This window comes from Mesorhizobium sp. M0590 (genome assembly GCF_040320905.1).
Lineage (GTDB): Bacteria > Pseudomonadota > Alphaproteobacteria > Rhizobiales > Rhizobiaceae > Mesorhizobium.
The window spans coordinates 225,990-271,665 of record NZ_JAMYQN010000009.1; the positions used below are offsets into that span (position 1 = coordinate 225,990).

General features: G+C 61.3%; 50 protein-coding genes and 1 pseudogene (1 of these 51 running past the window's edge). 18 read left to right on the top strand and 33 right to left on the bottom strand.

Annotated elements, in window-relative coordinates:
* The 6 genes from NKI52_RS17355 to NKI52_RS17380 all read left to right on the top strand — a co-directional run.
* Positions 1-589: the 3' portion of an ROK family transcriptional regulator gene (locus NKI52_RS17355; RefSeq protein ID WP_352679636.1), read on the top strand. 641 nt of this gene lie to the left of the window's left edge; only the last 589 of its 1,230 coding nucleotides appear in the window; its start codon lies beyond the left edge, outside the window; it ends in the stop codon at positions 587-589.
* A gap of 2 nt (positions 590-591) precedes the next feature.
* Positions 592-1,038, top strand: coding sequence for an RbsD/FucU family protein (locus tag NKI52_RS17360; RefSeq protein WP_352698743.1), 447 nt, complete (start codon positions 592-594; stop codon positions 1,036-1,038).
* Complete coding sequence (locus NKI52_RS17365; RefSeq protein ID WP_352698745.1) at positions 1,035-1,958, top strand: carbohydrate kinase family protein; 924 nt, start codon at positions 1,035-1,037, stop codon at positions 1,956-1,958. The genes NKI52_RS17360 and NKI52_RS17365 overlap by 4 nt, the downstream gene beginning before the upstream one ends.
* Before the next feature lie 253 nt (positions 1,959-2,211).
* Positions 2,212-3,354 carry a DegT/DnrJ/EryC1/StrS family aminotransferase gene (locus NKI52_RS17370; protein ID WP_352698747.1) on the top strand — a complete coding sequence of 381 codons (1,143 nt, stop codon included), beginning with the start codon at positions 2,212-2,214 and terminating at the stop codon, positions 3,352-3,354.
* A gap of 18 nt (positions 3,355-3,372) precedes the next feature.
* Positions 3,373-3,579, top strand: coding sequence for a hypothetical protein (locus tag NKI52_RS17375; protein ID WP_352576853.1), 207 nt, complete (start codon positions 3,373-3,375; stop codon positions 3,577-3,579).
* A gap of 161 nt (positions 3,580-3,740) precedes the next feature.
* The gene (locus tag NKI52_RS17380; RefSeq protein WP_352645761.1) at positions 3,741-4,760 is read left to right on the top strand and encodes an LLM class flavin-dependent oxidoreductase; all 1,020 of its coding nucleotides are present in this window, start codon (positions 3,741-3,743) and stop codon (positions 4,758-4,760) included.
* Positions 4,761-4,811: 51 nt separating this feature from the next.
* Here the strand turns inward: NKI52_RS17380 and NKI52_RS17385 are convergent, their stop codons facing one another.
* The 3 genes from NKI52_RS17385 to NKI52_RS17395 form a co-directional block, all read right to left on the bottom strand.
* The gene (locus NKI52_RS17385; protein ID WP_352645759.1) at positions 4,812-5,294 is read right to left on the bottom strand and encodes an RES family NAD+ phosphorylase; all 483 of its coding nucleotides are present in this window, start codon (positions 5,292-5,294) and stop codon (positions 4,812-4,814) included.
* Positions 5,291-5,725, bottom strand: coding sequence for an antitoxin Xre-like helix-turn-helix domain-containing protein (locus NKI52_RS17390; protein WP_352576915.1), 435 nt, complete (start codon positions 5,723-5,725; stop codon positions 5,291-5,293). Before NKI52_RS17390 ends, NKI52_RS17385 begins: the two co-directional genes overlap by 4 nt.
* Positions 5,726-5,794: 69 nt before the next feature.
* Positions 5,795-6,421, bottom strand: a complete 627-nt coding sequence (locus NKI52_RS17395) for a CDP-alcohol phosphatidyltransferase family protein (RefSeq protein WP_352569917.1) — start codon at positions 6,419-6,421, stop codon at positions 5,795-5,797.
* A gap of 273 nt (positions 6,422-6,694) precedes the next feature.
* Between NKI52_RS17395 and NKI52_RS17400 the strand changes: the two genes are divergently transcribed.
* On the top strand, positions 6,695-7,168 hold the full coding sequence (locus tag NKI52_RS17400) for a phosphatidylglycerophosphatase A family protein (RefSeq protein ID WP_352698749.1): 474 nt from the start codon (positions 6,695-6,697) through the stop codon (positions 7,166-7,168).
* Between the two features lie 43 nt (positions 7,169-7,211).
* On the opposite strand, the gene NKI52_RS17405 is transcribed toward NKI52_RS17400, so the two are convergent.
* The 4 genes and pseudogenes from NKI52_RS17405 to NKI52_RS17420 form a co-directional block, all read right to left on the bottom strand.
* A complete protein-coding gene (locus NKI52_RS17405) occupies positions 7,212-7,391 on the bottom strand; it encodes a hypothetical protein (RefSeq protein WP_352698751.1) in 180 nt (59 codons plus the stop codon).
* Positions 7,392-7,401: 10 nt separating this feature from the next.
* Positions 7,402-7,578 (bottom strand): aromatic-ring hydroxylase C-terminal domain-containing protein, encoded by a 177-nt coding sequence (locus tag NKI52_RS17410; protein ID WP_352645753.1) that lies wholly within the window; start codon positions 7,576-7,578, stop codon positions 7,402-7,404.
* A gap of 5 nt (positions 7,579-7,583) precedes the next feature.
* On the bottom strand, positions 7,584-8,915 hold the full coding sequence (locus tag NKI52_RS17415) for an FAD-dependent monooxygenase (protein WP_352645751.1): 1,332 nt from the start codon (positions 8,913-8,915) through the stop codon (positions 7,584-7,586).
* Between the two features lie 16 nt (positions 8,916-8,931).
* A pseudogene (locus tag NKI52_RS17420) lies at positions 8,932-9,000 on the bottom strand (hypothetical protein); the annotation flags it as partial.
* Between the two features lie 97 nt (positions 9,001-9,097).
* Between NKI52_RS17420 and NKI52_RS17425 the strand changes: the two are divergent.
* The gene (locus NKI52_RS17425; protein ID WP_352645749.1) at positions 9,098-9,541 is read left to right on the top strand and encodes a MarR family winged helix-turn-helix transcriptional regulator; all 444 of its coding nucleotides are present in this window, start codon (positions 9,098-9,100) and stop codon (positions 9,539-9,541) included.
* 371 nt (positions 9,542-9,912) lie between these two features.
* Here the strand turns inward: NKI52_RS17425 and NKI52_RS17430 are convergent, their stop codons facing one another.
* From NKI52_RS17430 to NKI52_RS17480, 11 genes are all read right to left on the bottom strand, one after another.
* Positions 9,913-11,202 (bottom strand): ABC transporter substrate-binding protein, encoded by a 1,290-nt coding sequence (locus NKI52_RS17430; RefSeq protein WP_352645748.1) that lies wholly within the window; start codon positions 11,200-11,202, stop codon positions 9,913-9,915.
* A gap of 28 nt (positions 11,203-11,230) precedes the next feature.
* Positions 11,231-12,067: a carbohydrate ABC transporter permease gene (locus NKI52_RS17435; protein ID WP_352569920.1), complete on the bottom strand. Its 837-nt coding sequence runs from the start codon at positions 12,065-12,067 to the stop codon at positions 11,231-11,233.
* Positions 12,057-13,004 carry a carbohydrate ABC transporter permease gene (locus NKI52_RS17440; protein ID WP_352698753.1) on the bottom strand — a complete coding sequence of 316 codons (948 nt, stop codon included), beginning with the start codon at positions 13,002-13,004 and terminating at the stop codon, positions 12,057-12,059. The genes NKI52_RS17435 and NKI52_RS17440 overlap by 11 nt, the downstream gene beginning before the upstream one ends.
* Before the next feature lie 24 nt (positions 13,005-13,028).
* Entirely contained in the window at positions 13,029-13,892 is an 864-nt protein-coding gene (locus NKI52_RS17445) for a TauD/TfdA dioxygenase family protein (RefSeq protein WP_352569922.1), read from the bottom strand.
* 111 nt (positions 13,893-14,003) lie between these two features.
* Positions 14,004-14,666, bottom strand: a complete 663-nt coding sequence (locus NKI52_RS17450) for a TetR/AcrR family transcriptional regulator (protein ID WP_352698755.1) — start codon at positions 14,664-14,666, stop codon at positions 14,004-14,006.
* A gap of 38 nt (positions 14,667-14,704) precedes the next feature.
* Positions 14,705-15,097 (bottom strand): DUF982 domain-containing protein, encoded by a 393-nt coding sequence (locus NKI52_RS17455; RefSeq protein ID WP_352698757.1) that lies wholly within the window; start codon positions 15,095-15,097, stop codon positions 14,705-14,707.
* 8 nt (positions 15,098-15,105) lie between these two features.
* On the bottom strand, positions 15,106-15,351 hold the full coding sequence (locus tag NKI52_RS17460; RefSeq protein ID WP_352496211.1) for a DUF982 domain-containing protein: 246 nt from the start codon (positions 15,349-15,351) through the stop codon (positions 15,106-15,108).
* An 8-nt stretch (positions 15,352-15,359) separates the two neighbouring features.
* The gene (locus NKI52_RS17465) at positions 15,360-15,605 is read right to left on the bottom strand and encodes a DUF982 domain-containing protein (RefSeq protein ID WP_352503356.1); all 246 of its coding nucleotides are present in this window, start codon (positions 15,603-15,605) and stop codon (positions 15,360-15,362) included.
* Positions 15,606-15,839: 234 nt separating this feature from the next.
* The gene (locus NKI52_RS17470; RefSeq protein ID WP_352503357.1) at positions 15,840-16,082 is read right to left on the bottom strand and encodes a DUF982 domain-containing protein; all 243 of its coding nucleotides are present in this window, start codon (positions 16,080-16,082) and stop codon (positions 15,840-15,842) included.
* An 878-nt stretch (positions 16,083-16,960) separates the two neighbouring features.
* Positions 16,961-17,689, bottom strand: coding sequence for a hypothetical protein (locus NKI52_RS17475; protein ID WP_352698760.1), 729 nt, complete (start codon positions 17,687-17,689; stop codon positions 16,961-16,963).
* Positions 17,690-17,729: 40 nt separating this feature from the next.
* Positions 17,730-18,899 carry a coiled-coil domain-containing protein gene (locus tag NKI52_RS17480; protein ID WP_352698798.1) on the bottom strand — a complete coding sequence of 390 codons (1,170 nt, stop codon included), beginning with the start codon at positions 18,897-18,899 and terminating at the stop codon, positions 17,730-17,732.
* On the opposite strand from NKI52_RS17480, the gene NKI52_RS17485 reads away from it, so the two are divergent.
* Positions 18,818-19,696: a glutathione S-transferase family protein gene (locus NKI52_RS17485; protein ID WP_352698762.1), complete on the top strand. Its 879-nt coding sequence runs from the start codon at positions 18,818-18,820 to the stop codon at positions 19,694-19,696. The two genes, NKI52_RS17480 and NKI52_RS17485, sit on opposite strands and share 82 nt — an antisense overlap.
* A 9-nt stretch (positions 19,697-19,705) precedes the next feature.
* Here the strand turns inward: NKI52_RS17485 and NKI52_RS17490 are convergent, their stop codons facing one another.
* From NKI52_RS17490 to NKI52_RS17510, 5 genes are all read right to left on the bottom strand, one after another.
* Positions 19,706-20,563 carry a protein-L-isoaspartate O-methyltransferase family protein gene (locus NKI52_RS17490; RefSeq protein ID WP_352645731.1) on the bottom strand — a complete coding sequence of 286 codons (858 nt, stop codon included), beginning with the start codon at positions 20,561-20,563 and terminating at the stop codon, positions 19,706-19,708.
* 333 nt (positions 20,564-20,896) lie between these two features.
* Positions 20,897-22,018, bottom strand: a complete 1,122-nt coding sequence (locus tag NKI52_RS17495; protein ID WP_352645729.1) for a LacI family DNA-binding transcriptional regulator — start codon at positions 22,016-22,018, stop codon at positions 20,897-20,899.
* A 78-nt stretch (positions 22,019-22,096) separates the two neighbouring features.
* Positions 22,097-23,626 (bottom strand): amino acid ABC transporter permease/ATP-binding protein, encoded by a 1,530-nt coding sequence (locus NKI52_RS17500; protein ID WP_352698764.1) that lies wholly within the window; start codon positions 23,624-23,626, stop codon positions 22,097-22,099.
* Positions 23,627-23,702: 76 nt separating this feature from the next.
* On the bottom strand, positions 23,703-24,539 hold the full coding sequence (locus NKI52_RS17505; RefSeq protein ID WP_023679271.1) for an ABC transporter substrate-binding protein: 837 nt from the start codon (positions 24,537-24,539) through the stop codon (positions 23,703-23,705).
* 163 nt (positions 24,540-24,702) lie between these two features.
* Entirely contained in the window at positions 24,703-25,569 is an 867-nt protein-coding gene (locus tag NKI52_RS17510; RefSeq protein WP_352637499.1) for a PfkB family carbohydrate kinase, read from the bottom strand.
* A 102-nt stretch (positions 25,570-25,671) separates the two neighbouring features.
* Here NKI52_RS17510 and NKI52_RS17515 point away from each other — a divergent pair, with 102 nt between their 5' ends.
* Positions 25,672-26,673 (top strand): SIS domain-containing protein, encoded by a 1,002-nt coding sequence (locus NKI52_RS17515; RefSeq protein ID WP_023679269.1) that lies wholly within the window; start codon positions 25,672-25,674, stop codon positions 26,671-26,673.
* A gap of 64 nt (positions 26,674-26,737) precedes the next feature.
* Positions 26,738-27,865, top strand: a complete 1,128-nt coding sequence (locus NKI52_RS17520) for an NAD(P)/FAD-dependent oxidoreductase (RefSeq protein WP_352645724.1) — start codon at positions 26,738-26,740, stop codon at positions 27,863-27,865.
* Between the two features lie 685 nt (positions 27,866-28,550).
* On the opposite strand, the gene NKI52_RS17525 is transcribed toward NKI52_RS17520, so the two are convergent.
* From NKI52_RS17525 to NKI52_RS17540, 4 genes are all read right to left on the bottom strand, one after another.
* Positions 28,551-28,988 carry a TA system VapC family ribonuclease toxin gene (locus NKI52_RS17525; RefSeq protein WP_352698766.1) on the bottom strand — a complete coding sequence of 146 codons (438 nt, stop codon included), beginning with the start codon at positions 28,986-28,988 and terminating at the stop codon, positions 28,551-28,553.
* Positions 28,985-29,212: a hypothetical protein gene (locus NKI52_RS17530; RefSeq protein WP_023679266.1), complete on the bottom strand. Its 228-nt coding sequence runs from the start codon at positions 29,210-29,212 to the stop codon at positions 28,985-28,987. Before NKI52_RS17530 ends, NKI52_RS17525 begins: the two co-directional genes overlap by 4 nt.
* A 343-nt stretch (positions 29,213-29,555) precedes the next feature.
* Complete coding sequence (locus tag NKI52_RS17535) at positions 29,556-30,149, bottom strand: DJ-1/PfpI family protein (RefSeq protein WP_352493019.1); 594 nt, start codon at positions 30,147-30,149, stop codon at positions 29,556-29,558.
* 151 nt (positions 30,150-30,300) lie between these two features.
* Complete coding sequence (locus NKI52_RS17540; protein WP_352569970.1) at positions 30,301-31,002, bottom strand: GntR family transcriptional regulator; 702 nt, start codon at positions 31,000-31,002, stop codon at positions 30,301-30,303.
* A 323-nt stretch (positions 31,003-31,325) separates the two neighbouring features.
* Between NKI52_RS17540 and NKI52_RS17545 the strand changes: the two genes are divergently transcribed.
* The 3 genes from NKI52_RS17545 to NKI52_RS17555 are packed head-to-tail and all read left to right on the top strand — an operon-like array spanning position 31,326 to position 34,888.
* Positions 31,326-32,552 (top strand): iron-containing alcohol dehydrogenase, encoded by a 1,227-nt coding sequence (locus tag NKI52_RS17545; protein WP_352698768.1) that lies wholly within the window; start codon positions 31,326-31,328, stop codon positions 32,550-32,552.
* Between the two features lie 18 nt (positions 32,553-32,570).
* Positions 32,571-34,058 carry an NAD-dependent succinate-semialdehyde dehydrogenase gene (locus tag NKI52_RS17550; RefSeq protein WP_352698770.1) on the top strand — a complete coding sequence of 496 codons (1,488 nt, stop codon included), beginning with the start codon at positions 32,571-32,573 and terminating at the stop codon, positions 34,056-34,058.
* An 8-nt stretch (positions 34,059-34,066) separates the two neighbouring features.
* Positions 34,067-34,888 (top strand): alpha/beta hydrolase, encoded by an 822-nt coding sequence (locus NKI52_RS17555; RefSeq protein WP_352645715.1) that lies wholly within the window; start codon positions 34,067-34,069, stop codon positions 34,886-34,888.
* Here NKI52_RS17555 and NKI52_RS17560 read toward each other — a convergent pair whose 3' ends face one another.
* From NKI52_RS17560 to NKI52_RS17585, 6 genes are all read right to left on the bottom strand, one after another.
* Positions 34,889-35,638, bottom strand: coding sequence for a ribonuclease activity regulator RraA (locus NKI52_RS17560; RefSeq protein WP_352698772.1), 750 nt, complete (start codon positions 35,636-35,638; stop codon positions 34,889-34,891).
* A 22-nt stretch (positions 35,639-35,660) separates the two neighbouring features.
* Complete coding sequence (locus NKI52_RS17565) at positions 35,661-36,824, bottom strand: mandelate racemase/muconate lactonizing enzyme family protein (RefSeq protein WP_352698774.1); 1,164 nt, start codon at positions 36,822-36,824, stop codon at positions 35,661-35,663.
* A 33-nt stretch (positions 36,825-36,857) separates the two neighbouring features.
* Complete coding sequence (locus NKI52_RS17570) at positions 36,858-37,955, bottom strand: ABC transporter ATP-binding protein (protein WP_352698776.1); 1,098 nt, start codon at positions 37,953-37,955, stop codon at positions 36,858-36,860.
* A gap of 10 nt (positions 37,956-37,965) precedes the next feature.
* On the bottom strand, positions 37,966-38,856 hold the full coding sequence (locus tag NKI52_RS17575; protein ID WP_352698778.1) for a carbohydrate ABC transporter permease: 891 nt from the start codon (positions 38,854-38,856) through the stop codon (positions 37,966-37,968).
* Positions 38,853-39,812: a carbohydrate ABC transporter permease gene (locus NKI52_RS17580; RefSeq protein WP_352698780.1), complete on the bottom strand. Its 960-nt coding sequence runs from the start codon at positions 39,810-39,812 to the stop codon at positions 38,853-38,855. The genes NKI52_RS17575 and NKI52_RS17580 overlap by 4 nt, the downstream gene beginning before the upstream one ends.
* Positions 39,813-39,888: 76 nt before the next feature.
* Positions 39,889-41,367 carry an ABC transporter substrate-binding protein gene (locus tag NKI52_RS17585; protein ID WP_352467436.1) on the bottom strand — a complete coding sequence of 493 codons (1,479 nt, stop codon included), beginning with the start codon at positions 41,365-41,367 and terminating at the stop codon, positions 39,889-39,891.
* 208 nt (positions 41,368-41,575) lie between these two features.
* Between NKI52_RS17585 and NKI52_RS17590 the strand changes: the two genes are divergently transcribed.
* The 4 genes from NKI52_RS17590 to NKI52_RS17605 all read left to right on the top strand — a co-directional run.
* Positions 41,576-42,286, top strand: a complete 711-nt coding sequence (locus NKI52_RS17590; protein ID WP_023679253.1) for a GntR family transcriptional regulator — start codon at positions 41,576-41,578, stop codon at positions 42,284-42,286.
* 54 nt (positions 42,287-42,340) lie between these two features.
* The gene (locus NKI52_RS17595) at positions 42,341-43,507 is read left to right on the top strand and encodes a mandelate racemase/muconate lactonizing enzyme family protein (protein WP_352698781.1); all 1,167 of its coding nucleotides are present in this window, start codon (positions 42,341-42,343) and stop codon (positions 43,505-43,507) included.
* Positions 43,508-43,563: 56 nt separating this feature from the next.
* Positions 43,564-44,925, top strand: coding sequence for a mandelate racemase/muconate lactonizing enzyme family protein (locus NKI52_RS17600; RefSeq protein WP_352698783.1), 1,362 nt, complete (start codon positions 43,564-43,566; stop codon positions 44,923-44,925).
* Positions 44,926-44,942: 17 nt separating this feature from the next.
* On the top strand, positions 44,943-45,676 hold a 734-nt coding region (locus NKI52_RS17605; RefSeq protein WP_352698785.1), incomplete at its 3' end, for a mandelate racemase/muconate lactonizing enzyme family protein.

The window sequence follows — 45,676 nt, forward strand, 5'->3', positions numbered from 1 at the left end:
CTGCGGCGCCGAGCTCGTGTTCGGCCACGCGGCGGGTGCGGCACGCGATTTCGTCTATTTCTATATCGGCGCCTTTGCCGGCGGCGGCATCGTGCTGAACGGCCGGCTGTTTGGCGGCCCGACCGGCAATGCCGGCGCGCTGGGCTCAATGCCAGTGCCCGGGCCGGACGGCAAGCCGACGCAGTTGATCGACGTGGCGTCGATCGCCATGCTGGAAAAGGCGCTCAACGCGCGCGGCATCGAGGCCTCGCATCTGTGGACATCACCGGGGGACTGGGGCGAGATCGGCGCCGAGCTTGACGACTGGATCGCCAGCGCCTCGCAGGCGCTTGCCTATGCCATCGTTTCGGCCTCCTCCGTCATTGATTTCGAAGCCGCGGTGATCGACGGATGGATGCCGCTTGCCGTGCGCAGGCGGCTTGTCGATGCCGTTATCCAAGCCATCGGCCGGATCGACGGCGAAGGCCTGAGGCTGCCGGCCGTTCGCGAGGGAACCGTCGGCATCCATGCGCGGGCGCTGGGTGGCGCCAGCCTGCCGCTGTCGGAGCGCTTCCTCATCGGCTCGACCACGATTTCCCGGAGCTTCTGAGCATGCTGATCGGCATCCCGGCGCTGCTCGGCCCCGAGCTTCTGGCGATATTGCGCGCGATGGGCCATGGGGACGAGATCGCCTTGGTCGACGGCAACTACCCGGCCGAGCAGCAGGCACAGCGGCTGATCCGCGCCGACGGTCATCATCTCGTCCCGGTGCTCGATGCGGTATTGAGCGTATTGCCTGTCGACGACGCCGTGCCGCAGGCGCTGTTTCGCGCCTCGGCCAAAGGCGATCCCCTGCTCGCCGATCCGGTTCACCATGAGATGGAAGCGATCTGCGCCAGGCGTGCGCCGGGCCGCACGGTGGTTGCGCTTGCCGGCGCCGACTTCTATGCACGGGTCAAGACCGCGCACGCGATCGTCGCGACAAGCGAGCCGCGGCTCTATGCCAACATCATCATTCGCAAGGGCGTGATCTATCCGCCGGAAAGCAAGACTTCATGATTCTCTGCTGCGGCGAAGCCCTGATCGACATGCTGCCGCGCACCACGACGGAGGGCGAGCCGGCCTTTGCGCCCTATGTCGGCGGTGCCGTCTTCAACTCGGCCATTGCGCTCGGCCGGCTCGGAGCGCCGGCCGGCTTCTTCTCCGGCCTGTCGTCGGATCTGTTCGGCGGCCAGTTCAGGGAGGCGCTGGGGGCCAGCAAGGTCAGTTCCACCTATGCGCACACTTCGCCGCGGCCGACCACGCTCGCCTTCGTGCGGCTCACCAACGGCCAAGCGACCTACACATTCTATGACGAGAACACCGCCGGGCGCATGCTGACCATCGAGGACCTGCCGGAACTCGGCAGCGAGATCGAGGCCATGCTGTTCGGCGCCATCAGCCTGATCTCCGAGCCGGCCGGATCGGCCTATGAGGAGTTCATGCGGCGCGAGCATGAGCGCCGCGTGATGATGCTCGATCCCAACATCCGGCCAAACTTCATTCCCGACAAAGCCAAGCACCTCAGGCGCATCCGCAACATGATGGCGATGGCCGATATCGTGAAACTGTCGGACGAGGATCTGAACTGGTTCGGCGAAGCCGGCTCGCATGAGGACGTCGTCCGCAACTGGCTGGATCGCGGTCCGAAGCTGATCGTCGTCACCCATGGCAGCGAGGGGGCGGTCGGTTACAGCAGCCAGCACCGCGTCACGGTCGTGCCGGACAAGGTCGAGGTGGTCGATACGGTCGGCGCCGGCGACACGTTCAATGCCGGCATCCTCGCCTCCTTGCACGAGCAGGGCCTGCTGTCGAAGACGGCAATCGCCAGCTTGCCGGAAGAAGCCATCCACAAGGCGCTGACGCTCGGCGCCAAAGCCGCGGCGGTGACGGTATCGCGGGCCGGCGCCAACCCGCCATGGCGGCATGAAATCGCCTGACCGGCTGGCAACAGCCTCGCGGACCGCTTGCCGGCGATCACTTTATGTTTCGCCCAGCCAGTGGGGCGGGATACAAAGGCCACATCAAGCATGCCGAAGCCCGGATTTCCTCGCGTTTAAGAGGGCAGATCGGAAACCAGAGGTAACAGGCTGCGACACTTGAGCAATTCAGGGTTTTGCCCTGCGGCTTTCTCGGCCGTGCCAAGTCTGCTACCAGCGGCCGGTTATCTGGCTAAAACCGTTTGAGGCCGACATGCAGTTCATCGATCTTGGCGCGCAGCGCGAACGCATCCGCGACAGGCTGAAGGCGGCAATCGACCGCGTCGTCGACGAAGGCCGCTATATTCTCGGACCTCAGGTCGCCGAATTCGAAAACAAGCTCGCCGCCTATATCGGCACCAAGCATGTGGTCGCTTGCGCCAACGGCACCGATGCGCTGCTGCTGCCGCTGTTTGCCGCCGGCATCGGCCCGGGCGACGCGGTGTTCGTGCCGAGCTTCACCTTCGCCGCCACGGCCGAAGTGGTGGCGCTGACCAAGGCCGAACCGGTGTTCGTCGATGTCGATGCCGACAGCTACAATATCGACGTCGCCAGCCTCGAGGCGGCAATCGCCATGATCAAGGCGGAGGGCCGGCTGAGGCCGAAGGCAATCATTCCCGTAGACCTGTTCGGCCTCGCCGCCGATTACGAGGCGATCATGGCCATCGCCGATCGCGAAGGCCTGATGGTCATCGAGGATGCGGCGCAGGCGACCGGCGGCTCGGCTCACGGCAAGATGTGCGGCTCGTTCGGCACCGTCGGCTCGACCAGCTTCTATCCGGCAAAGCCGCTCGGCTGCTATGGCGACGGCGGTGCGATGTTCACCAATGACGATGCGCTGGCCGAACAGCTGCGCTCGTTCGCCTTTCACGGAAAGGGCGAAACGCAATACGACAATGTCCGCGTCGGCATCAATTCACGGCTCGACACGCTTCAGGCGGCGATCCTGATCGAGAAGCTGGCCATCCTCGAAGACGAGATGGTGGCGCGGCAAGCGGTCGCCAATCGCTATGCCGAAGGTCTCGGCGATATCGTCAAGGCGGCGCGCAATCTGGGCGGCGGCCGCTCGGCCTGGGCGCAATACGCCATCGAAACGCCGAAACGCGACGGGCTCAAGGCACATCTCGGTGAAAAGGGCATTCCGTCGGTCATCTACTATGTGAAACCGCTGCACAGCCAGATTGCCTATCGCGATTATCCGCGCACGCCGACCGGCCTTGCCGTTTCGGAAGAGTTGCCGAAGCGCATCCTGTGCCTGCCGATGCATCCCTATCTGAGCGAGGCTGACCAGGACCGGATCATCGAAACGATCCGTAACTATATCGGCTCGAATTCGGCGCATGTAGCGGCGGCATAAATTCGAAAGTTTCGAAGAGTGGTCGCGGAATACATCGACGAGTTCATCATGTTCTGCGCCGGGTTGTGGATGGCTGGCGTCGGCTTCGGATTTCTCGCGGACCCGTTCCAAGCTCGCCCCGGCCAGCAGCAAGCATGGTGGACCAACTTTGGGACTCGCTTCAAATGGATGGGACCGCTGTTGATCCTCATCGCGATATTGCTCGCGTTCGCGGCACCTTCCTAGACTCGCGTCCGACGGCAGCTCGGCACGGTCGGCATCGTTGATCAACAACCGCCGATTCAAGCTTTGCGCGTCAAGGCAGGCGATCATCGGCACCGATTTTGCGATGCTTTGCTGCGCGCCGCAGCATAGTCTGCACCTGGCTCCCCTTTAGGCTGGTTCTCATGAAGAAGATTGGTTTCCTCTCGTTCGGGCATTGGACGCCCTCGCCGCAATCGCAGACGCGGACGGCATCCGACGCGCTTTTGCAGTCCGTCGACCTGGCCGTCGCGGCCGAGGAGCTGGGTGCGGACGGCGCGTATTTCCGCGTGCATCACTTCGCGCGCCAGCTCGCCTCGCCCTTCCCGCTGCTGGCGGCGGTTGGGGCGAAGACCAGCCGAATCGAGATCGGCACGGCGGTGATCGACATGCGCTATGAGAACCCGCTCTACATGGCCGAGGACGCCGGCGCCGCCGACCTAATCGCCGGAGGGCGTCTGCAGCTGGGCATCAGCCGCGGCTCGCCGGAGCAGGTGATCGAGGGATGGCGCTACTTCGGCTACGCCCCGCAAGAGGGCGAGAGCGATGCCGACATGGCCCGCAGACACACCGGAGTGCTGCTCGAAGTGTTGCTGGGCAAAGGCTTTGCGCAGCCCAATCCGCGGCCGATGTTTCCCAACCCGCCCGGCCTGCTTCGCGTTGAACCACACTCGGAGGGCCTGCGCGACCGCATCTGGTGGGGCGCCGCCACCAACGCCACGGCGGAATGGGCGGCGAAGCTGGGGATGAACCTGCAAAGCTCCACGCTCAAATTCGACGAAGGCGGAAAGCCGTTTCACATCCAGCAGGCCGAACAGATCCGGGCTTTTCGTGAGGCCTGGAAGACGGCCGGACACACGCGCGAGCCGCGGGTGTCGGTCAGCCGGAGCATTTTTGCCTTGGTCGACGATCGCGACCGCGCCTATTTCGGCGGCAATGAGAGCGGAGATCAGTTCGGTTACATCGAGGCAGACAGGCGCGCCGTCTTCGGCCGCTCCTATGCCGCCGAGCCGGACATCCTCATCGAGCAGCTAAAGGGCGACGAAGCCATCGCGGAGGCCGATACGCTGCTGCTTACCGTCCCCAACCAGCTCGGGGTCGACTACAACGCCCATGTCATCGAGGCGATTCTGACCCATGTCGCCCCAGGCTTGGCCTGGCGCTGACGAGTTTGAACAATCGACGCCGCAGGCAGGAACCTGCCCCTCCTGACCTGCTCAGGAGCCGAACAGGCGACTGTCCCAATATACGGGTTGATGCAGGCTGGCTGTGATCAAGGCAAACTCCGGATGGGTCGGATTGATCAACACGTTGTTGTCGAGGCGAGCCACGACGCTTGGCACGATCAAGATCGCGCTGCGGCGCTCGACATACCACGTCTCGCCGAATTCCTTCCTCACCTTTGCCGGCATCATATCCCACCCCGGCAGCGACGGCTGCGAAAATATCTCGTAGCTTAGCCCGCGCGGAACCATGATCTGGACGTAGTGCTGGTTGGGCGGCAGTCTGCCGCTGCCGTGCACCAGCTTTTCCAGCAACGCTGTCGAATAGTGCTCGCTGGTGTAAATCACTGGGCTGCCAGGCGTGTTCCAGCGGCCGGGCGCGATCGTCGAGCCCGTCGCGTCAAAGATCGGATAGATGCCGGCAGGATCGCCGATCCTGAAGCACGGCAGCGTCCGATCGAGTATCTGCGCCGTCAAGCGGCAGTGCCGTATTTCAGGCCTGCAAGGATATCGATCACCAGCTCGGCGCCGATCTCGTTTTGGATGACCATTTCGATCGGGCGTCGGTCTTCCAGCATGGGATGAGGTCGAAATAGAAAGTCACGAGCCTCATCTTCGATCTTCCAGACGTCGAGGGCCAAGTCCCATGCACGAGCCACCCGTGCCACCCGCATGCCCTCCTCCGAAGACAGTCGAAGAGCGCCCCTCTTGCGACGTTCATAGGTTGCCTTTGGAACGAGGCGGTATTTGAATTGGGCATCGGCCGGTGCCAGCAATTGTGAGACGCGTTCGAGCGCGCCGATGGGCAATCCGCCTTCAATTCGAGCCATCAGCCCGAATGGCGACCGTGCAGCCGTTTCCTTGGGCGACAGCCCCAGCACGTCGGCTATATTTCCAAATGCTAGCATCTCTGCTTCCCATTCATATGAAGCAGTATATAGCCTCACATGAGGCTGAATGCAAGCGTTCTTGCGGTCTCACGGCTGGTTGCCGTCGGCTCGTTTAAGCATCGCAAATGCACGACTGATCCGTTGTAGCGCTGTGGCGTTGGCCAGCACTGCGTACAGCGCGAACCCACCCGCCAGAATCCAGGGCGAAGCCGCGCCCATGGCGGTCGCGACTCCGTCCGCGGCGAGCAGCACGCAAATGAACACCAGACGTTCCATCCGCTCGAAGAAATCCGGCCAACCATGGTTTTCTACGGGAATTTCCAGCGCCGTCCGTGCCTTGGCGTAACTTGTGAGTATCCCGCCGGCGAACGCGAACATTGCGATCGCCCACAGATCGGCGACCCAGCCGATTGCCGCAAAGACGGCCAATTCCTGATAGCGGTCGACGACAGCGTCGAAATAGCCACCGGCCTTGGTGCTCATATTTGTCCGGCGGGCGACCGCACCGTCCAGCGCGTCGAAGGTGAAGGCAAACGCCAGGCAAAGGCCAAAGGCAAGACTTGAATGGTGATAGACATAGGCGGCCGACGACAAGGCGACGAGCACGAGCCCGCTAGCCGTAACCTGGTTCGGCGTCATGCCGATCCCGATCAGCGGAGAGGCGGCCTGCTCCCATAGCGGGTCGATGCGACTTTTCATGAGACCGGCGATCATGGCGGCTCCTCTGATGATGTCGTTTCACCGAGCTTTACCAGCAATTTGCGGGTTTGTTCCACCGTCGCCACCGTTCGACTTGGTCAACGCAGACGGAGAACTGGCTCAGCAACGTTCTCAACCCGCCGCAACAGCGATTTCTTTCGGCGAATGCGGCCGGCGGAATAAGGCGCTCGCCAAGCTGACGGAGCAAATCGGCCGGCGGTCTGGCGGTCGCACCCGAACGATGTGACTATGATTGCTTGCCATCCGTCGGAAGCCGGCCGAAACTCGATGCATAAATTTTCACCCAAGTTTGCCTACCTGCTCGCGACCTCTCTTGGCGCGGGATTATCTCCAATATGGCCGGGCACGGTCGGCGCAATGGTTGGAGTGGCTGTTGCCGCAGCTCTGATACCTGCATCGCCTTGGCTGACCGTGCTTGCCTATGCGGCCCTGTTCGCCGTTGGCGTATGGGCGTCATCGCATGTTATCTCCCGTACCGGGACGGAGGATCCGCAGATCGTCGTCATCGATGAGACCTTCGGCGCCGCCGCGACACTTTCCATGCTTCCGATCGACCCACTCTGGTGGGCAGCAGGCTTCCTTGCTTTCCGGTTTTTCGACGTCGTCAAGCCTTGGCCCATCCGTATCGTGCATGACAAGGTAAGGGGTGGGGCCGGCATTATGCTGGACGACGCGGCCGCGGCTGTCGTCGCTGGGGCGTTGCTGCTCCTGCTGAACGGTTTGATTGACCATTTGCGGTAACGGCGACATTCGGTCTGCCAAGGCCACGGTGATCCATCGGAGTTTAGCGCCACAAGGGAAGACCGGACCGATGCGAAGCCACAGGATCGCGGCCATTCCAGGCGATGGGATCGGCAAGGAAGTCGTAGCGGCCGGGCTTCGTGCGCTGGCCGTCTGCGCCCTTGGCATCGCCCGCATTCCCGGCGACGACATCGGCGTGCCAGAACGCAGGAGGCACCCGCACTCGCCGCCGCTCACCGATGGTGTTCGTGTGCCTGCGTACGGAAACCAAACCCGTCAAGTGTTTCGATCAGCACCTGTACGCGATCAGGCACACCGTGCATTGATCGCCACGCGACAAAGCCGTCAGGCCTGACCAAGGCGGCACCGCCGCTTTCAACCCCGAGCGCGGAAGGCCACCGATGGTCCAAGTCAATCAGATCCCCGCACCCAAGGCGTGGCAGGTCAGCGGCATACGGAGGCGTTGGCTTACGGCGTCAGCGGCCTGACACCATGCTTCGTCGGCGCAGAGGAGAAGAAGATCGCGATCGCACAAATCGAGACTCGAAATCCGCTGGCCGGCGCGCTCGACCGCGAAATGCGGTAAACGCGTGCCAGGGCGACCCGACAGCTTGGCGGATTTTTGGAACGGGTGATCGTCCGGTGTGGATTCCCGAGCCACGATGCCTGCAGTGTAGCGTTGGCCAAATACCACGTCGTAATCCTCGACGATCGCAACAGGAGGAGGCAACCGCTTCGACGGATCGTCGAACCATTTCTGTAGGCGGGCGAGCGCTTGCGCCAACGTAGCCTCGATGACCGGCCGGCGCTCCATGTCATAGCTATCCAGCAACGAGGGATCGGCATGCCCGCGTGCTACCATCGCAAGCTTCCAGGCAAGGTTATGGGCGTCGTGGATACCTGAATTGCCACCGAAAGCGCCTGTTGGGGGCATCACATGTGCGGCATCCCCCACAAGAAACGCGCGGCCTCGGCGGAATTGGCGCGCTGTGAGGGCGGCCACTTCCCAGGAGCGCGCATCGACAAGCCTCGTCGTGATGTCCGACCGGCCCGCACCTCGTATGATCAGTTCCCTGCATTTGGCTTCATCAAAATCCTGTGGTTTCTCGCCCTTTTCGGGAAAGTACTGGAGCGCCAGAAGCCATCGTCCACCCTCCCTGGGCGTGAAGGTCCCGTTGAGGTCCGTCACGAAGCACGACGTGAAGCGCTTGCCGCCTATCGTCGGAGGCATGTCCGTGTCAAAGACTACATTCATCCAGTGCTGAAGGCCGCCTGCCCCGCTGCGGCTGATCTCCAGCCTTTCTCGCAGGGAACCGTTCGCACCGTCCGCCACGATCAGATAGTCGGCCGAGATGACCTCCTTTGCGCAGGTCGCGATATCGCGAATTTCCGCGCGGACGACGGTCTCGCCCTGATCGAAAGTCACCAGCTCCGCGCTAAAACGCACATCTGCACCGTTCCGCTCGGCGTAGCGGCGCAGAATCGGTTCCAAGACGTGCTGATCACACGTCGCCGGTTGCGTGGGGCTGAGGGCACTTGCATCCGGCCACGCCGGTCCTCCCCATTGAATCTCCGGATCGGCGAGATTCCTGGCGCGCGCAATAGCGCCTGCCTGCTGGTCCCCCGTCCGATTTGTACGAATCTCCGCCTCGAGGCCGAGGCTTCGGAATATCTCCATGCTGCGCGGGGAGATGCCGGCAAACTTGTACTGGATTGACGTGGTCGGGATGACGCTCGACGAGGACACACGCAATGTCGTTGTGAGCCAGTAGGGCGGCCGCCGTCAGACCGTTCAGGCCGCCTCCGACGACGAGAACCGTGGTATTGGTCATCCCGGATCTCCTCTCATTGGTTTGACCAAAAAAACATTTTGATTTATCAAATCATATGATTGGTCCAAGTATGTGTCAAGACTCGAAGGAGCGTGGAATGAGACCGGGCCAAGATCGCTTGCAGCACGCCACCGAGGCATGGCGCCTGATGTTTGATTTCCTGATGCGGTCGGCGCCGGACCGGTTGGCGATCCAGCAGAAATTGGGCCTGACGCCCAACGACTCGCGCGCCCTCTTCACGCTCGACAAAGATGCGGGCAAGCCGATCGGCGCATTGGCCGCTCAATGGCACTGCGACCCTTCGACGGCAACCTGGCTGACCGATCGGTTGGAGCAGGCGGGGCTCGCCGCACGTGTTCCGTCGCCAAGCGATCGCCGTGTCAAACTTGTCAAGCTTACGGCCAAGGGTGCTGCAACCATTGAGGAATTGACAAGGGAATATCACAAGCCCCCTGCCGAGATGCTTGCGCTTACACGCGCGGATCTGGATCAGCTGGTCGGCCTGGTCAGAAAGTTACAGGCTGGCAAGTTCGAAGGTTGATTACGTCCCCCCGAGGGGGCATCCCGTGCACCACATGAAATAGCAGGCGATAAGCGTCCCGGCGCCGCTCGAAAGCATCTACAGAGTCAGTACGCCATGCGTGCCGACAAGCGGCATCATGGCATCTACCTCGATCATGGGGAGTCGCCGACGGTCAGCGGCCATTGCCTATGCCGCGTAGTGGGATATCGGCGGCGGTGCGATGAACCTGCTATCTGCGCCAGCGCACTGCCAGGCAGTCCTGAGCTCGCGCGATCGAATTCAGGTCCATAGAACATCGCCTCACCCGACGACCACTTTACGACCGTGCTGATCCTCGCCGGTTGGTCGCCTGGCAAGTACCAGGCGACTTGGCGACGTGGCCCGTACGATTACGCTGGCATCAGCGGCTTGACGCGATCGACAATGGCGGCGACCGCTTCCTTCGGGCTCTTGCGACCGAGGACTGCGAGCTGAACCTCCTCGAGAAACGTCGACTGAGCGCGAGCGGCTTCGGGAAAAGCCGGGAAGGCCGGTCGCGCTTTGGCGAGCGCGGCAGCCTCGACCTTCGCCTGCGGCAGCGACCCGGCGAACGACGGCTCGGCATAGGTCGAGGTGCGGACGGGGCCATTGCCGTTGCGCGCCATGTCGAGTGTGGCGGCCTTGCTCGCTACGAAGCGGATGTAGCTCCAGGAGAGCTTCTTGTCCGTCGAATTGGCGGGAATGGCCATCGCCCAGGATTCGACGACCGGATGCATTTCGTGACCGCTGCCGAGGGTTTTGGAGCCGGGGAACTCGATCGCCTTGATCTTTCCCGGTGCGGTCGACTGTTCCTTGTTGTTGAGCTGCGCGTAGCGGGCGAAAGGCAGCACCGCGAAGGCAGCGCGCCCCTGCTGCATCCACGTCACCATGTCGTCGTTGCGCGTTGTGGCATAGCTGCGGGGCAGCGCGCCGGCCTTGAAGAGGTCGGCAAGCACGGACAGGCCTTTTTCCATCGCCTCCGGATCGGGGACCACCTTGAACTGCTTGTCGATGAAATCGCCGCCGAAGGCGCGGGCGAACATGACCGGGAAGACGGCGAGGTCACTCGCAAGGATCATGCCGACGACGGGCGTGCCGGACCTGGAGGTGAAGGTCAGCTTCTTCGCCTGCTCGACCAGCTCCTCCAGCGTGTTCGGTGGCGCCGAAATGCCGGCCTCCTGAAGCAGCTCCTCGTTGTAGAAAAGCCCCTGCGTAGCATGGCGCACCGGAACGCCGACGAGCTTGCCGCCGACGGTCATCGACTGGCGCAGGCCCTCGGCGATATCGTCGAAATCCTCGATCGGCTCGGCTTTCCGGAGATCGTCTAGCGGCTCGAACAGCGAGGCGATCTGCGACGTCATGCGGTTGTCGATGACATAGCCGACGTTGAAATCGGTCTCGCTCAGGCTCGCCTCCCGGAATAGCCGGTCCTGGAGCGGATTGCTGTCGAGCGTGGTCCAGGATATCTGGGCATTGTTCTTGTCCTCCCAGGGCTTGATGACATTGCCGGCGGCGCCGGTCGTCAGGTTGGCTTGGTGGACGCGATGGCAAAGCACGTTCAGCGTCTTTACCTGAGCATGGGCCAACCGGCCAAATGCGCCCGTCGCGCCGGCGGCCATCGCGGTCGTCAGCAGGGCTCTGCGTGTCATGTGCAAAGGCATTGTCTTCCTCCCTTTCTCGGTGACGTCGTCACCCCTTGGTCGCGCCGGCGGTCAACCCGGCGACAAGAAACCGGTTCATCAGGACCACGAAGACGAGAACCGGCAGCAATTGGACGGTAGAGGCCGCAAAGAGCACGCCCCAGTCGACGCCATCGATCGAGCTGATCATCTCAGAAAGGACCAAAGGCGCAGTCTTGGCGTGGTTGGCGGTGAAGATATAGGCGAACAGAAACTCGTTCCACGCGAAGACGACGACGAAGACGGCGACGGCGAGCATGCCGGGCGCTACGAGCGGCAAGATGATCTTCACAAGGATCGTCAGCGGCCGCGCGCCGTCGAGGACAGCCGCCTCGTCGAGTTCGCGCGGCACCTGGTCAATGAACGTGCGCATCAGGAGCGTGCCGAGCGAGACGAAGAAGGTCGCGTAGAGCAGGATCAGCACCAGATGGGTGTCGTTGAGCCCGAGCCGATTGACGACCGGGAACAGGGGCAGCGTCACGACGATCGGCGGGATCAGCCGCGATCCGATCAGAAACATCACCGATCCCTCCAGGAAACGGACGCCTCGATAGCGCGAGTAGGCGAAACCAGCGAGCAAACTTGCCATGACGGCAAGCGCCGTTGCCCCGGTGGTGATGATCAGGCTGTTGACGAGCCCGTCGAAAAAGGCCGGCCAGCGCTGCCATAACGAGGCGTAGTGCTCGAAGGTCGGTTCGAAGAAGAGCTCTGGTGGAACCGCGAAAATCTCGCGACCGGGTTTGAACGACGAGAGCACGATGAAACCGATCGGAAACAGCGACCAGACGACGATTGCCGCAACAGCGAGCGTCTTTCCGGCACCGATGGCGAGACGCTTAGAACGCATTGGCCACGGATTCCTTGCGCAGCCGCCATACATAGCCAGTCGCAAGCAGCAGCGAGATGACGACCATCATCCACGCCGTCGCGGCCGCCGTGCCGAACGAGTTGTAGCGGAAGCCTTCCTGATAGAGATAAACGGAAACGACCTCGGTCGTGCGCGCCGGGCCGCCCTGGGTCAGGAGCCAGACCTCGGAAAAGAGGCGGAAGGCGAAGATGTAGCGGAAGAGCAGCGCGATCAGGATCGCTGGCGCCAGAAGCGGTAGCGTGATGTTGCGGAAGAGCTGGAACGCGTTGGCCCCGTCGGTGCGCCCAGCCTCGTAGAGCTCCTTCGGAACCGCGAGCCGTGCCGCATAGAGAATGATGAATGTGAATGGCAGGTGCAGCCAGATTGTCAGCAGGCCGACGAGGATGAGGCCATGGGAAGGGATGAACGTCCAGTCGAGCGTCGGCAGCCCGGTGTATCGCAGCATCAGCGTGATCGGCCCGACGTCTGGATCGAACAGGAAGCGCCACATTGCGACCGCCGTCACCTCGCTGATGGCGTAGGGAGCGAGCACCACGACGAGCATGACGCGCTGGAGGGGAAGACCGGAAGCGAAAAGCAGGGCCAGGCCAAGGCCGAGCAGCAGTTCGATATGAACGGCAACGGCGACGACGAGGACCGTGTTCCAGACCGAACCCCAAAAATAGGGATCGGTGAGGACGCGGATATAGTTATCTAACCCAACGAAGGTTGCCGATTGGCCGAATGACGAGGCTTCGAAACTCAGCCACAGGACGAAGATCGCGGGGAGCACGATGATCCCAAGCACCAGGAGGTGCACGGGCGTCGCATAGAGGTAGGCAGGCGAAAACGCGAAGCGCCGCTTCTTGGTCTCGCCAGCCGCTTCAGCCGGCCCTTCCCCCCTATGGCCGACGGACGCCACGGAACCAAATGCCATTGCTCCTCCCTGAGCGGTTGCGCGTCAGCCGTCCCTGGCGGCAAGTGGAACGGTGCCCTCCACCGTTGTTCTGTACATCACCCGGCGATATCCGGGATAATCGTTGATGGCGGTGTGCAGGACATGGGGATTGTTCCACATACCGAGCGTCTTCGGTTCCCAACGCAGCCTGCAGTTGAACTCGGGCCGGACAGCCCGCGCCATCAGGAAGTCGATCATCGGCTTGCTTTCTTCCTCTGTCATCCCCTTGAAATTGGTCATCACGCTGCTGACGAAGACATAGCGCCGGCCTGTCTCGGGGTGGCGACAGATCACAGGATGCTCGACGACGGCATTCTCGATCGCCTCGACATCGGCCTTGACGCCGAGCCGGCTGTGGGCCGCGTTGATGGCGAAGACCCCGCGGCCGCTATGAACGCCCGTCAGCCCTTGCAGGATCTCGACCAGCCGCGGCGAAAGCGAGTCATATGCCTTCTCGAGGCTGGAGAAGCAGGTGTCGCCGCCAACCGGCGGCACCTCTTCACCGTAGAGGATCGTAATGCCTGGCGGCTTTGGTAGCCAGGCGAGGTCCATGTGCCAGTCCTCGCCGATCACCTTGCCCGTGTCGTCCGGCTCGCGCACGAAGCGCACGATATCGTCGAAGCCGTCGATCGGCGTGTGCACCGGATTGCCGCTAAATGGCCCGAACCGGCGCGCGACCTTGTGGACGCCAGCGGCGTCAAGCTCCTGATCGCGCACGGCGAGCGCATGATACTGGTAGAGCGCGCGGCGAACGTCTTCGAAAGCATCCTCGCTCGCGCCCGCCAGATCGATCCCGCGGATTTCTGCACCGAGCGCTCCAGTGAAGGGGCTGACCTCGAAACGGGTGAATTCGTCATCGCGTAGCACGTGATCCTCCCTTGTACGCGCCTCGTCGCCGCCACGGGCTGACTTACCTGTAAGTAAGTAACCCGGAGGCTAACATCTGTCAACTCGCCCTCGCTTTGATCCACTGGATGTCTAGCCTCGGCGCGAGCCCTTCCCCGCATCCTGCCAAGCGGCGCGGATGATCGCGGCGAGCGCTGCGAAAGTCCTGGCGACCTCGTCGAAGCTTCCGGTGTCCTGCGTCATCGGTGGACAGGACAGAAGGGTAATGCGCAGCATGTGCACGAGCTCGTCGCTGAGTGTGTCGGAGGAAAGCTCTCCGTCCTTCACCGCCTGGTCCACCGCATGACGCAGGCTCTGATCATAGACCCGGTTGACGCGCTCCAGGGCACGTTCCGCTGGTTCGCCGAGAACCGGGAGGTCGTGGCGAAGGCGCGAAAGCGGGCTCCACATATTGCGGGCTCCCTTCTCAGCGTTGAAACGTTCGTAGAAGCGGCGCAGATCCTCGAGCTGCATATCGAGACGGTCGAAGAACCGGATATCGGGGGTCGTCCAGAAGCGCTTGATGCGGGCCTCGGCGTTGGCGGCGAAGTCCGCGATCAATTCCTCCATCAGCTGACGCTTGTTGCCGAAGTGATGATGGATGTTGGCGCGCGTCGTGCCGATTGCCGTCGCTATATCGCCGAAGCTGAAACCATCGTGGCCGCGCAGGACATAGAACTCGGCCGCGACCTCTTTGATTCTGCTGCGGGTAGAGTGCGCCTCATCGCCGGGAGATCCTGAAGTGTTGGCTCTCATATCCCTTCCGAAATTCATGCCGCTCGCCATCGCGACAATCAGCATACGAAACGTGCTGCAACCGTCCGCCGGCCGGCACAGACGCGATCAGCGTTGCTACACCATACAATGTCGTGGGATGTACCCGTCGTACATGGATCTTCTTCTACGCTCAGGTGGGAACTAATTTGCGCCAGTTCGCGACATTCAACGTTTCGCACGAACATCCCCTCCTCCTTAGCAGCAGCCCCGAAGGCCTTACGGGCCTCCTCCGGGGTCGCCCGATCCTCGACGGCGTCGATGCATAGTTGCACAGCCTTCCTCCACTTAGGTCCCATCTTGATCCACTTCAGGAGTTCCTCGGCGGCACCCTCGACATTGTTACACCCGTAGGTGACCCCAGGTCGGTCGGTCTTGACGTACACCGGAGGGGAGAACCAATGGGTTGCCACGACACCTCCTACTCAGGGGAGAGATACATCTTGGCCTCCTTTGCGGCAGCCTCAAAGGCCTTTCGCACCACCTGAGGGTCAATCGAATCGCCCTCCAGATCTGACAGGCACAGCGTCACCGCCTTATGCCAGCAGGGTCCTCTCCGGGTCCACGTTTTGAGCTGCTCAAGGGCTGCCCTCGCATTGTTGCAGCCATGCCTGACACCGGTTTCAGTCTTCACGAACACCGGAGGGACGAACCAATGGGTTGCCATGATACCTCCTAGTCAGGGGAGAGATACACGTTGGCCTCCTTGGCAGCCGCCTCGAAGGCTTCACGGACCTCTTGGGGGGAGGATTTGCCCTCGAATGCATCGACGCAGGATTGGACAGCCTTGGTCCACTTCGGGCCCTTTGTGTCCCACCCCATGAGCTCCTCGGCGGCTCCCTCGACGTGGCTGACCCCATTGCGAATGCCCGGACGTTTCGTCTTCACGTAGACCGGTGGAGAGAACCAGAGAGGACCCATAAGGGGGAACTTAGAGCGGCAAGAGCCCGCCGACCAACCCCGCTTTAGCCGCAGCTAAGGGAACGATGTAGGCCCTCGCGGGTTTAGAGGTGGCAGCGGGATTCTTCGTGGATGTGCAGCCGCTGTGGGGGGGGTCCGTCGCCTCTCCCTCACTGGCGGCGGGCTCCTTTCGCGCGAAGGCGGTGTTGGTAATAGACACCTAGAAGCTTATACCGCATCCAATTTAGCTAGTTCTCATTGGGGGAGTAATGTCCCCTCCTCTTTTGCAGCAGCCAGAAATGCCTTACGGGCCTCCTCAGGTTCCATCTCGTCGAATATCACGGCCATGCAAACGCGCACAGCGAGGTCCCAGCAAGGGCCACGCTTGGTCCACTTCATCAGCTCCTCGCCGGCTTTCTCGGCGTTGTTGACGTTGCGGATGATCCCGGGACGCTCGGTCTTGACCGGGACAGGAGGGTTGAACCAGTGGAGAGCCATACGTCACTCTTTGTCGGCCCTATCAAGTTCCTCCAGCAAATACCTTTGCTCAGCCGGCAGCTCCCGTTCTACAGGCAGATTTAGCAGGTTGCGAAGGTAATTGCGGATTACCTCTGAGGTGATCCAGTGCCGCACAACTTTGGCAATAACCTTCTGTTTGGCTTTATCGATTTCAACCACATTCGGGCCTACATCTTAAAAGGACCGAACTGCACCTCGAGCGGATTTGTTCCTTAAGGGGGCCAGAATGTTTGATACAAAAATCTGGGCGGGTGATCGGATAACTGGCTCGCGCGAGGCCCCCCGCGCGCCCTTCGTTTCCCACTGGCGAGGCCCTAACAATCCCCGTCAGAGAAGTTGGAACCCAACATCGTGAGCCTGAGCCAGAAGTTACGCAGCCAGCAGCCGTTCTGCATCTATTGTGCCGGATCGGCTCGCGGCGTCGACATCGACCACGTGCCGCCACGGGTCTGTTCGATGGCAAGTGGCGACCGAAGGGCGGGAAGTGACTACCTGCAAGGCATGCCATGAAGGGACGCGCGAGATGGACGATGTCGCGGCGTTCGCAAGCCGTTCCTGCCCAACCCGACGACTGGGGGACAGCATGGTTGTCATTGGTCATGACGATCACCTGGGCGGTGCGCCAAGAGGGCTTGGGCACGGGAGGCGCACCGTCTAGGGACAAAGGCTGCCGATGCTTCGTCAGGATTGTTCCGATATCAGCGAGTCCGCTTCTTGATAGGTCTTGCGACCAGTACGCCCGCGCGCGGGGCCACAGGTCGAGGCTAGGAACTCACACTCGCGGGCACTGGTTGATCACCGAGCCAACACGAGCGACCTCGGCTAAGCGCCGTGTGTCCCTCTTACAGGCTTGGCTGCTATATTATTGCAGTGACCCTGCCCGACGCATCGAGGCGACAACTGACTTGCGCCTGCCGGACTTCGATGCCACCTTGTCTAGCGTAGTCTATTCGCACCTCGATCGGCGCCGTGAGTGCGCCTTGACGTTGACGCAAGGCACCTGCGCTTACCGCGTGGACACGGACGGCGCCAAGCGGCGTCGCAGCGGACACGATCGCCGCGCGGCAGGCACGCACCACTGCGGCTGGCGTACCGGTTTTCGCTTTCAGCGGTGCCAGAAACTCAGCGGGATAGCCCTTGGTGACCCGCTCGGAACCACCGTCACCAGGTTTAGAGGGCAGGAGGACGGGTGGCAGGACGATCGATTGCCTGGCGGTCTTGGCAGAGGCAGTGGCTGTGGTGGCTGCGGCCGGACTACCGGGAGCGGTAACCGATTCGTTTTCGGCGGCTGGATCGTCGCCCACACCGACATCCGTCGAAATCCCTCCGCTTGTATCACCTACAGTGCCGCTGGCACTAACGCTTGCGTCGACTGAGCCGTCATCTGCGCCGACCGAAGCTCCAACGCTTGCTCCGCCTACACCGTCGACGCTCGTGCCCACCCCCACAGATACGCCTTGCGAACCGGCGCTCACTCCAGCACCGACCCCGGCACCGCCAACATTGCCGCCTATACCTGCATCAAGAGCCGAGGCAGGCCCGATTGCGATCCCGATCGTCAACGCGGCTGCGACGTATTTTTTCATTATCATACTCCCCTGCGGCATACATTTCGCTCACTATTCTTCACTGGCCTAGGTCGAGCTTTTTCGGTGGTCGCGTTGGGAGCAATGCGGCGGGAAGAGCGATGGTTGACAGCAGAACAGGTTGCGGTGACTTTTGGACCTTCACTTTCTGTTTTTCCGGCAAGCCCGGTTTGCGGACTGGTTGGGCGCCCGAACGCGATAACCTACTTGCAAGTGCACTCGCGGGGGTACGTGCTTTCGGCGCGCGCTCCACAGCTGCAGTGCGACGCTTGCCCTTGACAATATCAATTGCCTCACGCGCGGCACTGAGGCTGCGGGCTAGACCGATAGCCCTTTCACGCTCTTGGTCCAGCGCCGCACTCAATTCTATCGAGTTCTGCTTTAAAGCATCGCGTTCCATGCGAACGATGGCGAGGCCTCGTACAGCTGAATCTGCTCGTTCGCGTCCCAGTTCGAGTGCTTCTCGAGCTTGCTTTACAGCGGCCTCGGCCACCTGTCGGTCCCTTATGGCGTTGGCCTGCTCGACGGCTGCCAGATTTGCGCCTGTCTTAAGAGCATCGATCGTTTGGCGAGCCGTAGTAAGTTCTTGTTCCAAGAGCTCAACCTTGTGCCGCTCGTCATCAAGCGCTCGCTTGGCAGCAAGCTGAGAGACTTCCATAGAGGGGTGCGCTCCAAGCGTGGCAGCCTTCTCGCTGTTCCAGAGACTGGCTTCGGCCCTGTAGCTTTCGATAACGCGCTGCGCCGTCTCCAGATCGAGCGCGAGCGCTTCGTCTGTTCGCTGCTGCTCTTTTAGGGCTTGTGCTTGCTGAGCCACCGTGTCTGCCAGTACGTGTGCCTGGGCGCTTAGGTCACGTGCGCCGCGCTGCATAACGTCTAGCTCCGCTCGTGCTGCGGCCAATTCGCGGCGCAAACCCTCCTCATGCTCGCCGAGCGGCGTTTGCGCGCCCTCCTTGGGTGCCTGTGTTTCGCTGAGCACCAGCTCTCCAGATATATAGGATCCGAGCGCGCTCGGTTGCGGCTTGCCCGGTTGTTTGTCGACCTCGGTGTGTTCCGAAACCACGACCGACGAGCTGTCGTTAGCTGCGGCAACAGCTGACGCTTCGGGCGCCAACTGACTATTTGCCGGAGATGCCGACAGCAGAACAAGGCATAACGGAACGAGGGATAGCATGGCGCTACACCCCCTGCCGCGTATCTGCAGATGATTCATCACTGAACCTCACCGACCGCGGCCCTCACCGCTATTGTATTCTCCACTTACGCGCGCGGCGCTGGATCAATGCTGGTGAAGCACCCTCGGCAACGCCAAGGCACCGAATAAGGCGTAAAGCCTGCCTCCTATTTCCTTACTTGTCATCATTCGAACGAACGGAACTTTCGTTCATTTACTCTGGGGGTTGTCTGAAACCCCGAAAGGCTGCCCTGCTCAAAACGGCTCTGTCTGGTCACTCCAGAGCCTCCAAGATACTGGAGGTCACGCTCTGGAGGAGGACGAGCCCCATCAATCGCAACGAGGATGTGTTTGCGATCAATCCGCTTAGCAAAGTGCCCGTTCTCGTTCTCAATGACGGTTATACGATCTTCGATTCGAGCGTAATCTGCGGCTATCTCGACGATCTCGAAAGCAGTCGTCGGCTCATCCCCGAAAGAGGGCGAGCAAAATGGTCCGCCTTGCGCCTCCAGGCGCTCGCCGGCGGCATGTGCGACGCAGGCATTTCCATCCGCTGGGAAAACGAGCGCCGCCCTGAACATCTGCGTTACCCTGCCTTGGGCGCAGGCATGACGATGAAGCTCATCGAATCCTACAATTTCGTGGAACGCGCGGTCGAATTCGACGCGCCGCTCCATGTCGGCCACATCGCGCTCGCCACTTGTCTAAGCTGGCTGGAGTTCCGGGGACTGCCGGACTTCTTGCAGGGAAGGCCGCGACTGACACAATGGTATAGATCCTTCGTGGAACGCCCTTCAATGCGTGCCACACCCTACGGCGGCGACACGCGAGATTGACATCGATCTCTAGGCTTTCGAAATCCAATATGCGTCGGCAACTAGCCAAGCGTTCTCGAGGCGATTTGCTGGTCGTCCTCGATGGTATTGCGCGAGACCAGTGACCTTGCCTCGCGCAGCCTTTAGAGCGGCCATCAACGCCTTTTCTTCGTCACTGCGCCTAGCTCCGCTGCAGGGGTAAAACCCGCATGGCATAAGTGATCTTACAGGAAACGCACAGCCAGCCCTTTCCAGAAGCATCATGAAGCCTCGTTGGTCTTCACCTGTGAACGGCAGCGCCATCCGACCCTTGTCGGACAAATTTGAAAGCCACCGTTCCGGCACGTGCGTCACTCCGGCAAAGGCGGCCACGACATCGAGGTTTGGCAGATCGACTGCCTGCGTTGCATCACCGGATATCACTTCTACATGGGCATAATGAGCAAGATTGCTTTGCGCTCGCCGGGCCAGTTCTTCGTCGATCTCATATGCAATCACGCGCCCTTCAGAACCCGTCAGTTCAGCGAGGATGGCGGTGAAATAGCCGACACCAGCACCCACCTGAAGGACAGTCTGGCCGGCGGCGACGTTCAGATGGTCGAAAACCAATGCCCAAAGCGACGGCAACCCGCTGTTTAATCCGCGCTTTTCGTCAAGCGAGACCAGAACGTCGTGGTAAATCTCGTGAAGTGCGGCTGAAGGGCTGGTATGGACCGCCCCGATTTGCAATCTCGAATGGATACGCCAAGGCCCGTTGCCAAGGTACTGTTCGCGCGGAACCTTTGCGAAGGCCTCGATGACTGCAGGGTTGTGCAAGACAGGCGATGAGACACGCAGGTCTTCGGCAAACCACCGGCGCGGTTCACTAACATCGGTTCTTGTTGGCATGGAATATATCGGCTCCCGGATTGTGCGTACTCTGTGATGCTCTCAGAAAACCGAACGGCGGCAAGGGTCGCTGTCCTCACATCGCGGGGCGATGCCCGCTGTCAGTTTGCCTTCGACCGCTGCTTTGCCGAGCGCCCTGCCCTCTCCGTCCCTCGACCCGCCCGGCTGCTGGCGTTCGCAGTGTAAACCGAAAATGGCGCGTCGGTTCCAGGTGAGCGATTTCAAACTAACTTGTCGATGTTTTCCAGAATGAAGCACGACCGTTTTGGGTCAACGCAACCACAGCTTGAAATGTCAGGGACGCACCTGCTGCGGGACCTCGGATGATCCAACCTACGATTGGCCATGCACGGCAATGGAATTTCGTTCCACGATCTGGGCTGCCAGGACACGATGCTCGAAGGGTAACGTGGCCTCCGCCAACCTCTTCAACAGAAGCTCCGCTGCCGCCGCCCCGATCAAATGCGCCGGCTGGGCGATGGCTGTGATACCCTGGGCCACGAACTGCATCCAATCGAGATCGTCGAAGCAAAGCAGCGAAACGTCTCCTGGAATCGCAAGCTTTAGTGCGGAAGTCGCCTCCAGAACGCCTGTCGACATCACACCATCGGCGGTAAATAGAGCGGACGGCGTATTGCGCATTGTCAGCAGATCGAGCGCCTCCTTGCGAGCTGCCTCGCTAGAATAGACCGCTACGCGGCGGATCAACCGCAGATCCGGGTCGATACCTGCGGCACGATGGGCTTCGAGATAACCCAACAATCGTTGCCAGCTTGGATGATGGTAGCGAACATCGAAGCTGGAGAGATCAACGTTCGCCACAAAGGAGCCAACATCATCGCGGTGGCCCGGCCCGAGTTCCGCCAGTATTCCGATGCGGCTGTGTCCGGCGGCGATCATGGCCGCGATGCTGTTACGCGTTACAGAAACGTTGTCGACCACGACTGAATCGGTTTCCAGGCCCGCCACTATGCGGTCGAACTGCACGACGGGGCAGCGGGCCGCGACTGCTTCACGAAGATGATCCGGCTCGTCCACGAAGGTCGATGAGACGATCAACCCATCGACCTGCTTTTCCAGCAGCAACTGCACCGCCTCTCGCTCGAGGTCGGCATTTTCGTCACTATTCGTAACGATAACCCCGAAGCCGCCACCGCGCGCGACATCCCCTATTCCGCGCAGCACGCTGGCGTAGAATGGGCTTTCGATGTCGCCAACCACAACTCCGATAGTCTGCGTCTTACCGGTGATCAGGCCTTTGGCCAGGCGATTGGGGCGATAGCCCAGCGCAGCTGCGGCGGCGCGCACCTTCTCCTGAACCTCGGAGCTGCTGTAGCCGTAGCCACCAAGGACACGCCCGGCGGTGGCGGAACTCACCCCGGCCCGGCGAGCGACCTCTATGATAGTTGCGTTTTTCGACGATCTTTGAGTCACTCGGCAAACCCCGCCGCCCATGCGCGCGACCTAGCGGCAGTTAAGCCCGCCCCGCAAGGCCGAACACCGCAACACCCGCCGTTGCGCACACCATTGCAATCACAGCACCTCTGACAGAAAGCGCCGAAGACGCGGGCTTTGCGGATTGTCGAATAGATCCTCTGGTCGGCCTGCCTCGACTATCCGCCCCTCGTCCATGAATACGACCTGGTTCGCGACCTTGCGAGCGAAGTTCATCTCGTGCGTAACGACCACCATCGTCATCCCGCCCCGCCCGAGATCGGCCATCAAGTTCAGGACACCTTTGACCAATTCCGGATCGAGGGCACTGGTGACTTCGTCGAACAGCATGATTTCGGGTTCGAGGGCCAGGGCGCGCGCGATAGCCACCCGCTGCTGTTGCCCGCCCGAGAGATTGGCCGGCCGATGGTCTTTGCGCTCCAGCAGTCCGACTTCATGCAGCCTCGCTAAGGCCGCCCCCTCAGCCTCCTCGCGCGACATGCGTTTTACTTTGCGCAGCGCCAGGGTGATGTTGGCGAGGGCGCTGCGGTCGGGAAACAGATTGAACTGCTGGAAAACCATGCCGACGCGCCGGCGGAGTTGGTCAGGGGTCTGTTTGTAGATGCTTTCGCGATCGAGCAGAATGTCACCGGCTCGACACTCTACGAGGCGGTTGAGGCAACGCAGCAAGGTCGACTTGCCCGAGCCGGACGGACCGACGAGGCAGGTGACGGTCCCGGGCTCGACCTTCAGACTGACGTCATGGAGCACCTGGACGGCGCCGTAGGCCATGTCGATGTTCTTGACCTCGATGCCGCCGCCCTTGAAGCGGGTGGGCGCCGCTGCGGGCAATTTCGCTGCGCCCGGCACGCCGGCTTCGGCAAGCTCGGCGACTTCCTTGAGGCCGCTCTGCACAGCGGTGATACGTTTGCCGACGCGCATGCGCGCGTCGATGTAATTGACGAGGTGGGTCAGCGGCACCGTGATCACGAGATAGAACACGCCGGCCAGCAACAGCGGCGACAGGTTGCCGGTCAGCACGGCCTGGTCCTGGCCAACGCGGAACAGTTCGCGTTCGGAGGCGAGCAGACCAAGGAAATAGACCAGGCTGGAGTCTTTGACGTTGCCAATGAACTGGTTGACCAGTGCGGGCAGGACGCGGCGGATGCCTTGCGGGATCACCACCAGGCGCATGCCTTGGCCATACGTCATACCGAGAGTGCGGGTGGCGTCGATCTGACCACGCTCGACGCTCTGGATGCCGGCGCGGAAAATCTCTCCGATATAGGCGCCGGCGATCAGGCTGAGCGCCAGAATGCCCAGCGGATAAGGCGACGGACCGAACAGATCTCGGCCCAACCGCGCGAAGCCTTGGCCAATGATCAGGATCGTGACAATAGCAGGAAGCCCGCGGAAGATATCGGTGTAGACCCGCGCAAGGAGTTTCAGCGGCCGGTTCTCTGAAATCCCCATGACTGCGAGGACGATACCGATCAGCGTCCCGAAAAACGTCGAGGCAAGGGCCAGGATCAAAGTGTTCTTGAGGCCGACCATCACCATGTTTGGCAGAACTTCTGCCATCGCCTGGAAATCAAGGAAGCTGCGGGCGAAGGTATCGAACCAGCTCATATCAAGTCCATCTATGACTCGGCCGGGCACCGTTGCTCACGGGCCCGGCCGGAAACGAAAATGAATACGCGCGAATTTACTTCTTGGGCAGATATTGATCCGGCATCGGAGTGCCCGGGAACCACTTCTCATGCAGCCGTTTCCAGGTGCCATCGTCCATGGCCTCGCGCAGCGCCTTGTTGAGCGCCTCGCGGAAGGCATCGTTGCCTTTCTTGACCACGAACCCGGCTGGCGCATCGAAGGACGGCACATTCATTGTTATCTTCAGGTTCTTGTAGCGCTCCACATACTGCTTGGCCGACTCATAGTCAGTGAAATGGCCGTCGATCGTCCCGTTATTCAGCGCCGCCACCGCAGTGTTGTTGTCGGGGAATTTGACAATGTCGCCCTTCAGATTCTTCTCGGCATAGATTTCCTGCAGCGTTCCCTGGATCACGCCGATGCGCTTTCCGGCGGTGCTCTCATTGCTCGTCAGTGCCGGATCAGCCGAAATGATCGACAGGTAGCCGGCGAGATAGCCGTCGCCAAAATCCACGGTCTTCTTGCGCTCCGCGGTCGTGCCGATGGCGGCGACAGCGACGTCGAACCGGCCGTTGGCAACCGACGGCAGCAGCGCCGAGAATTCCTGGCCGGTGAAAACGACCTGTTCCTCCTTGAACCCGAGCCGGCGCGCCACATCGCGGAAGAGTTCAGCGTCGAAGCCAGTGAAGTTACCGTTGGCGTCGGTGAAGACATAGGGTTTCGCATCGCCCATGGTTCCGACGCTGATCACCGTCGGGTCGATGAGGTTGTAGGGGTTGTCGGCCGCGTTTGCCTGCGTTGACGAGGCCAACGTGCCAAGTCCTGTCAACAGCGCGATCGTCAGCGCCAGACCGGATTTCACAAGTTGGCGCCTGCTCGAATTCGTGTGCATGTCTTCTCCTCTTACGATTGGCCGAACTCGGCCCTGCGATCCCACTCGACGTCTCATCCATCAAAACGCTCTTAGGTGGCGTTTTGGCCAGATAGGTGAGAACGTTATCATTTCCTCTAGCATTGTCCATTTCTCGCGTCAATTGTTTCGGAGAATTTCGCTGCTAGACGGTTTTCCAGTCTTGAGCGTGCCGAGCTCCGCGAAGGATCTCCGGCGTCATCTTTCCTAACTCGATTGCTGTCGCATGGCCAATCGCCCCGTAGTACCGGCAGGTAGCGGCCGCCGCCTCCGCGGCATGGCCGAGAATGTCTTGAGGCGCCTCTTCCTTAAGCAGGCCGAATAGCGTTCTGGCGATGAAGGTGTCGCCCGCGCCCAGGGTGTCGACCGGTTCGACCAGCCGCGCCTGGGTGCGGTAAGAGACCGTGTCGGCGTGAAGCACCGCGCCGGCTCGGCCACGAGTCACAAGGACCCACTTTGAACCATATCCAAGGAGTTCGGCTGCGATTGCGGCCAATTCGTTGTCGTCGAGACCGTCACCCGAGACGGAAGCCAGATAGCAATAGGGCCCAATCTCGCGTCGATGTCCCGGTTCCCGCCGCGTAGAAAAGTCGTAAGACAGCAGGGACTTACTCGATACAGCGGCAACGCACGGGTCTAACCCGCTGGACTGGCCGATGTGGACGGCCTGAAAGCCCGAGAGAAAATCCAGATCTTCTTGCGTCGGCGTAAACACCGAAACTCCGAGATCGAAGTCCAGGAAAATCCGATCGGCGTTGCGGTGACCTATGAGGCAGTAAGCGGTCGGCCCCTCGAGGCGCCGTAATCGGGTGATGTCCACGCGCTCCGACGCCAGTGCAGTGCAGATAAGGTCCCCCGCCCGGTCTTTGCCGATCGCTCCGACATAGGCCGATCGCCCGCCGAAGCGGCTGACATAGACCGAGACATTGAGGCAATTTCCACCAGGATACATCTCGCCGCGAGCAAGATAACAATCGACCACGTTATCGCCTATCGCGGCAATCTTGACCATTGCAGGACTTTCAGTTTAAAGGATGTGATAACGTTCGCACAATGGCTGCCATCTGTCAATTGTGCGCCGGCCCGCAGCTCTGCCAACGAGACGAGGAAGCTCATGATTTCCGCCCTGCCCGCCGACGTGGAACGCGCCCTGACCGCTACGGCGGGCAGGCAGTTTTCGCACCTATTCCTCGTGGCGTGCGGCGGCTCGCTCTCGATCATGATGGCAGGCAAGTACTTGGTCGACCGTCACAGCGGTACATTCGCCTGCGACATCTACAACGCGGATGAGTTCGTCTGCCGAGACCCGCGACGGTTGGGACCTGACGCGCTCGTTGTCCTTTGCTCGCAGACCGGCACCACCCAGGAAACTGTGCGAGCGGCCAATCATGCAAAGAATCGAGGCGCAACGACAATCGGCATGACGCTCGACCAGATATCGCCCCTCGCGCAGGCGGTCGACCACGCCGTCGCCTACCAGGCCTCCTACACGACGGGCAAAGCAATCGATTCAGCCTGCAGCAACTACGGCGTGCTCTATATGTTGCTCGCCGGCCTAATCGATGCTCGGGAGGACGCCGGGCTAACTGCCGATCTGCTGATGAGCCTGAGCCACCTTCAGCCGGCGATCGAGCGTGCACACCGGACCTATGCCGACCGGTTTCAGGCCTTCGCCCCCCGTTTCGCGCCGCGCAATGCGATCTACACACTGGCCAGCGGTGCCAGCTATGGTGCGGCCTATTCGTACGCCATCTGCGTGTTGATGGAGATGCAGTGGTACGACTCGCAGGCCATACACGCCAACGAGTTCTTTCACGGTCCATTTGAGGTGGTGGACCGGGATGCTTGCTTCGTGGTCTTGCTGGGTTTGGACGAAACGCGGAGCCTATCCGAACGCGCCCGCGACTTCCTTTTCAAACATGGAGGCCGGGAAAACATCCTGGTGCTAGATGGAGCGGAACTCGACCTCAGCGGTATGTCCGATGACATCAAACCCTATCTCGTGCCCTTGGTCTTCTTCGACACTCTATGGCGTTTTGCCTATGAGCTGGCCGGCCTGCGTGGCCGGCCGATGCTCGATGGCCGGCGCTACATGAAGAAGCTAACGGACTATTAGTTCCGCCGCGCTCTGCGGCGATCCAACAACTCCCAGCCCGGCTTCTGCGTAGAAGGATTTCTCTATGACTGCATCTGCAAAACCGCGCCAAGTCGTCGTTGTCGGCGCAGGCATCTTCGGCACCTCTTGCGCGCTGCACCTCGCTCGTCTTGGCTTTGATGTAACCATTGTCAATGACGGCGCGCCGGCCAACGGTGCATCCGGCCGTTCACTTTCCTGGCTGAACTCAGCGCGACGTGCCGACACTGCCTATCACCGCTTGAGGCTTGCAGGCATCGACCGTTATCGGACCCTGGCGGCCACAAGGCCGGAAACCGCGTCGTGGCTTCGCTTTGACGGCGGCCTCACCTGGGATGCGGATGATGAGACGAACCAGATCGGGTCCGTCTGCCAGCTGGAGCAGGATATTGGTTATGACGCGCTTCTGCTCGGCCCTGCCGAAGTCGGTGCAGTGGTGCCCGGCGTCAACGCGAGCGCAATTACCCCTCAGGGTGCCATCTTCAATCCTGGCGAAGGATGGGTTGACCTGCCGTCTTTGATCGATCTGCTACTCAATGAATTCCGCTCCCGCGGCGGCAAGCTTATCCAGGGTGCTGGACGCGTGCGGATAGATGCCACAAGTGGTCGCGCGCGTGGCGTCGTCACTGCCGATGGTGCGCCGATAAAGGCGGATGCAATGGTCCTTGCCGTTGGGCCAGCGACGCCTGTCATGCTTGCGGAGATCGGCGTCCATGTCCCCGACGCCACGCCGATTTCACTTCTTTTGAAGACCAAGCCGACCAAGACCGAGCTCCGTGCCGTGCTGAATACGCCGCGCGTGGCGGTGCGCCCGACGCCGGATGGCGCATTTGTTTTGGATTCGGCATGGTCGGAGGAAGAAGTCGTGGTCAACCCGGACGGCACCTACACCGTGCACGACAAGACCATCAAAGGACTGCTCGACGAGGCCAGTGCCGTGCTCGACGGCAATCCGCGGCTCCAACTCGCTACCTATGCTGTCGGCCCGAAGCCTATCCCCGGCGACGGCGAGCCGGTGCTTGGCTCAGTCGAGACCGTCGCCGGTCTTCACGTCGCCTTTAGCCACAGCGGCGCCACGCTTGGACTGATCGTCGGCGAATTGCTTGCCAAAGAAATCGCCTCCGGCAATCCGCACCCGATGCTTGCAACCTTCCGCGCCAACCGTTTCAGCTGACAGGGCATCGCGGCCGAGGTCGATCTGTCCAGATGGGCCGCGGGCCTGGGGAATCCTGGCAAGAATCGCTAAACAGCGAATTTCTGCCTCTTGCAGCTTCAACGTTGGACCGAGGGTGGTCAAGGCCAAGAAGCTGAGGTGCCCGGAGGAGCATCTCCAACCCGAATCCGAGCGTGAACTCGGCCGCGCCAGCCATCGAGATGAACACGTCCCGCGGCAGGCCGAAGGTCGGAAACGGCTTATCTTCGACCAGCGGGTAGAACTACTCCGGATAGGCTCGATGTCGCGAGGTCCTGGAGGTTGTAAGGTGGGACACGAACGTGCGGCGCGTCTGTCTGGCGCCAGTCTCGAAAGTGTTGGCGACTACACCGCCAGCGCCCCCCTGAGCACCGATGTCTTGCAATGGATCACCCAGCAAACATTCGTTGCTAAGAAACAACAGCTTCGCTTGGTAAGCCGACGCATTGTACCAGTCGCAGGCAGCCGCGCAACGGTTCAAGTCCGACCTTGACTGGAAGCTGGAGGACGAACCATCGAAGAGGGGCGGCATGTTCAGACACTCGTGGCCTTGGACGAACGGTAGCGCATTGCGGCTGAGCGCACCGGCCTGATGGTGCTGCGCGGCTACGCCTATCTCAAACTGCGCCGTTCGGCGATGCAGAACAGACAAAAAGAGCCCGGGGGTCTACCTTGTGGGAATCAGGTGCAGTGCTGACTTCCCGCCCTTTACCGCCGCCCCCGACAGCTTGCGGTCAAAGCTGGCTAGTTGGCCGCCATGCGCCTTGGCGAGCGCAAGAAGATAGGTATCGGTGACCTGTGCCGAGGTCAGGATTTTCGCTGCATCGATGTCGCCCGAGCCAACCAGGCTCACATCGTCGGGCCAGAAGCTGTGCCCGTGCAGAGCCCGCAACTTGGCAACGATTTGCGCAACGACGGCGGGCGAGCCGGGAGAATTGGGATATCTTTGGTTGCCGACGATGCGCAGGACGCCGTTTTCGGTGATGGGACACGTAGCCCATGCGGCGTTGCCGGCCTGTTCGAACCAGTCATGCGCGTCGTCATGGGCGACGTGGCCAGGATCGATCAGTGCGATCAGCACATTGACATCGAGCAGGAACGTCAAGGCAGTTCGTCTCGCAGGGCATTGACCGTCTCAAGCGTGACAGGAGGTGCATCCGGCCGAGGCGACAGTAGAGGAATCCCGTTGCGCTCGCCGCCGGCTTGAGGCCGGCGCAGCGAGCGCCGGGCGAGATCGGTGATGACCTCGCCGAGGCTGCGATCCTGCTGCCGGGCGATGGCCTTGGCTGCGACCAGGACATCGTCATCGATCGCCAGTGTGGTTCTCATGTCGCCCTCCTGGTGCGCATCAATCATCACGCATCATATAGAGCAGCAACGTCGGGTACTCAAGCGGTGCGACTTCCGACAGCGGTGCGACTTCGTAGCGTCGTAAGCAGATGAGTTGTCCGGATTAGGTAGCACACGAGTTGTCCGATCACTCGTAAGCGAGTTTGGTTTCCCTCACCCTTTGACTACCGACAAAGTTGCGCAGGGCCGAGGGGACCGTTATGGCCGCGCTACCTAAGGGACGTGCCTTCCGGAAGCTTATCAGCTCGGGAGACTATCGGCAGAAGCTACCGAGGCTGCAGCAAGGACCGACGCACCCTTTTGGATGCGTCGGAGCAAAGGTCTACGCGTGGCGGATCTCCGTTCCCAGCACCTTCAGGCATTCGCGGATGAACGCAGCAAGCGCCGTCCAGCCTTTTGCCGAAACCATCGTGCCATCCACATATGCCTCCGTTGGAGACAGGTCGATATAGGTGCCGCCCGCAAGCGTCACTTCGGGCTCGCACGCCGCCAGGGCGCCGACCTTCTTGCCACGCACGACACCGTCGACCGCGATCAGGATCTGCACGCCGTGGCAGATCGTGAAGATCGGCTTCTTGGTTTCGTGGAAGTGGCGCACCATCGCCTGCACGCGCTTGTCGGTGCGGATGTATTCGGGCCCGCGACCGCCGGCGCAGTAAACAGCGTGGTATTGCTCCAGCTGCTTCTCGGCGTCGGAGAAGGTCTTGTTGATCAGCGCATAGTGGCCGAGCTTTTCGGTGTAGGTCTGATCGCCCTCGAAATCGTGCAGCGATGTTTTGATCAGGTCTCCGGCGCTTTTGTCTGGGCACACGACGTGCACGGTGTGGCCCACCGCTTCCATCGCCTGCTGGTAGACGAAGATTTCGTATTCCTCGGTGAATTCACCGGTCAGCATCAGGATCTTTTTGCCTGGCATGGTACTTCCTTTCCTGTGACAACGGCCGGGCGAGACCTGTACTCGCCTGGTAGGTTTGAGTTTCTAGAAGGGTGAGTCGGGGAAGTAGTCTTCGTTGGCACTGGCCTGCGTGATGACCGTCAACGGCGGGTACGGGGACATCGGGACAGTCTCAGTCGAACGCCAACAACAAACGGTCGCGGGAATGCTCGATATGGCGACGCATCGCCTGCTCGGCAGCGGCAGGATCGGCCGCAGCGAAAGCGGCCAGGATGGCCTCATGCTCGTCAAGCGCCTCCTCGGTGACGCGCGAATGGAACATCAGGCGGAATATGTGGAAGTGGGTATGCTGGTGCGCCAGTGTCTCGCGCACGAGTTCGTTGTTGGCGAATTCCATGACCTTGTCATGGAAAATGGCATCCTGGCGGGCGAAGTTGGAATACCGCAGGCGCTCGTCCTTGCCCTCACGGCGCGCCATGACGCCGGCCGATGTCTGAAGCTGTGCGAGCTTTACCTCGTCCATGAGCACCGCTGCCTTGGCTGCACCATGAGGCTCGAGCAGCAGGCGAAGCTCGTAGAGTTCATCGAACCGTCGTTTCGTAATCTGCGGCGCAGCGCGGTAACCGATCAGATGCGTCTTCAGCACCAGGCCTTCGCCTTCGAGCCGGCCGAGCGCCTCGCGGATCGGCGTGTGGGATACGTTGAATTCCTTGACCAGGCTGTCGACGGTGATGCGCGAGCCCGGCGCAATCTTCAGGGACATGAGTTGCGCAAAGATCGCTTCGTAGACGTCCTCAACCAGGCTGCTGGAGCGCTGGATACGCCCGCCGGCGAGGTTCGCTTCGTCTAGACTGGGTAAGTTCATGGCCTGCATGTTTTGCCTCTTGACACATTGAGTTGCTAACACGATGCTCCGGCGAATGCAATCCTATATCCTATACGATTTTATAGAGGATATCATTTGCGGCAGCTAGGAGACAAAGCAATCGAATTTGCAGTGGCCCTGCTGGAACAGCGTGCCGCCCTGGCAGCCCGTGCTTCCTCACCTGCTGAACGGACCGCCAGCGTTGCGGGCGATGGTTCGGCACGTCGATACGCAACCGCGTTGCGAGACGGGTTTTACATCGAACCCGGCCTTTGGGCCGAGTTGAACGCCATCTCGCATTTCAATCCAGTCATCATCACAGGATGCAGGTCATGAGCCTTTTCGCCGCCCTAAGGCTGCCGCGCGAAATCCTCTTCGGGAAGGGCCAACGCCACGTCATCCCGGTTGTCGCGGCCAGGCTCGGGCGTCGCGCGCTCGTCTGCACCGATGAACGTTTTGCCGCAACGGGCCCGTTCGCAGAGATTGTCGCGGCGCTGCGAGCCGCCTCGATAGACGTACTGGTGCATGACCGTGTGCTACCCGACGTCCCCCGGGACACCGTTGCCGTCTGCGTCGACGAAGCACGGAAGTTCGCGCCCGACATGGTGATCGGCATTGGCGGCGGCAGCTGTCTCGACATGGCCAAATGCGCCGCGCTGCTCATCCGTCACGGCGGTCAGCTCCAGGATTACTACGGAGAGTTCAAGGTGCCCGGCCCGACGCTGCCGCTGATCGCGGTGCCGACGACAGCCGGCACCGGCTCTGAAGTCACCCCGGTTGCCGTGATCTCGGATCCGGATCGCACGCTGAAGGTCGGCATCTCCAGCCCGTATCTGATCGCGGCCGCGGCCATCTGCGACCCTGAGCTGACGATGACATGCCCCCCGGGATTGACGGCAATGGCAGGCGCCGATGCACTGACGCATGCAATCGAGGCCTTCACCGCCGCCAGGCGTGGGACCGATCCCGGCCTTCCGCAGAACCATGTCTTTATCGGCAAAACCGCCTTGACCGATCACTTCGCCCTGCTGGCGATCAAGCTGCTTGGCCGAAGCCTTGAAATGGCATACCGCCGGCCCTCCGACGAGGACGCCCGGGCCGACGTCATGATGGGTGCACTTGCAGCCGGCTGCGCGTTCGGAACGGCCGGCACGGCGGCAGCGCACGCCGTGCAATATCCGGTTGGCGCGATCACCCACACCCCTCACGGATTGGGTGTCGCCACCATGCTGCCATACGTCATGAAGTACAACAGAACAGCCGCAGCGACCGAGATGGCCGAGATCGCCAGCGCGCTCTGCCTCGATGGAAAAGGCCGGACGCCCGAAGAGTTGGCCGACGCGACCATTGGCGAGGTCAGTCGGCTGTTTGGGGCAATCGGGATCATCCCCACGTTGGCCGAGCTGGGGCTGCCTGCCGACAAGCTCGATTGGACGGCGGAACAGGCGATCGGTATCGAGCGCCTCATCAAGAACAATCCGCGGCCATTCGATTTGAGGTCCATGCGACGTCTGGTCCAGGCCGCCTTTGATGGCGACCTCGCCAGCTGCGTCATGTAAACAATCGGGAATATCGAGATGAACACGTTTTCACAGGTTCTGTCGGATGATCAGGGCGTCAGCGACTTCCACACAATTTCGCACCGGCTGTATATTGGCGGCCAATGGCGGCAGTCCGCGGATGGCAGGGTAATTCCGGTCATTGATCCGTCGACGGAAGCCATCATCGCTGCCGTACCCGATGCGACCTTGGAGGACGCGGCCGCCGCCGTTGACGCCGCTGCCAAAGCAGCCCATGGCTGGCGGACAACGTCGCCGCGAAAGCGTTCCGAGGTCCTCAGACGCTGCTTTGAGCTGATGACGGAACGATCGGAGGCACTGGCTACTCTCATCGCACTGGAAAACGGCAAGGCCCTGCGGGATGCCCGCGGCGAGATCGCTTATGCCGCGGAATTTTTCCGTTGGAATGCCGAGGAGGCCGTTCGCATTACCGGTGAATTCGGTACTGCGCCTTCCGGCACCAATCGCATTGTGGTCGACTACGAACCGATCGGCATATGCATCCTGATCACGCCCTGGAATTTTCCTGCCGCGATGGCGACGCGCAAGATCGCGCCGGCACTTGCCGCTGGATGCACGGTGATCCTGAAACCGGCCAGTGAGACCCCGCTTACCGCCTACGCGCTGGCCGCGCTCTACCAGGACGCAGGCGTTCCACCGGGGGTGGTTAACGTCCTGACAACCTCCAGTCCCGGCCCTTTGACAGCCGCCATGCTGGCCGATCCGCGGGTGCGTAAACTCTCCTTCACTGGTTCGACGGGTGTGGGTCGCGCTCTGCTGGCAGAGGCTGCCAGGCATGTGATCTCGTGTTCCATGGAACTCGGCGGCAACGCACCGTTCATTGTGTTCGACGACGCCGATCTCGAAGCGGCGCTCGATGGCGCAATGGTGGCCAAGATGCGCAACGCCGGCGAGGCCTGCACGGCCGCAAACCGCCTCTACGTCCAATCTGGCATCTACGAAGCCTTCTCCGAGGGCCTCGAGAAGCGGATGTCGTCGCTCAAGGTCGGCGCCGGCACCGACCCGGACACGGAATGCGGGCCTATGATCACGAAAAAGGCGATCGAGAAGATAGACCGCCTTGTCGTCGACGCGGTCACACGCGGCGCGCGGGTCTTGTGCGGCGGCTCAGTCCTGTCCGGACGTGGTTTCTTCTACCCTCCGACAGTGCTTCGCGACGTGCCGGGCGACGCAAAGATGGCGCATGAGGAGATATTCGGGCCGGTGGCGCCAATCTCCAGCTTCGAAACGGAGGCCGAGGTCATCGCGCGCGCCAATGACACCGAATATGGGCTTGCTGCCTACATCTACACGCGCGATCTGGCGCGCGGCATGCGGGTGGCCTCCCGGATCGAGGCCGGGATGATTGCTCTCAACCGCGGGCTGATGTCCGATCCGGCAGCCCCCTTCGGCGGCGTCAAGCAGAGCGGGCTCGGCCGCGAGGGAGGGCAGCATCACGGCATTGCGGAATTCATGGAGGCGAAATACCTCGCCATCAGCATGTGAGCAGAAGAATGCAAGGCGATCCCTTTCGCATCCGCGACCACGTCGCGGATTTTGACGAAATCGTGCAGGACTTCGTTGATCGCAGCGAGGTCGCCCGCGCCACCATTGCGATGACCGCTGACGTGGCCTACGGACCGGATCCGACCGAGACCATGGACCTGTTCTTTCCCGCGGGCAAAAGAACGGCGCTTCCGGTGCACATCTTTGTCCATGGCGGCTACTGGAGAATGTTCTCCAAGCGCGACTATTCATATATGGCGACGACGATTACCCAGGCCGGGGCCATTGCCGTCATCCTTGATTATGCTCTGATGCCCAAGGTCCGAATGGCGAGGATCGTCGACCAGGTGCGCCGGGCCAAGCAGTGGGTCCTGGCCAACATCGCCGATCATGGCGGAAGCCCGGCGGCCCTGACCGTCAGTGGTCATTCGGCTGGAGCCCATCTTGCAACGTTCCTGTTCGATGGGGCGCACACCCCCTCGAATGTAAGGGCAGCCCTTCTGTTGAGCGGGCTCTACGATTTGAAGCCGCTCCAGGATTCCTTTCTCGCCAACGAGATTGGAATAACCGACGAGGAAGTCGCCATGTTCACGCCGCTCGCCTGTCGGCATGATCCTCAAACCAAGGCGGCGGTTCTGGTCGGAGCCAATGAGACGCCACCTTTCCATCAGCAAGCCGATCGATTCAAAGCAAGCTTGCTGCGGCAGGGATCGTTGGTAACGTCGCATGTGCTCCCGAACCGCAACCACATGGACAGTGTCAGAGATCTCGGCGTGCCGGGGACCGGGGCTGCCGATTGCCTGGAAGAACTGATCGCCAAGGCCTACTGACTAACTCGGGTTCTCGGGGCGGTTTGTTTTGCGCCACTCCTTGTATTCCCCGCGGGCATCGTCATGCAGCGGATAGTAACGTTGCAACGGGCCGCCCTCCATGAGCTTCACTCGTGAGAATTCTTCCCAATCATGATGCTTTTGTGATTCTTCGATCACCTTCGGGGCCATCACGACGGGAAGCACCACCACCCCGTCGTCGTCGGCGACAATGATATCGCCGGGGATCACCGTGACACCGCCGCAGGCAATCGGAACGTTGACGGCATTGGGATAGATGCTGGTCTGCACATGATAGTTTGGCGTCCAGCCGCGCAGCCATAGGGGCAGGTCGAGCTTTTCGACATTGGGCCGGTCGCGCATGCACCCATCGATGACGATACCCGCCCCGCCCCTGCCCTTGAAATACGTCGACATCATATCGCCGAAGACGCCCGAGCTCATATCGCCGCGCGCGTCGACCACGACCACATCGCCCTCCTGCGCGTGGTAGAGCACGTGCCGGTGCAGTTGCGTCTCCGGATCGGCATATTCTCCTTCGGTGAAGAGGTCAGGCCGCTGCGGCAGGAACTGCAGCGTCAACGCCGGCCCGACGATCGACTTCCCGTGGTTTTGCGCCACCGGACCAACCATGTGCGGATTGCGGAAGCCCATGTGGCCAAGCGTGCCGGCTACCGTCGCGGCGCCGATCTCCCTTAGCGCGTCGATCAGGTCTTTAGGCGGCCGCATGATGTCGGAAGTATGCGTCATTGTGGACTCCGATTGAATGGAACTACCAGTTCGTAACAGAACCATCGCGGCGCTTAAGGTGAGGCGCTTCCCAGAAACGCAAACTCTGCGCCTGGACCGCAACTTCGTTGACCTCGACGCCGAGTCCCGGCAGATCGCCGACCGGGTAATCGGTCCCGTCGAGCCGTGGTTGGACGGGGAAGAAGTCGGAATTGTCGAAGCCCAGCTTTGTTTCGGGTGCCCTGGTCTCGAGCCACGCGAAGTTGGGTACCGCGGCAGCGAGATGCACGGTCGCGGCCGTGCACACTGGACCAAGCGGATTGTGCGGCATCAGGTCCACATAATGCGCCTCGCTCCAGCCAGCGATTTTCATCGCCTCGGTGAGCCCGCCGACATTGCAAACATCGATCCGGTTGAACTGATGGATGCCGCGCTCGATGTAGGGCAGGAACTGCCACTTGCTGGCAAATTCCTCGCCTATGGCAAAGGGGATTTCGGTCATCGTGCGCAACGATTCATAGGCCTCCGGCGTTTCGGCCCGGATCGGCTCCTCGAGGAAATCAAGCACGCCGCGGCCGAGCTTGTTGCAGAAGCTCGCCGCCTCTGCCACCGACAGCCGATGATGATAGTCGAGGCCGAGGACCACGTCGTCGCCCAGCGCCTCGCGCGCCTTGTTCAGCATACTCGCAGTAGCGCCGATGGACTCGCGCGGCTCGAAGATGTCCTTGCTGTTTTGCCCGAACGGGAAGAAACGGATCGCCTGCCACCCCTGTGCGCGAAGTTCGCGGGCCCGTTCGACGGCAACGTCGCCCTCGGCCTCGTCGCCGGTCGAGGCAAAGGTGGGAATGCGGTCGCGCTGCTTGCCGCCCAGCAGCTCGTAGACCGGCACGCCCAGCGCCTTGCCCTTGATGTCGTGAAGGGCGATGTCGATGGCGGAAATCGCCGCCTGAAGGACTCGCCCGCCTTCGAAGTACTGGCTGCGGTAAATCTCCTGCCAGATCCGCCCGATCTGCATCGGGTCACGGCCGATGAGAAACTCGCGATAGTGCTCGACCGCGCCGGCCACGGCCCCCTCGCGACCGCTCAAGCCGCTCTCGCCCCAACCGAAGATGCCCTGGTCGGTCTCGACCTTGACGAGCATCTGGTTGCGCGTTCCTACCCACACCGGATAGGGCTTGATCGCGGTGATCTTAAGCTTCTCAGTCATCCACGCCCACGTTTCACGCGCATTCGCCCTATCTCAGTTGGCCTTGAGGGCCATTTCAGTTTCGCCATCGAACAGATGCATCCGCTCCTGGTCGAACTCGAGCCAGATCTGCTCGTCGGGCGCGACGGCAATGTTCGGCGGCACGCTGACGTTGACGATGGCGCCGGACAGGAACGCCTGAACGAAGGTGACGTCGCCGGTCGGCTCCACCGTATAGGCTTTGGCCGGGACGCTGCCTGGCACCGCACTCTTGTGGAGCTTGATCGTCGAGTGACGTGCGCCGAGCACGACTTTCCGGGTCGTCGCTTTCGCCACCTTCTGGGCATTGCGCGGTGAGAGCTCAAGGCGCCAGCCCTCGGCGCCGGTCAACACCGTGTTGCCGTTTGCCGTCGAGGCCTGCAGCGGAATAAGGCTCATCGCCGGGCTGCCGATGAAGCTGGCCACGAACATGTTCACCGGATGGGCAAAGACCTGCGCCGGTGAATCGTATTGCTGCAGGTAGCCGCCATTCATCACCGCCATCTTGTCAGCCATGGTCACGGCTTCGAGCTGGTCGTGCGTCACATAGATGATCGTCGCCTTGAGGTCCTGGTGGAAACGCTTGATCTCCGACCGCATCTGCACGCGCAGTTTGGCATCGAGGTTGGACAGTGGCTCGTCCATGAGGAACACTGCGGGGTCGCGAACGAGGGCACGGCCAAGAGCCACACGCTGCTGCTGCCCGCCCGAAAGTTCGCGCGGCTTGCGCTCGAGCAGGTGCGTCATGTCGAGCACTCGCGCCGCTTCCTTGACCTTCTTGTCGATCTCGTCCCTGGGGAGTTTGCGCATCTGAAGCGGGAACGCCAGGTTCTTGTAGACCGATTTCTGCGGGTACAGCGCGTAGTTCTGGAACACCATCGCGATGTCCCGGTCCTTGGGGTCGAGGTCGTTGACCACGCGCTCGCCGATGATGATGTCGCCCGCTGTGATCGGGGTCAGCCCAGCGACGAGATTGAGCGTGGTTGTCTTGCCGCAGCCTGAAGGGCCGACGAGCGCAACGAACTCGCCGTCATTGACCGTCAGCGAAACGTGGTTGACAGCTTTGAAGCTGCCATAGCTCTTGACGATATCTTGGAGGACCACGTGGGCCATCGGCAACTCCCTAGTGCTTGACCGCGCCTTCTGTAAGGGCGCGTACGAAATATCGTTGCAGGACCAGGAACAGCACCACGACGGGCACGCTCATCATGAAGCTGGCCGCCATCAGGCCCGGAAAGTCCGTCGTATTCTCCGAAAAGAAGCGCTGGATGCCGACCGGCAGGGTCAACTGCTCGTTCTTGGAGAGGAAGGTGTAGGCGTAGATGTACTCGTTCCACGCGCCGATGAAGGAATAGATTGCGGTGGCGATGATCCCCGGCGTCGAGAGCGGCATCACGATCATGATGAAGGCCTGGAACCGTGTTGCGCCATCGATGCGCGCCGCCTGCTCAAGCTGCACCGGGATGTTGTCATAAAAGCCCTTGAGCAGCCAGATCGCCAGCGGCAGGCCGAAGGTGAGATAGGTGAGGATCAGCGAGCCATGCGTGTTTATCAGACCGATGGCGCGCATCAGGATGAAGAGCGGTACGAGAAAGATCACCGCCGGGAACATGTTGCGCAGCAGCACGGCAAAGAACAGGAAATTCCGGCCGGGGAAACTGAAACGCGAAAACGCGTAGGCCGCTGGGACAGCCACGATCACCGAAAGGATTGTCGTGACGGTCGACACGAAAAGGCTGTTCCAGAAGAAGCGGAGGAAGTCCTGGCCGACGCTGTTCTGCGGATCGAGCAGTTTCTGATAGCTGGCGAGGGTAGGTTCGTCCGGCCACCATTGCGGCGGGAATTGCGTCGCCGCGAATCCGGACTTGATCGAGGTGATCAGCATCCAGATCATCGGCAACGCGGTATAAAGCAGCATGAACACGAGGAATATGCGCCCGGCCCACCGCCATCTGTCGACGCGCATGCGACGACGGGTCTGGGCTCGAGGGGCTGTCTCGGCAATCGTGCTCATGCGCTCCCCTCTTTCCGCTCGTTGCCGCTTAACGCACGGACGTAGAAGTAGCCCAGCGTCATCAGCGTGAGGAACAGGAGCACCGAATAGGCCGATGCCACGCCCCAGCGCTGCCGTCCGAAGGCGAGCTCATAAATGTGCGTTATCCAGATATGCGATGCGTTCGACGGCCCGCCGCCGGTCATGATCCAGGGGATGATGAAGGAATTGAAGTTGGCCACCGCGAGCAGCAGCATCGTCACCACCGAGACGTTGCGCAAGTGCGGGAAGGTGACGTGCCAAAAGCGCTGCCATGCATTGGCACCATCGACTTTTGCGGCGCGCAGCAATTGGTCGGGGACTGTCTGCAGGCCGGCCATCATCATGATCATGGCAAACGGAAACTCGCGCCAGATGTTGACGACGATCAGCGAGGGCAGCACCGTGCTGACATTGTCGATGAAATTCGGCGGCTGGGCGGCCAATCCGAGGCCGACCAGCACCGCGCCGATGATCCCGAAGTCCGAATGGTAGATCCACTTCCAGATGTAGGAGGCGGCGACGGCGCTGATGACCCAAGGGATGATCAGGACGGCGCGCAGGACACCACGGCCGATGAAATCGCGGTGGAGCGCCAGCGCTGTGGCGAACCCCAGGACAAAGGAGATGAAAGTTGACCCCAGAGTCCAGATCAGTGTGTTCCAGGTGACTTTCCAGAACACCTGACTGGTGAGGATGGTCGTGTAGTTGTCGAAGCCGATGAAGGTCTTGTCGCGGAGTTGCAGGCCAGGCGGTGTCTTAAAGAACGACAGCTCGACCGTGTAGTAGATCGGATAGGCGATGACGATGAGCATCACGGCGATCGCTGGGAGCACGTACGCGTAGTCCGCGCGATGCTCCCAGATCTTCCGCAGCGCGCCGGACCAACCGGATTGCAATCTTCGGCGAGCCTCGGCCTTGCCGGTCACGATCGTCACTTGTGGCGTGCCCTTTTTCTTCGGAACGAGGCGGCTGCGCCAGCGGCGCAGCCGTCAGTCGTAGGTCCGGCCTGGACTAGAGTCCGCCCATCAGGTCTTTTACCTTCTTGGCCGCGTCGTCCGCTGCCTCGTCGACGGTCATCGCTCCGGTCAGGGCATTCTGCAGCATGTCCGGGATGATGATGTTCATGATCTCGGGGGCCTGCGGCAGCGCTGGGAACGGGATGCCGTATGGCAGCATCGAGGTCGTGACGTCGAGGAACTTGATGTTGTCCAGACGTTCCTTCATCCATTTGGTCTTGAAGCCGTTGAGGTTGCCCGGGTTCGAGCCGGCGTACGCCATCTTCAGCGACCATTCAGGGCTCGTCCACATGCAGATGATGGCCTTTGCAGCCGGCTCATCTACCTTGCCGCCTTCGACATATTCGGGCTTGAGGATGTGAATGTTCGAGCCGCCGAACACGACGGCGCGCTTGCCGTCGGGACCGGTCGGGATCAGCCCGTAGCGCATGTTGTCGATGACCGTCTGCGCCTTGTCCTTGTCGGTGCCCGTCGCCTTTTTCTGCAGGTCGAGCATGACGTTGTAATCGGACGGGTGCGAGATCATCATGCCGAGCTGGCCGGCGACGAACAGGGGCTGGTTATCGGCCTGCTGGTTGGTGAGTGCCGAAACCGGAACCGACTTGTCGCGAACATACATGTCGTACGAGGCTTGCAGCGCCGCCTTGCTCTGCGGGCTATCGAGCTGGACCTGCTCATAGGTCGGATTCGCGGTGGCTTCGTCGAAGACGCCGCCGCCATAGGCCCACAGCTGTGGCATGAAACGGTACGGCGTATTGCCGGCATTCTTGCGCGCCACGAGGCCGTAGCCGGCAATGCCGAGCTTGTCGTGGATCTGCTTGGAATATTTGACGACATCTTCCCAGGTTGCCGGAGCCTTGTCCGGATCGAGGCCCGCACGCTTGAAGATGTCGGCGTTCCAGATGAACGCCATCGTCTCGTTGTTGGTCGGAATGCCGTAGGTCACGCCCTCCCAGGTCACGGCCTTCATGGCGCCGGGCCAGAAATCCTCGGTCGAATACCCCACATCCTCGGGCTTGAGCGGCTGCAGATAGCCCTTTGAGGCGAACTCGGTACCACCCAGGATTTGCAGGCGGACCGCCATCGGCGCGGCATTGCCCAGGAGCGCCGTGCGGAACTTGTCGAGAAGGTCGTTATAGGTGAGGGCTTGTTCCTCGAGCTGGATGTTCGGATAGGTTTTGCGGAAGGTCTCGAAGAAATCCTTGTAGTACTGGCGCAGGAGGTCGGGGTCGCCCTCGAACACGCCCTGATACCAGAAAGTCAGTCGCCCCTTGTAGTCGAGCGGGGTAACCTTGGCGCAATCGGCAGCCGTGTCAAAGTCCTGTGTGCCGGCGATGGAGCGCACATATTCCGGCGACCACTTGCTCAGGTCGACCGGTGGCGCACCCAGCGCCGAAGTAGACGTCAGGGATGCCATCAAAGCAGTGGCGACAGTGCCGCGCAGGACGGCACTGCCGAGCGCAATTCTCGTCATAGGTATCCTCCCTGGTTCTCCCATGCCGCCCTAAAGCGGTCCTTGCTCGTTTCGATCGCGAGGATGCTTCTTTCAGCTCAGTGTATCCTCTCGATCGCTTGGTACGTTTTCAGATCATGAATTGCCTGTCAACGCGCCGAATCGTACATTGTTTGCGAAAGCCGTGTGTGATATCGGGCAAGGTATGTATTAAATTGGGGAGCCGGCCTTGGCCGAAATAAGCGATTTCAAAGCTATGCCACCGGTGGGGACCGATCCCATCGGGGCCTCCAGCGAGGGCGCCTCGCTTTATGAATTGATCAGGGAAGACATCATCGAGGGACGGCTCGCCGCTAACGAACGGCTTGTCGTCACCGATCTCGCCCGGCGTCACGGCACCTCGACCAATCCTGTGCGCGAGGCCCTGCAGCTGCTGCGCGGCGAAGGTTTTGTCACCTTTGTCGCCAACCGCGGCGCGCGCGTCCGACCCATAGATCAGGATTTTGTCCGGGATATCTACGAGATCGGTGTTCTGATCGAGCCAGCCCTGACACGATGGTTTGTGAATATGGCTACCGGCGAGGACATCGCCGAACTCGAACGTCTCCAGGGCCTGATCGAAGAGAACAATTTCGCCGACACATTCAGGCATAGTGAGCTGGATACCGCTTTCCACACCGTGATGTACCAGCGGCACTACAACCGCCACGCAGCCGAGCTTTGGTGGAAGCATCGCGAAGTGCTGCGAGCCGTGAGCCGTCGTTTCAATTTCACGCTGGCACGACGTGCCGCGATCATGCGCGAGCACCGCGAACTCATCGCGCTTGTGAAGGCGGGAGAGGCCGACAAGGCGGCCGAACTCGTTTCCCGCCATGTCGAGGGTTCGGGCCGGCATATTCTCGAACAGATGCGAGCGCGCAACGCCGCTCGGGCCGGATAGAATGTCCAGTCCAGAACATCGTTAGCTGACCATTTTCAGGCAAAGGTAGTTGAGATGAAAATCACGAGCATTCGGCCGTGGCTGATCAAGTCCGATGCTTCCTACTGGGGAGAGTTCCTGTTCGTCGAAGTGACGACCGACGAGGGAGTGAGTGGCTGGGGAGAGATCACCACCACGACAAGGCTCGCCAACCGCGCTCTCTGCACGATCCTGCGGCAGATCGGCGTCGCCGTGACAGGCGAGGATCCGGCGCGTATCGAGCATCTCTGGCACAAGATCTTCCGCAGCTTCACCTACATGGGAAGCCGCGGCGCCGCCGTCGAATGCGTGAGCGCCATCGATATTGCCCTCTGGGACATCCGGGGCAAAGTCCTCGGCAAGCCGATTTACGAGCTGCTTGGCGGGCCGGTACGCGATGAAATCGCGCTCTACACCCATCCCAACCAGGCCAAATTCACCAGCAAGGAGGCTGTGGTCCGCGAAATTCTAGACATTGTCGAGTCCGGACACACTGCGCTCAAGTTCGATCCCTACCCCCACCAGGGCCGCAGCGCCGATGGCCTGCCCCGCGAACAGCGAGACGGCTACCTCGATGGCAGCATGACCCGCAAGGACGAGCGCGAAGCCGCCGAACTCACGGCTCTGATCCGCGAAACGGCAGGACCCGATGTCGACATTCTCATCGATGCGCACGGCCGCTTCGACGTCCCCACCGCCATTCGCCTCTGTCGGAGCCTCGAGGAGGCCGGCCAGATCGACTGGTTTGAGGAGCCCTGCCCGCCCGAGAGCCTTAACGCCCTCAAGCAGGTGCGTGAGAAGGTCAATACCGCCATCTCGTGGGGCGAGCGCGGCCACACGAAGTGGGATTTCGTGCCGGTACTCGAGAACAGGCTCGCCGACTACATCATGCCCGACGTTACCTGGACCGGCGGCATTACCGAACTCAAGAAGATTTCTGCGCTGTGCGAAGCCTACTACGTCCCGGTCTCGCCACATGACGCCGCGGGACCAATCAACGTGGTTGCGGGAGCGCAGGTGATGATGACCGTTCCCAATTTCTACAAACTCGAAACATCGGAGTGGAACCTGGGCAAATACGATCACCTGATCGACAGACCACTCGACATTTCGAACGGCAGCCTCAAGCTGATGTCGAAACCTGGTCTCGGTATTGAGATGGACCGCGACTACCTGCAGGCCCACGAGATTGAGCTGGGCTAGCAACACTCTATGCCGGCCCAGGGTGCGGGACGACAAGCCGAAAACGAGGATAAGTCATGGCAAAGACAGGTGGCGCCGACGAAGCGCTCAATCGGGTGAACGCGAACTCCAAGCCATCCCAGCTTCGCATCACCGACATGCGGGTAGCCGAAATCGTCGGCGCGCCGTTCACCTCAACCCTGCTCAAGATTTACACCAACCAGGGCATCGTCGGGCTTGGCGAGGTGCGCGACGGCGCCAGTGCCACCTACGCGCTGATGCTGAAGAGCCGGCTGCTTGGCGAGAACCCTTGCGACATCGACCGCCTGTTTCGCCGGATCAAGCAGTTCGGTGGCCACGGCCGGCAAGGCGGCGGCGTCTCGGCGGTCGAGATCGCGTTGTGGGATCTCGCCGGCAAGGCCTATGGCGTTCCCATCTACCAGATGCTCGGCGGCCGGTTTCGGGAGAAGGTGCGCGTCTATTGCGACACCGACGCTACCGTGCCGAGCGGCACCGAGACCGGCAAGCGCCTCAAGCAGCGCATGGCGCTCGGCTTCACCTTCCTCAAGATGGATCTGGGGCTGATGCAGATCGCGGATGTACCCGGTGCCGTTGTCTCCCCTGCCGGTTCACTTGAAGGGTACCGCGTCCATGCCGGCCGCGGCCCGGTCAAGACCCTTGAAGAGCGACGCGCCCGCAACGCCGCGTACGATTTGCACAACATTGCCCACCCGTTTACCGGCCTTCACTTTTCCGACAAGGGCCTCGACCTGCTTGAGCAGTACATTGCCGAGGTTCGCGATGTTATCGGCATGGATATTCCGCTCGCCATTGACCATGTCGGCCACATCTCGCTGCAGAACGGCATTCGGCTCGCCAGGCGGATTGAAAAATACGTGCCGGCCTGGCTCGAGGATGTGATCCCATGGCAGTACACCGAGCAGTTCCGGCAACTGCAGGACGCCACTAGGGTACCGATCTGCACCGGCGAGGACATCTACCTTAAGGAAGGCTTCGAGCCCCTGCTCAAGAGCGGCGGCCTCTCCATTATCCACCCGGACCTGCTCACCAGCGGGGGCATCCTCGAGACCAAGAAGATCGGCGACATGGCCCAGGACCACGGCGTCGCAATGGCCATCCATATGGCCGAAAGTCCAATCGCCGCAATGGCCGCGGCACATGTCGCGACCGCGACCGAAAACTTCATGGCGCTCGAATACCACTCTGCCGATGTCGACTGGTGGGACGATATCGTCACCGGCGTTCCCAAGCCGCTCGTGAAGGACGGCTTTATCACTGTTCCGGACAAACCTGGCCTGGGGATTGACGACGTCGTCGACGAGGTGATCTCGCAGCATCTGCAGCCGGGTGTCACCGGCATCTGGCAGCCCACGGATCACTGGGACAACGAGTATTCCTGGGACCGTATCTGGAGCTGAGGCGAAAAGAACCGAAGATGAAGATCACCGATCTCCGCTGCGCCGTCATCGGCAAACATCCCATCGTCCGCATCGTTACCGACGAGGGCCTCTATGGCCTTGGCGAAGTCGAGTTCACCAAGACCTATCTCAAGCCTTGGGTGCTGCATTTCCGCGAGGCGCTGATCGGCGAGGACCCTACCGACATCGAGCGGGTGATGCTGAAGATCCGCCAACGCGGCTCTTTCAAGCCCTATGGCGCGGCGGTAAGCGCTATCGAGCATGCGCTGTGGGACATAGCCGGCAAGGCCGCAGGCGTGCCGGCCTACAAACTGCTCGGCGGCAAGGTGCGCGACAAGGTGCGCGTCTATAACGGCTCGATCCGCCAGAAGCGAACGGGGGACCGGCCGGAGGATTACGCCGCTGACGTGAAATGGATGATGGAGCAGCCGCAGAACTTCTTCATGATCAAGCAGGGGATCTCGTTCCACTCCAACATGAAGGACACCGTCGAGGGCTTCCATTACGGCGTGACGCAGAAGAAGGCCGGCTATCACGGTGCCATGGATCAGGGCGTCATCAGCGAGCGCGGTTTCAACCACATGCTCGACTGCGTGATCGCGATGAAGGAAGTGCTGGGCGACAAGGTCAGCCTGGCGCTCGACTGCGGCCCGGGCTGGATGCTGCCCGATGCGATCAAGTTCGCTCGCGCGGTCGAGAAGTACAATTTGATGTGGCTCGAGGACATGCTGACCGGCGACTATGTGCCGTG

Coding starts and splice junctions, on each gene's coding strand:
- NKI52_RS17515 (WP_023679269.1), top strand. CDS start 25,672: ATGATTTCCGCCCTGCCCGCCGACGTGGAACGCGCCCTGACCGCTACG.
- NKI52_RS17565 (WP_352698774.1), bottom strand. CDS start 36,824: ATGACTGAGAAGCTTAAGATCACCGCGATCAAGCCCTATCCGGTGTGG.
- NKI52_RS17595 (WP_352698781.1), top strand. CDS start 42,341: ATGAAAATCACGAGCATTCGGCCGTGGCTGATCAAGTCCGATGCTTCC.
- NKI52_RS17510 (WP_352637499.1), bottom strand. CDS start 25,569: ATGGTCAAGATTGCCGCGATAGGCGATAACGTGGTCGATTGTTATCTT.
- NKI52_RS17360 (WP_352698743.1), top strand. CDS start 592: ATGCTGATCGGCATCCCGGCGCTGCTCGGCCCCGAGCTTCTGGCGATA.
- NKI52_RS17545 (WP_352698768.1), top strand. CDS start 31,326: ATGAGCCTTTTCGCCGCCCTAAGGCTGCCGCGCGAAATCCTCTTCGGG.
- NKI52_RS17395 (WP_352569917.1), bottom strand. CDS start 6,421: ATGATCGCCGGTCTCATGAAAAGTCGCATCGACCCGCTATGGGAGCAG.
- NKI52_RS17485 (WP_352698762.1), top strand. CDS start 18,818: ATGCCGACAGCAGAACAAGGCATAACGGAACGAGGGATAGCATGGCGC.
- NKI52_RS17540 (WP_352569970.1), bottom strand. CDS start 31,002: ATGCAGGCCATGAACTTACCCAGTCTAGACGAAGCGAACCTCGCCGGC.
- NKI52_RS17465 (WP_352503356.1), bottom strand. CDS start 15,605: ATGGGTCCTCTCTGGTTCTCTCCACCGGTCTACGTGAAGACGAAACGT.
- NKI52_RS17365 (WP_352698745.1), top strand. CDS start 1,035: ATGATTCTCTGCTGCGGCGAAGCCCTGATCGACATGCTGCCGCGCACC.
- NKI52_RS17440 (WP_352698753.1), bottom strand. CDS start 13,004: ATGGCATTTGGTTCCGTGGCGTCCGTCGGCCATAGGGGGGAAGGGCCG.
- NKI52_RS17530 (WP_023679266.1), bottom strand. CDS start 29,212: ATGAGAACCACACTGGCGATCGATGACGATGTCCTGGTCGCAGCCAAG.
- NKI52_RS17490 (WP_352645731.1), bottom strand. CDS start 20,563: ATGCCAACAAGAACCGATGTTAGTGAACCGCGCCGGTGGTTTGCCGAA.
- NKI52_RS17470 (WP_352503357.1), bottom strand. CDS start 16,082: ATGGCTCTCCACTGGTTCAACCCTCCTGTCCCGGTCAAGACCGAGCGT.
- NKI52_RS17450 (WP_352698755.1), bottom strand. CDS start 14,666: ATGAGAGCCAACACTTCAGGATCTCCCGGCGATGAGGCGCACTCTACC.
- NKI52_RS17500 (WP_352698764.1), bottom strand. CDS start 23,626: ATGAGCTGGTTCGATACCTTCGCCCGCAGCTTCCTTGATTTCCAGGCG.
- NKI52_RS17560 (WP_352698772.1), bottom strand. CDS start 35,638: ATGACGCATACTTCCGACATCATGCGGCCGCCTAAAGACCTGATCGAC.
- NKI52_RS17390 (WP_352576915.1), bottom strand. CDS start 5,725: ATGCTAGCATTTGGAAATATAGCCGACGTGCTGGGGCTGTCGCCCAAG.
- NKI52_RS17575 (WP_352698778.1), bottom strand. CDS start 38,856: ATGAGCACGATTGCCGAGACAGCCCCTCGAGCCCAGACCCGTCGTCGC.
- NKI52_RS17370 (WP_352698747.1), top strand. CDS start 2,212: ATGCAGTTCATCGATCTTGGCGCGCAGCGCGAACGCATCCGCGACAGG.
- NKI52_RS17600 (WP_352698783.1), top strand. CDS start 43,564: ATGGCAAAGACAGGTGGCGCCGACGAAGCGCTCAATCGGGTGAACGCG.
- NKI52_RS17475 (WP_352698760.1), bottom strand. CDS start 17,689: ATGAAAAAATACGTCGCAGCCGCGTTGACGATCGGGATCGCAATCGGG.
- NKI52_RS17435 (WP_352569920.1), bottom strand. CDS start 12,067: ATGCGTTCTAAGCGTCTCGCCATCGGTGCCGGAAAGACGCTCGCTGTT.
- NKI52_RS17535 (WP_352493019.1), bottom strand. CDS start 30,149: ATGCCAGGCAAAAAGATCCTGATGCTGACCGGTGAATTCACCGAGGAA.
- NKI52_RS17495 (WP_352645729.1), bottom strand. CDS start 22,018: ATGGGCGGCGGGGTTTGCCGAGTGACTCAAAGATCGTCGAAAAACGCA.
- NKI52_RS17555 (WP_352645715.1), top strand. CDS start 34,067: ATGCAAGGCGATCCCTTTCGCATCCGCGACCACGTCGCGGATTTTGAC.
- NKI52_RS17380 (WP_352645761.1), top strand. CDS start 3,741: ATGAAGAAGATTGGTTTCCTCTCGTTCGGGCATTGGACGCCCTCGCCG.
- NKI52_RS17585 (WP_352467436.1), bottom strand. CDS start 41,367: ATGACGAGAATTGCGCTCGGCAGTGCCGTCCTGCGCGGCACTGTCGCC.
- NKI52_RS17430 (WP_352645748.1), bottom strand. CDS start 11,202: ATGCCTTTGCACATGACACGCAGAGCCCTGCTGACGACCGCGATGGCC.
- NKI52_RS17460 (WP_352496211.1), bottom strand. CDS start 15,351: ATGGCAACCCATTGGTTCGTCCCTCCGGTGTTCGTGAAGACTGAAACC.
- NKI52_RS17400 (WP_352698749.1), top strand. CDS start 6,695: ATGCATAAATTTTCACCCAAGTTTGCCTACCTGCTCGCGACCTCTCTT.
- NKI52_RS17570 (WP_352698776.1), bottom strand. CDS start 37,955: ATGGCCCACGTGGTCCTCCAAGATATCGTCAAGAGCTATGGCAGCTTC.
- NKI52_RS17425 (WP_352645749.1), top strand. CDS start 9,098: ATGAGACCGGGCCAAGATCGCTTGCAGCACGCCACCGAGGCATGGCGC.
- NKI52_RS17505 (WP_023679271.1), bottom strand. CDS start 24,539: ATGCACACGAATTCGAGCAGGCGCCAACTTGTGAAATCCGGTCTGGCG.
- NKI52_RS17550 (WP_352698770.1), top strand. CDS start 32,571: ATGAACACGTTTTCACAGGTTCTGTCGGATGATCAGGGCGTCAGCGAC.
- NKI52_RS17520 (WP_352645724.1), top strand. CDS start 26,738: ATGACTGCATCTGCAAAACCGCGCCAAGTCGTCGTTGTCGGCGCAGGC.
- NKI52_RS17480 (WP_352698798.1), bottom strand. CDS start 18,899: ATGAATCATCTGCAGATACGCGGCAGGGGGTGTAGCGCCATGCTATCC.